At 39.5% G+C, this 57,671-nt stretch carries 46 protein-coding genes and 2 tRNA genes (2 of these 48 only partly in view); 21 read left to right on the forward strand and 27 right to left on the reverse strand.

Going from position 1 to position 57,671, the window contains the following annotated elements:
* The 7 genes from ACLCDL_RS01195 to ACLCDL_RS01225 all read left to right on the forward strand — a co-directional run.
* Nucleotides 1–1,790, forward strand: the 3' portion of a protein-coding gene (locus ACLCDL_RS01195; protein ID WP_423146163.1) for a bifunctional aldolase/short-chain dehydrogenase. The gene continues 337 nt to the left of window position 1, outside the view; only the last 1,790 of its 2,127 coding nucleotides appear in the window; its start codon lies off the left edge, out of view; the stop codon is at nucleotides 1,788–1,790.
* A gap of 28 nt (nucleotides 1,791–1,818) precedes the next feature.
* Nucleotides 1,819–3,093 carry a sugar isomerase gene (locus ACLCDL_RS01200; protein WP_423146164.1) on the forward strand — a complete coding sequence of 425 codons (1,275 nt, stop codon included), beginning with the start codon at nucleotides 1,819–1,821 and terminating at the stop codon, nucleotides 3,091–3,093.
* Nucleotides 3,093–4,484, forward strand: a complete 1,392-nt coding sequence (locus ACLCDL_RS01205; RefSeq protein WP_423146165.1) for an FGGY-family carbohydrate kinase — start codon at nucleotides 3,093–3,095, stop codon at nucleotides 4,482–4,484. The genes ACLCDL_RS01200 and ACLCDL_RS01205 overlap by 1 nt, the downstream gene beginning before the upstream one ends.
* The gene (locus tag ACLCDL_RS01210; RefSeq protein ID WP_423146166.1) at nucleotides 4,481–5,221 is read left to right on the forward strand and encodes a (Fe-S)-binding protein; all 741 of its coding nucleotides are present in this window, start codon (nucleotides 4,481–4,483) and stop codon (nucleotides 5,219–5,221) included. Before ACLCDL_RS01205 ends, ACLCDL_RS01210 begins: the two co-directional genes overlap by 4 nt.
* Complete coding sequence (locus ACLCDL_RS01215; protein ID WP_423146167.1) at nucleotides 5,218–6,597, forward strand: lactate utilization protein B; 1,380 nt, start codon at nucleotides 5,218–5,220, stop codon at nucleotides 6,595–6,597. The genes ACLCDL_RS01210 and ACLCDL_RS01215 overlap by 4 nt, the downstream gene beginning before the upstream one ends.
* Entirely contained in the window at nucleotides 6,590–7,174 is a 585-nt protein-coding gene (locus ACLCDL_RS01220) for a LutC/YkgG family protein (RefSeq protein WP_423146168.1), read from the forward strand. Before ACLCDL_RS01215 ends, ACLCDL_RS01220 begins: the two co-directional genes overlap by 8 nt.
* A 348-nt stretch (nucleotides 7,175–7,522) precedes the next feature.
* On the forward strand, nucleotides 7,523–8,320 hold the full coding sequence (locus ACLCDL_RS01225) for an SDR family NAD(P)-dependent oxidoreductase (protein ID WP_423146169.1): 798 nt from the start codon (nucleotides 7,523–7,525) through the stop codon (nucleotides 8,318–8,320).
* A 71-nt stretch (nucleotides 8,321–8,391) separates the two neighbouring features.
* Here the strand turns inward: ACLCDL_RS01225 and ACLCDL_RS01230 are convergent, their stop codons facing one another.
* The 5 genes from ACLCDL_RS01230 to ACLCDL_RS01250 all read right to left on the reverse strand — a co-directional run bounded on the left by ACLCDL_RS01230 (nucleotide 8,392) and on the right by ACLCDL_RS01250 (nucleotide 19,402).
* Entirely contained in the window at nucleotides 8,392–9,549 is a 1,158-nt protein-coding gene (locus ACLCDL_RS01230) for a zinc-dependent alcohol dehydrogenase (protein ID WP_423146170.1), read from the reverse strand.
* A gap of 316 nt (nucleotides 9,550–9,865) precedes the next feature.
* A complete protein-coding gene (locus tag ACLCDL_RS01235; RefSeq protein ID WP_423146171.1) occupies nucleotides 9,866–11,281 on the reverse strand; it encodes a vanadium-dependent haloperoxidase in 1,416 nt (471 codons plus the stop codon).
* Between the two features lie 18 nt (nucleotides 11,282–11,299).
* On the reverse strand, nucleotides 11,300–14,578 hold the full coding sequence (locus tag ACLCDL_RS01240) for a VCBS repeat-containing protein (protein WP_423146172.1): 3,279 nt from the start codon (nucleotides 14,576–14,578) through the stop codon (nucleotides 11,300–11,302).
* Between the two features lie 74 nt (nucleotides 14,579–14,652).
* A complete protein-coding gene (locus tag ACLCDL_RS01245) occupies nucleotides 14,653–16,275 on the reverse strand; it encodes a SusD/RagB family nutrient-binding outer membrane lipoprotein (RefSeq protein ID WP_423146173.1) in 1,623 nt (540 codons plus the stop codon).
* A gap of 37 nt (nucleotides 16,276–16,312) precedes the next feature.
* Entirely contained in the window at nucleotides 16,313–19,402 is a 3,090-nt protein-coding gene (locus ACLCDL_RS01250) for a SusC/RagA family TonB-linked outer membrane protein (RefSeq protein WP_423146174.1), read from the reverse strand.
* A 750-nt stretch (nucleotides 19,403–20,152) separates the two neighbouring features.
* Between ACLCDL_RS01250 and ACLCDL_RS01255 the strand changes: the two genes are divergently transcribed.
* From ACLCDL_RS01255 to ACLCDL_RS01270, 4 genes are all read left to right on the forward strand, one after another.
* On the forward strand, nucleotides 20,153–20,782 hold the full coding sequence (locus tag ACLCDL_RS01255; protein WP_423146176.1) for an RNA polymerase sigma factor: 630 nt from the start codon (nucleotides 20,153–20,155) through the stop codon (nucleotides 20,780–20,782).
* 47 nt (nucleotides 20,783–20,829) lie between these two features.
* Nucleotides 20,830–21,843, forward strand: a complete 1,014-nt coding sequence (locus tag ACLCDL_RS01260) for a FecR family protein (protein WP_423146177.1) — start codon at nucleotides 20,830–20,832, stop codon at nucleotides 21,841–21,843.
* 63 nt (nucleotides 21,844–21,906) lie between these two features.
* Nucleotides 21,907–25,218: a SusC/RagA family TonB-linked outer membrane protein gene (locus ACLCDL_RS01265; protein ID WP_423146178.1), complete on the forward strand. Its 3,312-nt coding sequence runs from the start codon at nucleotides 21,907–21,909 to the stop codon at nucleotides 25,216–25,218.
* 4 nt (nucleotides 25,219–25,222) lie between these two features.
* A complete protein-coding gene (locus ACLCDL_RS01270) occupies nucleotides 25,223–26,821 on the forward strand; it encodes a SusD/RagB family nutrient-binding outer membrane lipoprotein (RefSeq protein WP_423146179.1) in 1,599 nt (532 codons plus the stop codon).
* 77 nt (nucleotides 26,822–26,898) lie between these two features.
* Here the strand turns inward: ACLCDL_RS01270 and ACLCDL_RS01275 are convergent, their stop codons facing one another.
* The 5 genes from ACLCDL_RS01275 to ACLCDL_RS01295 form a co-directional block, all read right to left on the reverse strand.
* Complete coding sequence (locus ACLCDL_RS01275; RefSeq protein WP_423146180.1) at nucleotides 26,899–28,269, reverse strand: cellulase family glycosylhydrolase; 1,371 nt, start codon at nucleotides 28,267–28,269, stop codon at nucleotides 26,899–26,901.
* A gap of 249 nt (nucleotides 28,270–28,518) precedes the next feature.
* Nucleotides 28,519–28,603, reverse strand: a tRNA-Ser gene (locus ACLCDL_RS01280).
* Between the two features lie 150 nt (nucleotides 28,604–28,753).
* Nucleotides 28,754–29,560: an alpha/beta fold hydrolase gene (locus ACLCDL_RS01285; protein ID WP_423146181.1), complete on the reverse strand. Its 807-nt coding sequence runs from the start codon at nucleotides 29,558–29,560 to the stop codon at nucleotides 28,754–28,756.
* Between the two features lie 120 nt (nucleotides 29,561–29,680).
* The gene (locus ACLCDL_RS01290; RefSeq protein ID WP_423146182.1) at nucleotides 29,681–30,190 is read right to left on the reverse strand and encodes an SRPBCC family protein; all 510 of its coding nucleotides are present in this window, start codon (nucleotides 30,188–30,190) and stop codon (nucleotides 29,681–29,683) included.
* On the reverse strand, nucleotides 30,150–30,518 hold the full coding sequence (locus ACLCDL_RS01295; RefSeq protein WP_423146183.1) for an ArsR/SmtB family transcription factor: 369 nt from the start codon (nucleotides 30,516–30,518) through the stop codon (nucleotides 30,150–30,152). Before ACLCDL_RS01295 ends, ACLCDL_RS01290 begins: the two co-directional genes overlap by 41 nt.
* A 182-nt stretch (nucleotides 30,519–30,700) precedes the next feature.
* Between ACLCDL_RS01295 and ACLCDL_RS01300 the strand changes: the two genes are divergently transcribed.
* From ACLCDL_RS01300 to ACLCDL_RS01315, 4 genes are all read left to right on the forward strand, one after another.
* Nucleotides 30,701–32,428: a carbamoyltransferase family protein gene (locus ACLCDL_RS01300; protein WP_423146184.1), complete on the forward strand. Its 1,728-nt coding sequence runs from the start codon at nucleotides 30,701–30,703 to the stop codon at nucleotides 32,426–32,428.
* Nucleotides 32,419–33,387, forward strand: a complete 969-nt coding sequence (locus tag ACLCDL_RS01305) for a glycosyltransferase family 2 protein (RefSeq protein WP_423146185.1) — start codon at nucleotides 32,419–32,421, stop codon at nucleotides 33,385–33,387. Before ACLCDL_RS01300 ends, ACLCDL_RS01305 begins: the two co-directional genes overlap by 10 nt.
* A gap of 1 nt (nucleotide 33,388) precedes the next feature.
* The gene (locus ACLCDL_RS01310) at nucleotides 33,389–34,393 is read left to right on the forward strand and encodes a glycosyltransferase family 9 protein (protein WP_423146186.1); all 1,005 of its coding nucleotides are present in this window, start codon (nucleotides 33,389–33,391) and stop codon (nucleotides 34,391–34,393) included.
* A 255-nt stretch (nucleotides 34,394–34,648) separates the two neighbouring features.
* Nucleotides 34,649–38,029, forward strand: a complete 3,381-nt coding sequence (locus tag ACLCDL_RS01315; RefSeq protein WP_423146187.1) for a two-component regulator propeller domain-containing protein — start codon at nucleotides 34,649–34,651, stop codon at nucleotides 38,027–38,029.
* 41 nt (nucleotides 38,030–38,070) lie between these two features.
* Here the strand turns inward: ACLCDL_RS01315 and ACLCDL_RS01320 are convergent, their stop codons facing one another.
* The 10 genes from ACLCDL_RS01320 to ACLCDL_RS01365 all read right to left on the reverse strand — a co-directional run bounded on the left by ACLCDL_RS01320 (nucleotide 38,071) and on the right by ACLCDL_RS01365 (nucleotide 49,303).
* A complete protein-coding gene (locus ACLCDL_RS01320; protein ID WP_423146188.1) occupies nucleotides 38,071–38,289 on the reverse strand; it encodes a hypothetical protein in 219 nt (72 codons plus the stop codon).
* 47 nt (nucleotides 38,290–38,336) lie between these two features.
* Nucleotides 38,337–39,659 (reverse strand): erythromycin esterase family protein, encoded by a 1,323-nt coding sequence (locus tag ACLCDL_RS01325; protein WP_423146189.1) that lies wholly within the window; start codon nucleotides 39,657–39,659, stop codon nucleotides 38,337–38,339.
* A gap of 189 nt (nucleotides 39,660–39,848) precedes the next feature.
* Complete coding sequence (locus ACLCDL_RS01330; protein ID WP_423146191.1) at nucleotides 39,849–40,253, reverse strand: GreA/GreB family elongation factor; 405 nt, start codon at nucleotides 40,251–40,253, stop codon at nucleotides 39,849–39,851.
* A 76-nt stretch (nucleotides 40,254–40,329) separates the two neighbouring features.
* Nucleotides 40,330–40,755, reverse strand: a complete 426-nt coding sequence (locus ACLCDL_RS01335; RefSeq protein WP_423146192.1) for a GreA/GreB family elongation factor — start codon at nucleotides 40,753–40,755, stop codon at nucleotides 40,330–40,332.
* A gap of 7 nt (nucleotides 40,756–40,762) precedes the next feature.
* Nucleotides 40,763–42,295, reverse strand: coding sequence for a glutamate synthase-related protein (locus tag ACLCDL_RS01340; RefSeq protein ID WP_423146193.1), 1,533 nt, complete (start codon nucleotides 42,293–42,295; stop codon nucleotides 40,763–40,765).
* A gap of 70 nt (nucleotides 42,296–42,365) precedes the next feature.
* Nucleotides 42,366–42,521, reverse strand: coding sequence for a hypothetical protein (locus tag ACLCDL_RS01345; RefSeq protein ID WP_423146194.1), 156 nt, complete (start codon nucleotides 42,519–42,521; stop codon nucleotides 42,366–42,368).
* Nucleotides 42,522–42,873: 352 nt separating this feature from the next.
* Entirely contained in the window at nucleotides 42,874–44,997 is a 2,124-nt protein-coding gene (locus ACLCDL_RS01350) for an outer membrane protein assembly factor BamB family protein (protein WP_423146195.1), read from the reverse strand.
* Between the two features lie 24 nt (nucleotides 44,998–45,021).
* Nucleotides 45,022–46,008 carry a nucleoside hydrolase gene (locus ACLCDL_RS01355; protein WP_423146196.1) on the reverse strand — a complete coding sequence of 329 codons (987 nt, stop codon included), beginning with the start codon at nucleotides 46,006–46,008 and terminating at the stop codon, nucleotides 45,022–45,024.
* A gap of 82 nt (nucleotides 46,009–46,090) precedes the next feature.
* Nucleotides 46,091–46,915, reverse strand: a complete 825-nt coding sequence (locus ACLCDL_RS01360; RefSeq protein ID WP_423146197.1) for a DUF4249 domain-containing protein — start codon at nucleotides 46,913–46,915, stop codon at nucleotides 46,091–46,093.
* Between the two features lie 3 nt (nucleotides 46,916–46,918).
* Nucleotides 46,919–49,303 carry a TonB-dependent receptor gene (locus tag ACLCDL_RS01365; protein WP_423146198.1) on the reverse strand — a complete coding sequence of 795 codons (2,385 nt, stop codon included), beginning with the start codon at nucleotides 49,301–49,303 and terminating at the stop codon, nucleotides 46,919–46,921.
* Nucleotides 49,304–49,462: 159 nt separating this feature from the next.
* On the opposite strand from ACLCDL_RS01365, the gene ACLCDL_RS01370 reads away from it, so the two are divergent.
* Complete coding sequence (locus tag ACLCDL_RS01370) at nucleotides 49,463–49,753, forward strand: hypothetical protein (RefSeq protein WP_423146199.1); 291 nt, start codon at nucleotides 49,463–49,465, stop codon at nucleotides 49,751–49,753.
* 57 nt (nucleotides 49,754–49,810) lie between these two features.
* Nucleotides 49,811–50,047 (forward strand): hypothetical protein, encoded by a 237-nt coding sequence (locus ACLCDL_RS01375; protein ID WP_423146200.1) that lies wholly within the window; start codon nucleotides 49,811–49,813, stop codon nucleotides 50,045–50,047.
* A gap of 45 nt (nucleotides 50,048–50,092) precedes the next feature.
* On the opposite strand, the gene ACLCDL_RS01380 is transcribed toward ACLCDL_RS01375, so the two are convergent.
* From ACLCDL_RS01380 to ACLCDL_RS01400, 5 genes are read right to left on the reverse strand one after another with little or no spacing between them, the layout of a single operon-like run.
* Nucleotides 50,093–50,356: a SemiSWEET family sugar transporter gene (locus tag ACLCDL_RS01380; RefSeq protein ID WP_423146202.1), complete on the reverse strand. Its 264-nt coding sequence runs from the start codon at nucleotides 50,354–50,356 to the stop codon at nucleotides 50,093–50,095.
* Nucleotides 50,357–50,409: 53 nt separating this feature from the next.
* The gene (locus tag ACLCDL_RS01385) at nucleotides 50,410–50,988 is read right to left on the reverse strand and encodes a hypothetical protein (protein WP_423146203.1); all 579 of its coding nucleotides are present in this window, start codon (nucleotides 50,986–50,988) and stop codon (nucleotides 50,410–50,412) included.
* Between the two features lie 2 nt (nucleotides 50,989–50,990).
* The gene (locus ACLCDL_RS01390; protein WP_423146205.1) at nucleotides 50,991–51,314 is read right to left on the reverse strand and encodes an STAS domain-containing protein; all 324 of its coding nucleotides are present in this window, start codon (nucleotides 51,312–51,314) and stop codon (nucleotides 50,991–50,993) included.
* Between the two features lie 5 nt (nucleotides 51,315–51,319).
* Entirely contained in the window at nucleotides 51,320–52,462 is a 1,143-nt protein-coding gene (locus tag ACLCDL_RS01395) for a SpoIIE family protein phosphatase (protein ID WP_423146207.1), read from the reverse strand.
* Nucleotide 52,463: 1 nt separating this feature from the next.
* Nucleotides 52,464–53,006, reverse strand: a complete 543-nt coding sequence (locus ACLCDL_RS01400) for a hypothetical protein (RefSeq protein WP_423146208.1) — start codon at nucleotides 53,004–53,006, stop codon at nucleotides 52,464–52,466.
* Nucleotides 53,007–53,092: 86 nt separating this feature from the next.
* Between ACLCDL_RS01400 and ACLCDL_RS01405 the strand changes: the two genes are divergently transcribed.
* The 4 genes from ACLCDL_RS01405 to ACLCDL_RS01420 all read left to right on the forward strand — a co-directional run bounded on the left by ACLCDL_RS01405 (nucleotide 53,093) and on the right by ACLCDL_RS01420 (nucleotide 56,305).
* Nucleotides 53,093–54,016 carry a glycosyltransferase family 2 protein gene (locus tag ACLCDL_RS01405; protein ID WP_423146209.1) on the forward strand — a complete coding sequence of 308 codons (924 nt, stop codon included), beginning with the start codon at nucleotides 53,093–53,095 and terminating at the stop codon, nucleotides 54,014–54,016.
* Complete coding sequence (locus tag ACLCDL_RS01410; RefSeq protein WP_423146210.1) at nucleotides 54,013–55,185, forward strand: glycosyltransferase family 2 protein; 1,173 nt, start codon at nucleotides 54,013–54,015, stop codon at nucleotides 55,183–55,185. Before ACLCDL_RS01405 ends, ACLCDL_RS01410 begins: the two co-directional genes overlap by 4 nt.
* Before the next feature lie 229 nt (nucleotides 55,186–55,414).
* A tRNA-Asp gene (locus ACLCDL_RS01415) sits at nucleotides 55,415–55,534 on the forward strand.
* 81 nt (nucleotides 55,535–55,615) lie between these two features.
* Nucleotides 55,616–56,305: a class I SAM-dependent methyltransferase gene (locus ACLCDL_RS01420; RefSeq protein WP_423146211.1), complete on the forward strand. Its 690-nt coding sequence runs from the start codon at nucleotides 55,616–55,618 to the stop codon at nucleotides 56,303–56,305.
* Here ACLCDL_RS01420 and ACLCDL_RS01425 read toward each other — a convergent pair.
* Nucleotides 56,297–56,656 (reverse strand): response regulator transcription factor, encoded by a 360-nt coding sequence (locus ACLCDL_RS01425; protein WP_423146212.1) that lies wholly within the window; start codon nucleotides 56,654–56,656, stop codon nucleotides 56,297–56,299. The two genes, ACLCDL_RS01420 and ACLCDL_RS01425, sit on opposite strands and share 9 nt — an antisense overlap.
* Before the next feature lie 8 nt (nucleotides 56,657–56,664).
* Nucleotides 56,665–57,671 carry the 3' portion of a sensor histidine kinase gene (locus ACLCDL_RS01430; RefSeq protein WP_423146213.1) on the reverse strand. It continues 190 nt past the right edge of the window, so 1,007 of the gene's 1,197 nt are visible here — the last part of the coding sequence; its start codon lies off the right edge, out of view — the gene reads right to left on this strand; it ends in the stop codon at nucleotides 56,665–56,667.

Here is a 57,671-nt window from a genome sequence, read left to right on the forward strand (position 1 = left end):
TGGTTGAACTCTTCAACTACTGTATATTTGATTTGGATTCGAAAGCGCCTTCTATTGATACTCCCCTTCACGGATTTTTACCTTTCAGGCACATTGACCACCTTCATCCCGACGCTGCCATTGCTATAGCTGCAGCAAAAGACGGTAAAAGAATTACCGAAGAGCTATTTGGAGGAAAGATCGGCTGGGTAGAATGGCAGCGACCCGGATTTGACCTGGGATTAAAATTACGGGAATGCCTGAACCAGAATCCCGGCATCAGGGGGATTATGCTCGGATCTCATGGTTTATTTACCTGGGGCGATACCGCTTACAAGAGTTACGTAAATACTCTTGAAGTAATTGAGAAATGCGCCACCTACCTCGAGGAAAATTACGGGAAGAAAAAACCCGTATTCGGGGGGCAAAGAATTCAAAGCCTTGAGCCGGAAAACCGAAGAAAACAGGCTGCTGCCATTGCACCTGTTTTAAGAGGATTTTGTTCCAGCCAAAGAAACATGATAGGGCATTTTACTGATGATCCCCGTGTATTGGAATTTATCAATTCCAATGACCTGGACAGGCTGGCCCCTATGGGTACAAGTTGCCCCGACCATTTCCTTCGCACTAAAATCAGTCCGCTGGTACTTCCTTTAAATGCAACGGAAGATCTTTCCGATACAAAGATTCTGAAAGAAAAAATAGCTCCTTTATTTGATAGCTATCGCAGCATGTACACCGAATATTACGAAACATGCAAACATCCTAACAGCCCTGCTATACGCGATACAAACCCTGTCATTATATTATATCCGGGCATTGGCATGTTTTCTTTTGCAAAAGATAAGCAAACAGCAAGAGTTGCTGCCGAATTTTATATCAATGCCATAAATGTAATGAAAGGTGCTGAAGCTATTTCAGAATATACATCCCTACCGCGGCAGGAAGCTTTTAACATTGAATACTGGCTGCTTGAAGAAGCAAAACTTCAGCGAATGCCAAAACCGAAAGCACTTTCAGGTAAAATAGCTTTAATAACCGGAAGTGCAGGAGGTATAGGTAAAGCCATTGCAAAAAAGTTTATTGAAGAAGGAGCTGTTGCTGTAATTAATGATAACGATGCCAGCCGCCTGGAGAACGCGGACAACGATTTTCAGAAGCAATATGGAAAAGACAGTTATACTGCGGTAATTCTCGACGTTACTCAAACTAACTCTATACAAGCTGCATTCAATGCTGCCAACCTTGCATTTGGAGGCGTGGATATTATTGTAAATTGTGCAGGCTTATCCATATCAAAACCATTGGAAGAACATACGGAAGCAGACTGGGATATTTTATACGATGTATTGGTAAAAGGCCAGTTTAAGGTAACGCAGCAAGCAGTAGAAACAATGAGGAAGCAAACCCTTGGCGGTGATATTATAAACATTGTAAGCAAAAATGCCCTTGTATCTGGCCCTAATAATGCCGGTTACGGATCTGCAAAAGCTGCACAATTACATCTCAGTCGCTTAAATGCCGCTGAGCTGGGTGCAGATAAAATTCGTGTTAATGTGGTTAACCCCGATGCTGTTATTTCCGATAGTAAGATATGGCAAAGCGGCTGGGCTGAAGGAAGAGCAAAAGCATACGGAGTTTCGGTAGAAGAACTACCGGCATATTATGCCAAACGGACTCTGCTAAATGAGATTATATTGCCTGAAGACATCGCCAACGCATGTTATGTACTGGTGGGCGGTTTAATGAATAAATCTACCGGTAATGTATTAAATGTAGACGGAGGTGTTGCGATGGCATTTGTAAGATAATCTGAAATATTTTTAATCTAACACGATTATGAACCTGGAAAAATATCGCATAGAAGAATATAATAATTGCCTGTTGCAAAAACATAAGCAGAAGTTTGAAAGCATAGCTGCCGATATTCCGGCTATTGAAAATATTATACAAAAACTGCTGGATTTTCAGATAGCCATTCCAAGCTGGGCGCTTGGAACAGGTGGAACCCGCTTTGGCCGGTTTTCCGGCGGCGGTGAACCCCGCAATCTGGAAGAAAAGCTGGAGGATGTTGGATTGCTGCATGCACTTAACGCATCCTGCGGAGCAATATCACTGCACATTCCCTGGGATATTCCTGAAAATTATGCCTCAATAAAAACACAGGCGTCTCAGCTCGGATTAAAATTCGACGCGGTTAACTCCAATACTTTTCAGGACCAGCCCGGGCAAAAGCGAAGCTATAAGTTCGGATCCATGCAGCATGTAGATAAAGCCGTACGTAAACAAGCCATTGAGCATAACATTGAAGTTATTAAACACGGAGTTGAACTTGGCTCCGAATCCTTAACTGTCTGGTTATCGGACGGCTCCTGTTTTCCGGGTCAATTAAACTTCAGGAAAGCTTTTCAAAACACACTGGAAAGTTTACAGGAAGTATATGCCGCTTTACCAGACAGCTGGAAAATGTTTGTTGAATATAAAGCTTTTGAGCCTAATTTCTATTCTACTACCGTTGGAGATTGGGGACAATCTTACCTGTATGCAAGTAAATTAGGGCCTAAAGCATACACTTTAGTTGATCTGGGGCATCATTTACCCAATGCAAATATTGAACAAATTGTTTCTTTATTGCTGATGGAAGGAAAATTGGGAGGCTTTCATTTTAACGATTCCAAATACGGCGATGACGACCTTACTGCCGGCAGTATAAAACCCTATCAGCTGTTCCTTATTTTTAATGAACTAGTTGAAGGAATGGATGTACGCGGAATGGAACATGCAACAAGCCTGGGCTGGATGATTGATGCATCTCATAATGTGAAAGACCCCTTGGAAGACTTGCTGCAATCTGTTGAGGCTATTATGATTGCCTATACGCAAGCATTGCTTATTGACAGAACTGCTCTGGCGGAAGCGCAGCTAGCAAACGATGTTGTTCGCTGCCAGGAAATTTTACAGGAGGCGTTTCGCACTGATGTTCGCCCCATTGTAGCAGAAGCACATGTACGTGCAGGGGCAGCAATACAACCGCTGGAAGTGTTCAGAACGTTAAAAGTGAGAGAAAATTTAATAAAGGAAAGGGGTTCTAAAACAGTAGCCACAGGATTATAATGATGTATAAAATACCGGTAATAGCTATTTTTGATATAGGGAAAACAAATAAAAAACTTCTCCTTTTTTCTGAAAACTACAAGTTGGTTCATCAGGAGTCGGAGAACCTGCCGGAAACAGTTGATGAAGATGGATTTCCTTGTGAAGATCTTGAGGCGCTTTGCAAATGGGTTTTAGACACTCTTAAATCCGTAATTGAATCAAACTTTGAAATAAAAGCTATTAATTTTTCAACCTATGGGGCAAGCTTCGTATACTTGGATCAGTATGGAAAACCTTTAACTCCATTGTACAATTATTTGAAACCTTATCCGGATAAACTCAAATCAGCATTTTACCAGAAATACGGCGGCGAGGCTGCTTTTTCAGAGAAAACCGCATCTCCGGTTTTAGGAAGTTTAAACTCTGGTATGCAGATTTACCGGCTTAAATACGAAAAACCTGAACTATTTAAAAAAACAGCTCATATTCTTCATCTTCCCCAATACATAAGCTCCCTGATTACCGGAAAATACTTTTCTGATATTACCAGTATCGGGTGCCACACCAACCTGTGGGACTTTACAAAGAATGATTACCATTACTGGGTAAAAGAAGAAGGAATCCTTGAAAAATTAGCGCCGATAGTGGCCTCTGATTCTGCAGTACAAGCGGATCTCCCCCAGTATGACTTTGCTGTAGGAGTAGGATTACATGACAGTTCTGCGGCGATGATCCCTTACCTTAATTTCCACGATTCTTTTGTACTAATTTCTACCGGCACCTGGTGTATAAGTTTAAACCCTTTTAACCATTTGCCCTTAACACAAAACGAATTACAACAGGATTGTTTATCTTATATCCAGTACAAAGGCACCCCGGTCAAAGCGTCCAGGCTTTTTACGGGTTACGAACACGATACCCAGGCACAACGGATTGCAGGTCATTTTAAACAGAATCCAAAGCATTTCAAAGCGATTGAATTTCTTCCGCATATTTTTAACAGGCTTACCGGTAATAACTTTGAGAAGTTTAAAGCAGAGCTGATGAATAGGCCCTTACAACAATGCCAGTTCTCGCAAAGAGATCTTACTTCCTTCAGTTCAGATACGGAAGATTATCACCAACTCTTATTGGATCTGGTTGCCCAGCAATACCAATCAACCAGCCTTATTTTAAAAGGAACAAACGTAAAACGAATTTTTGTTGACGGAGGATTCAGCAAAAATTCTGTTTATATGAATCTGTTAACTTTATTCTTCCCGGAAATGGAGATTTTTGCCACTTCCATGGCCCAGGCAACCGCCATGGGTACAGCCCTGGTAATGCATAAGCACTGGAACAATAAGCCTATTCAAAACGATATTATCAAATTAAAATATTATTCTACAACCCAGCACATTGCTTTATGACTATAGGGCTTTTTATTCCCTGCTATGTTGATCAATTTTATCCGAAAGCAGCAATAGCCAGTTTACAACTGCTTGAAAAACTGAACCAAAATGTAATTTATCCTTCAAAACAAACCTGTTGCGGACAACCGAGGGCAAATTCCGGCTACGAACATCTTACCATGGGGTGCAATGAATTGTTTATCCGGAATTTTGCTGAATTCGATTATATTGTAGCTCCATCAGGCAGTTGTGTTCTCCATATTAAAGAGCATTTAAAATCTGAAAAATACGCTGCTGAAGCTGCTTCTGTAAGAGAAAAAACGTATGAATTGGTGGAATTTTTAACTGATGTGCTTCAGGTAGATAATTTATCTGCATACTTCCCTTATAAAGTTGGTTACCACCAAAGCTGCCATGGTCAACGAGGATTAAAACTTTCGCAGATGACAGAAGTAGTTGAAAAACCATTTTCAAAGCCTCACAAATTACTTTCGATGGTTAAAGGTATTGAACTTGTTGAGCTGGACAGGCAAGACGAATGTTGTGGCTTTGGAGGTACTTTTTGCGTTGCGGAAGAAGCTGTTTCTTATAAAATGGGAAAAGACAGGGTCGCAGATCATTTACAGCATGGAGCTGAATTTATAACAGCCGGAGACATGTCGTGTTTAATGCATATGGAAGGAATTTTACGCCGGCAAAAAAGCAGTGTTAAAGTGCTGCATATTGCAGAAATACTTAATTCTGAAGAAGTATGAACAACGTAAATGATCATGCGGAATTAGCAGAAAAATTCAATGCGGATGAGAGTCGGGTTAACTGGTTTGATGAAACGTTGTGGTTTGTACGCCAAAAACGAGACAAGGCTGTTCATGCAATCCCCGAGTGGGAACAACTGAGGCAATCTGCATCGGAGATTAAAAACCATGTCCTTTCAAATCTTTCTGAATATCTTCTTCTGTTTGAAAAAAATGCAGGTGCAAATGGTGTAACCGTACATTGGGCGGCAAATGCACAGGAACACAATGAAATTATTCACTCCATCCTGAAAAAGCATAGCATTGATAAAATGGTAAAGAGCAAATCTATGCTAACAGAAGAATGTCATTTGAATGAATACCTGGAAGAAAAAGGCATAGAAGTAATTGATTCTGACTTGGGAGAACGGATCGTTCAGCTTGCAAAAGAACCTCCAAGCCATGTTGTAATGCCTTGTATCCATAAAAAAAAGGAGGAAATCGGGCAGATTTTTCACGAGCATTTAGGTACAGAAGCAGGCATTTCCGATCCGAAGATATTGACAGAAACTGCAAGGCAGCATTTAAGAGAAATATTTCTTACACGCAAAGCCGCTTTAACAGGAGTAAATTTTGCCGTGGCAGAAACGGGCGAATTTGTGGTATGTACCAATGAAGGGAATGCCGATATGAGAGCCCACCTGGCCGAAGTACATATTGCGGCAATGGGGATAGAAAAATTGATCCCTGAAAGAAAACATCTGGGAATATTTCTTCGTTTGCTGGCAAGAAGTGCAACCGGCCAGCCTATTACTACCTATTCAAGCCATTTTTGCAAGCCGCGTAAAGGACAGGAAATGCACATTGTACTGGTAGACAACGGACGCAGTACACAATTGGGGAGAAAAGATTTCAGAAACTCACTAAAGTGTATTCGTTGCGGAGCTTGTATGAATACCTGCCCTGTTTACAGAAGAAGTGGTGGCCACAGTTATCACAATGTTATCAGCGGTCCTATAGGTGCTATTTTAGCCCCTAATTTAGATATGAAAACAAAGGCCGACCTGCCCTTTGCTTCTACCCTCTGCGGCTCGTGTTCAAATGTATGCCCTGTTAAAATTGATATTCACAACCAGTTATATAAATGGCGCCAGGTGATTGTAAAAGAAGGATATTCAGATGGTAAAAAAAGTGCAGGAATGAAATTAATGGCTGCTGTATTAAGTTCTCCAACCTTGTACAGGTTTACAGGAAAAGCAGGAAGGCTGACTTTAAAATATGTCCCTTTTGCAGTCAATAATAAGTTTAACCCCTGGTTTAAGCACCGTGAAATGCCTGAACCTCCAAAAGAATCATTTTCAGAATGGATTCGCAAAAACAGGAATCAATATGAGTAGCAGAGATAAGATATTGGAGGCAATCAGAAAGAATCAGCCTGAAAAGCTGCCTCTACCGGAACTATTTGAATTCTTTTACGCTGAAGACCTAAAGAATACTTTTACAGAAACAGCTATTTCAATCGGAAGCAGTGTTATTGAAATTGAAACGTTTGATGAAATTAAAAAATTTATCAGGAATACTTGCAGTACCGATTCCCGCATTGTTTCTACCCTTCCGGAATTAAAAGATATTGCAGAAACAGATATCTTCGGCCTTGCTCCTCCTCATTTGCTCGGGAATGTTGATCTTGCTATTCTGAACGGAGATTTTGCTGTAGCAGAAAACAGTGCTGTATGGATAACTGAAGAATCAATGAAACAAAGGGTTCTTCCGTTCATCACCCAGCACCTTGCTTTAATAATTGATAGCAAGAGAATTGTGTCCACTATGCAGCAGGCTTATAAAAAAATCGGAACTGACAATTACGGCTTCGGTACTTTTATTGCAGGTCCGTCAAAAACAGCTGATATTGAACAATCTTTAGTTCTTGGAGCACACGGACCGAGAAGCCTTACTATATTTTTATTAAAATAGAGGCAGCCACACCTCCACATCGGAATTTCGAAATGTTGCTTATTGTTAAAACTGAGGATTGATTTTGTTATGGGATCCATGCTTTAAAATGATCCGAACATACAGATGAGTCTTCTATTTCTTTATATCAAAGAAGATTCTTAGTTGCCGATTTAACAATGGATAATATTTTTTCCTAACAGAACTTGCTTCTGCTAACCCATTCATTGAAGATGTTATATTATCATATTTCTTGCTTATTGTGCTGTAAGAAACAAAAGGAATTGGCTCATGTTCGGATTATAACATTTGATTTAAAACAAAACACTCTTCAGCAAACAAAGTTGAATAAAATAGACAATTACAATCATGACAACAAATAAGAACTATGCACTTATAACCGGTGCAACAAGCGGAATTGGCTATGAACTTGCTAAACTCTTTGCCAGAGAAAAGTACAACTTGATAATTGTGGCCCGCAGCGAAGAGGAACTGCAAAAAACAGCGCAGGAATTAAAACAGCAATATGCTGTTGAGATAGTTTCTATTGCGAAGGATTTATTTCTGCGGGAAGCACCTTTTGAACTATATGATGAAGTAAAAGCACAAGGTATTCAGGTTGATATTTTGGTAAATGATGCAGGGCAGGGTGAATACGGCAAGTTTGCAGAAACAGATATTAATCGTGAACTTGATATTATTCAATTAAATATCGGAGCCTATGTAGTACTTGCAAAATGTTTCCTGAAAGAAATGATTGCGAGGAATGAAGGAAAGATTTTGAATGTTGGCTCGATAGCGGGAGAAATTCCCGGCCCCTGGCAATCGGTTTATCATGGAACAAAAGCTTTTGTTAATTCATGGACCGAAGCAATCCGGAATGAGGTAAAAGATTACAATATCACTATTACCTGTCTTCTTCCGGGAGCTACCGATACCGACTTTTTCAATAAAGCAGATATGGAGAATTCTAAAATCGTACAGGAAGGCAAACTGGATAATCCGGCAAAAGTTGCTCAGGATGGCTACGATGCATTAATGTCCGGAAAAGGAAGTGTTATATCAGGATTTAAAAACAAAATGCAGGTTGGGATGGGAAAAGTATTACCGGATAGTATAGTTGCAGAACAGACGAACAAACAACAGGCACCTGCAGATAAACAGTGAGTGTCGTCTTACTCAAAAAATAAAAGCTCCGGGTGGAGCTTTTATTTTTTGAGTATTGGAAAAACAAGTTGTTAAGGTTTCAATACTACTTTAACACAGTCATCTTCTTTATTTTTAAATATATCGTAAGCATGAGATGCCTGATCTAAGGGAAGTGTGTGTGAAATAATATCGTTTAACACTACTTTCTCGTCTTTAACCAATTGGATCAAATGATCGAGGTAATTTAAAACAGGAGCTTGTCCTTGCTTTATTGTTATACCCTTATCAAACATCCGGTGAACAGGAAAGTTATCATAAGGAGAACCATAAACACCGACGATAGAAACTGTTCCGGCACGTCGAACGGCTTTAAAACAATTTTCAATAACTTTTGAGGTCCCTTTTTCAAAATTGACAACAGCTTTTGCTTTTTCAAGAATATTTCTTTCGGCTTCAAATCCAACAGCATCAACACAAACATCGGCGCCTCTGCCACCTGTCATTTCCCGTATTGCTTCAATCGGGTCAACTTCATGCGGGTTGATAGTTTCTACTTTATTAACCAAACGGGCTTTTTCAAGACGATAATTTAAAGGGTCAATCGCTATTACACGGCTTGCTCCGTTTAGCCAGGCTGCTTTCTGCGCCATTAAACCTACCGGCCCCGAACCAAATATGGCTACAACTTCTCCTCCTTTTAGCTGTGCCCAATCTATTGCCGACCAGCCTGTCGGGAAAATATCGGTTAAAAACAGCACTTGTTCGTCCGTCATATTTTCAGGAACAATCCGAGGACTGATATCGGCATAAGGTACCCGTACATATTCAGCCTGACCGCCGGAATATCCGCCATACAGATCTGTGTAGCCGAATAAGGCACCACCTTTTCCATCAAGCATGTCTCCTTCCGGCCCGTAATGTTTATGATTGGAATTTTCACAATGCGGAGTAGCGCCATGGGTGCAAAAGAAGCAGTGGCCACAGGCTATAGGGAATGGCACTACCACTCTGTCGCCCCGTTTAAGCCTGGTAACATTTGAGCCAACTTCCTCCACTATTCCCATAAATTCATGCCCCATAATCATGTCTTTGGCTTGTGGAACTCCGCCATCATAGATATGTAAATCCGATCCGCATATCGCTGTAGAAGTTACTTTTAAAATAACGTCGCCGGAATCTTCAATACGGGGATCTTCAACCGTATCAACGCTAATATCTCCGGGTTTGTGAAATACTGCTGCTTTCATAGTGTAAATGTTAAGGTGATGTTAGATGCTAACAATAAGTAATTTATTCGGTTTCCCGGAATTGGATTTTGAAGATGATTTTTTAAAACAGGGAACCGAGGATGTTTATTTTTTCCGCTATACCAGCTCTCTCAGCAGATTATTATAATTTAACAGTACTCAAGTACTTTCATCATTCTTATGGCATTAAATTAAACTTTTGCCTAATTACTAAATGATTTAATTTCTGCGAATGCTATAATTTTAAGGAAGAGGGTACTCTCAAAGTAAAAAACTTAAAACACAAAAGGATTTAATGTATTCGTGTTTACAAAAACTATTTCCCTGCAACATCCTTTTCATTGGTTTTTAGAGAAGACTGACTTAGACCTAATTTTCTTACTATTGACTCTCCGATTTGTTTTCCTTGTTTCTGCCCGTTCTCTATTGCATCCATGTAATGTATTCCTCCGTAAAACCTTGAAATAGCCGCTTCATCAGCGGCCTGTATAAAGGATTTGAACTTACGCGGTTTCAATTCAAACATAAGTTCAGTGTCATCGGTATAGCTAAAATTATTTCCCAATAAGCCGGAAAGTATAACAGCTACTGCTGTTGATGCCACACTGTGACCCGAGGGATATTCTGGAAATGGAGGTGTTTGTAGCATGGGCTGCCAGCTTACATCAATATTTCTGTTGATAAATGTTTCAGGCCGTATTCTATTGCTCCGATATTTTTCATCCCAGCAACTAATAAATGCGTCATGCAGAGACAAGGCTACTAATGTATGGGCAGTAATTACAGCTTTCATATCGAGCTTAGCCTGTTGGCAGGCAATACCGGTTATATTCATCCAATGAGCTCCCGGACTAATTTTTTTAAATCCTAAAGACATGTGACCGGCTGTGACTAAGGCGAAAGGATTACAGTCCCAAAAAGCAGCTATTTCCTTTTGTTCAGATGTAGCATTTTTCGTCGCACTATATACATCGTGTGCTATTTTATAAAAAGCACTGGTAGAATCTTTACTAAAGTGAGTAGGTCGTTCAGGCGTAAACTGAGCAGCCGAGTCAATAAAGAAAGTACGTAATGTATTCCAATGCGGGTCTACCGGTTCCATATAAGCAGGCGGAGTAGGATACCAGTAACCTTCGCCCTTTGCAGGTGTATAACGAAGCCGGGAACTCAGCTTACTATATCCGTCTGTCTTCGACCACGCGACAATTTGCCTGCTTATATCCTGCGCTACAAGCAACGATGCGGTTATGGTCTGTTTAGTTATTTTGCTTTTAGTTAGAAAATTCAAAAAATCGTCTTCATTCTTCTGCATCATACTGCCCGACGGCAAAAGTGATTTTCCGGATTCGTAAATGCATAACACCGCGGCAATGTCTCGGTCATAGCCTTTAACATCCGTAAAATTGATCTTTGGATATTGGTTAATGTTTTTTTTCAGTGCAAATGTTTCTATATCGTTACCTGAAACTATTTCGTAAGCCCCTAACATGCAATAAGCAAAATATCTGGCAGCTCCGGTCGGCGACAATACATCGTGCATCATTACCATGGATAAGGAAAAAACCGCTGGCTTTACAGCATTCTCAAGATGAAGCGGTTTCTGAACGCTGAACGATTTTATGGGTAGAATCAAGAAAAAGGCCCCCAGCATTGTTGCTTTTGCATGGATCTTTTGTATTACCCTTGTAATTCTGATTTCTAGAAAGCTATTTAAATAGTTGATAAAGCTCATAGTTGCATACAGTTAGGGTTATTTGTAATTATAAAATTGCAGTTCCCCATCGGCCACGCCCACGACTACATAATTTTTATCGTTTATTGGAAATGTATCTGCAGATTTCACATCACCTATTACGTTGAGGCCAGATTCTGATTGATTTACATAAGAGAATTCACCAGTACCCATACCGATTAAAAGGCAGCCGAAATTAGCATCAATAGCTCCTATTTTTAACCTGTTATCTGAATGGTTGCCTAATAGTAATAAATCCTGCCTGCCGTCCCTGTTAAAATCGCCGGTAAGAACTTTTGTTACCATTGAAAACTGTGCTTCCACCGGTAAAACATTTTTTTCGTACCGTGGGCCCTTTTTTATAAAATACACGCTATTAGGTTCTGTGGCTGAAAGCTTATTGGCCTTTGCTAACTCTTCTGGTGAAAAAATATCCTTTATGGTAGCATCGGCATAGCTTTTATATGATGTAAATTTTTTGCGCATACCGTAAATCTGATCATTCAGTTCGTCGCGACTTACAAAAGGATAGCTTATTCCTTGTACATAACAGTTTAAAAACGGATCTACTGAACCATTGTTATCGAAATCTGCATAATACAACTCCAGCGGCTCTTTCTCTGAAAAATGAAATTGAATATTACGTCCAAGGTTACCGGCAATAATATCATCCTCCCCATCATTGTTAATGTCTGCAATAGTTAAGGTTTGCCATAAGCCTTTATTATCGTCAGTAAAATACGTATCGGTGCTGTCAATGAACTCGCTGCCGTTATTAATAAAAATACTTATCGGCATAAACTCTCCGCACAAAATCAAATCCGGTTTGCCATCCTTGTTAATATCGGTCCATGCAGCATCAGTCACCATTCCAACTTTTGAAAAAGAAGAAGGCGTTATTTCAAAAGTGTTGTTCCCTCTATTTGTTAAAAGATAACTATCAGGAATTACCGGATATTGCCCGGGAACAACTCTTGCTCCAACGAATAAATCTATTTTCCCATCTCCATTGTAATCGCATGGCCTTACACAAGATTTACTGCCGGCACTTACATCGGGAAGCGTAGTAACGGAGCGGCTGAAATTACCCTTTCCATCATTCAGATATAACTCGTCCTGAAGGGATGGCGTATTAGCTTCGAAAAGGGAATACCCTCCTTTAGCCATATACAAATCCGGATCCCCGTCATTATCGCTATCGAAAAAAACGGCTGCGCTGATTGTAGAGGCAGCCTCATCGCTGATGTTTTGAGGAACAGGTTTAAACGAGCCATCTTTTTGCTGAAGAAATATCTTTGCGGGCTCTGATTGATCTCCACTAATAAAAATATCTGTTAAACCATCCTTGTTAACATCTCCTTTTGCCATAACCGGACCTGTTTTGGAGTACATATACAATAAAAGCGGCTGCCGCTTAAAATCATTTTCTCTGTTGGATTGATTGGTATAGTTGATGAATGCAGGAGATTTCTCAAAAACGATATTCTTTTTAGTAGCAGGAGGTACTGACACAGTACTTTTATAGGTTATTTTAACCAGGGAATTTATTGCAGGAGTTGTTACTTTTTGCTGCGTTTTATCCGGCCAGATAACAAGTACCGAATCAATAACTTTCTCTTGCCCAATCCCAAAATGAGCAGTTGTGGAAACACAAGACAAATAGCCCCTGTTGGGATTTACCTCCAGGTACTGCAGGCCCTGCTTTGTATATAAATAAATTTTGGAACCGATGGCATTTAAATTGGGAGTTTTGAACTCCAGTTTAACTGACAAAAAATTATTTCCAGAGATTTCGCTGCTGTTGTTTCTGTAAATCGCTGCATCTTCATTTATCCTGTTAACAACAAGATCCAGGTCACCGTCGTTATCCAGATCAACATAAACGGCTCCGCTTGAAATATCGGGTGTTTGCAGCCCCCATTCTTCCACAGTGTTTTTAAATGTACGATCCTTGTTATTTCTAAAAATATAGTTGTGAACCTTTGTAGAAGGCATTGCGGTTATCAGGTCCATTAACTTTGCGGGTTCCCGGTCAATTGCTTTTTTCACCTTATAATCGCCCCAGTATTTTAAAAAGTCTTTATTTGTGTAATCCCGCAAATAGCCGTTTGTAACGAAAACGTCTTTATAACCATCATTGTCAAAATCAGCAAATAAAGGGGCCCAGCTCCAATCTGTATTAGACAAGCCGGATAATTGAGCTATTTCGCTGAATGTTCCATTACCATTGTTCAACTGAAGCATATTGCGCATGTATTGCTTCTGCAATCCCTGATTGAGCATCAACTGAAACGATTCATAATTCTCCTGTAATTGTAAAAGTTTTTGCCGTTTGTTATCCTCGGGCATCATATCCATATTTAAAACATCAGGTAAGCCATCATTATTAAAGTCAGCAATATCTACACCCATTGAGAACTGGGCAAGATGATTAAAATATTTTTCAGAAGATTCTGTAAATGTTCCGTTATGGTTGTTGATATATAAATAATCGGGTTCGTTATAATCATTGCTTGCATAGATATCCTGCCATCCGTCTTTATTAATATCTGCAATAGCCAGCCCTAATCCGAAATTAAGAGGGCTTTGGTATATTCCAGCCGATTTTGAGACATCTGTAAAGTGGGCACCGTCATTTCTGTATAGTTTATTACCTGCCAGGGAATCAATTAAATTCCTGTGACGGGCAAGTTCCATGTTGTCTATTTTTTTAGTGCTATGATTTAACAGAAACATATCCAGATCGCCATCGTTGTCAAAATCAAAAAATGCAGCCTGAGTACTGTAGCTTTTATCATCCAGTCCATACTGTTTCGCTGCCTCATCAAACTTCAAATTGCCTTTGTTAATGAATAGCTGATTCCGCCTGTTTTCATCAGCCACTTTGCCGGAATAGCACAAATAGATGTCGAGCAATCCGTCTCCGTTCACGTCCGCTATGGTAGTACCGGTTTTCCAGCTGTTTTTTCTTCCTTCCAATCCAGCACCCGCGGCTTTTGTAATATCTCTAAATTTCAGGTCTCCCAGGTTCAAATAAAGCCGGTTCGGCTTCATATTAGCGGTAAAAAAAAGATCTTCCAGACCGTCGTTATTAATATCGCCGACAGCTACTCCTCCCCCATTATAAAAATATTCATACGCCAGCACATTGAGGTTTTCTGTCTCACTAATATCATTTGAAAAGGCAATTCCAGTGTTTTTTGACGCTAAGGATTCAAACATCTTTTTTTGTCCCGAAGCAGATAAATAACAAGACAATGCAGTCAGCAGGAGAATCAGTCGGCTGTATCTGTTCATAATTAAAAGCATTAAACTGGTATCAACGGATTAAAATAAAAAAAGCAGGAGACATTCTCCTGCTTTTTTTATTATTACTTATCCCACCATATTTTTCCTGTCCAGGTATCACCGCCTGAAATATTTTCTGCGGCGTTGAGGTAATTGGCTCTATTGGAAGTTCCCTCGTCTAAAGGATATAATTGACGACGTGGAATTTGACCGCCAGAAAAATTTCCGGTATAATTAATCGGCGTTAAAGCAGGCAGCCCTGTACGTTTCCAGTTGTTCCATGCTTCTGAGAAGTTTAGCAAAATACCGGTAGTGGCCCAGTATTGCGTATTAATCATATTCAAAGCATTTGCCTGATTGCTAATATCCAAAGGATGAGCATTTGCATAGGTTGTAGCAGCAGCATCGCTTACTACTCCGTCTTTTAAGTTGTTCAATGATAAAACCCCGGCCTTTGCAGCATTAGAATAATGAGCGGCCGCTGATTCTCCGGCATTCCATCCTCTGATAGCTGCTTCCGCAAGCAATAATTCCGACTCAGCATACGATAAGGCATATACAGGAAGGTTCCTGTTTTTATAAACGTTTATTGAAGGACGGGAATATTTTCCAATAGGAGACAAATCGGTTCCGGTTCCTGTTCCTCCGGGATAGCCGGGGGCATTTGCAATATTTGACGGAGATGAGGCAATAATATCATAGCCGTTAGGAAGGCCTAACTGGGTGGCAAAGGTATTATCTCCGGCAAGATCCTGATTATTGGCAGCAGCAACACCTGGTTGCGGCACTTCTGCAATTGCTGATAGCCGGGGATCTGCGTTGCTTTTTAGATAGTCAATAAGTGTTTTACTCCAGCGCACCTGATTAAAATCAGTAGCGGTAAGCCACGCATTAATATTATTGTTTCCGTAGCCGTTAGCGTTATCGCTCCTGAAATAAACATCTTCACCGCTATTCAGGGTACCACCCGCGTAAGCTTTTTCTGCCCATGTTTTAGCAGCATTTGCATCTACTTTTACCAAACGCATGGCCATTCTTAACATCAAAGAATATCCAAAACGTTTCCACTTAGCCATATCACCGTTTAAAGAAGACACATCAACGGCAGGAGCGCTTTTTGACAGGTCAATACTATTTACTGCCGCCTCAAGGTCGGAAAGCAAATGAGGATACAACTCCTGCTGCTTATCATACACCGGGAGTGTAATGCCACTGCTTACCTGAAAGGCTTGTGAATAGGGAACATCTCCATACGCATCAGAAACATAGCTGATACATAACACCTTCATAATTGTGGCTACAGCTACCGAATTCACTTTCGCAGGATTGTTTCCATAATTTACAATAACTTCGTTGGCAAGCGAAGCCGCACGGCCTAAATCTTTCCAGCTTCTTCCTGTATAATCGTTCGTGTTGGAGGACGCCACGTATTTATCCGCATTCGCATAATAATCACCGCTGGTAGTTGCCATGGCAAAAATTTGCATCCAGCCGCTTTGAAAAAGTATAGGCCCTTCATATCCGCTGATGCCTTTTGCAAACTGCGCCTGGCTGTTGGAGATAAAATAATCAGAATTGAAATTCTGAGGGCTTGTTTGAGTGGGATCTGTATTGATCTCATTGAAATCTTTTGTACAGGAAAACAATGATATAATCAAAAACAGACCTGCATATTTGATAAGATACTGCTTCATTTTAATTTTCATTTTGTTATTAATTAAACTTCAGTTTACCGGACAATCTTTATTTGAGTTTAAAATTAAGATTGAAACCATACGACCTGGCCGAAGGAAGGCTCGTACCTTCTATTCCGTAATAGCGGATATTAGAAGCAAAACTCGCTTCCGGATCAATGTTCTTGCTTTTTCTCATCAACACTGCCAGGTTTCTGCCTACTAAGGATATCTGAACACTGCTGAAAATTTTCAATTTGGAAACTATAGCCGGAGATAATGTATAGCCTAAAGTTGCTTGTCTTAACTTAATAAAGTCTCCGTCTACCACACTTGTGGAAGTAATATTGTTAGCTAAAGCTGTATAGTAAGCTTGTGGATCTGCCTTAACGGTATTGGGTGTGCCGTCGGCATGTACACCAACAGTTACACCGTCTCTGCCCTCAAGCGTCATTTTATTTAAACCCCGGCGGATGGAATAATATTCTGTTGCAGAGAGTATCTTGTTACCATAATTGTAGTCGATAAGAAATGAAAGCCCAAAGCCTTTATAGTTGAATTCGTTATTCCATCCTCCATAGTATTTAGGTAACACGCTTCCCATTTGTATCAAATCGCCTCTTACCGGAAGGCCGGCATCATCCACTATTATTTCTCCCGAAGCACTCCTCTTGTAATCATACGCCAATATTTGAGGACCCGCAGCACCTTTAACAAAGGCCGTTAGCGCATTTCCTAAAACACCCCGGTTAGTACCAAGATTTTGGTTTTTTCCATCGGCATCTGTTTCGAGCACCTTATTTGCAATGGTTGTAAAATTGAAGGTAGACACCCATTTAAAATTCTGGCTTTTTACAGGTGTACCGGCAATCTGAACCTCAAGACCCTTGTTTTGTGTAGATCCTGTTCCAACAAATCCGGATGTTCCGCCTGTATATATGCTGTAAGTAGCCGGCATGATTTCGTTCTTGGTTTTCTTATTGTACCATGCAATATCAAGGTTCAACCTGCTATTTAATGTCCGTAACTCTGTACCTACTTCGAACTCAGTAGTTATAAAAGGCTTCAAAAGAAAATTAGGAAGGTCTGTACTAAAATTACCAACCGGGGTATTACCTAAAGGACTTGATAAGCTATAATATAAAGAAGTTTTGTAAGGATCAGGAAAATCGCCGCTTGTTTGGGCATAAGAAATTCTTAACTTTCCAAAATCAAGCTTCTTGAGATTAGCAAGCTCAGAGAAAATAAAGCTTGCCGAAACAGAAGGTGCAAATACGGTATTGTTATTTTCCGGTAAAGTAGAAAGGGCATCATATCTGCCGGTAGTAGATAGTGTAAGGTACTTTCTAAAGTTGAAGTCTAAGGTATAATAAGCTGACTGCACTTCAGTACGCCAGAAATCATAATTATCATTAGGGTTGGTGTTCGGGCTGCGAACATTGCTTAAAGAGTACTGATACGGGATAAGGAAATAACTACCGGCCACTCTTGTTTTTTCGTATTGATTTTTTCTGATGTTACCTCCTATTGCCGCATCCAAACTAATATCTTTGGTCAGATCCTTTGATATACCGATCAGACCATCCAGATTTAATTCATACTGCTGAGAATTAGCTAAATCCTGAAGGTTACCGTGTTTATCTTCGGTATATGCAGTACCCCAGGGTTCTGCTTTTAAAAGCCTGTCATTAAAGATATCATATCCCACTCTTCCCTGGGCATACAGCCATTTTGTAAAATCGTAGCGTAAAGAGCCCGAAGTTATCCATCTCTTCCTGCTTAAATCATTTACATACTGATTTACCACAAACCATGGATTCGACACGAATTCATCGTCGCTAAACTGTGTTTCGAAGCCTGTAGTATTATCGTATCCGGGAGCGAATATTTGTTGGTTCACATTGGAAGCCAGGAAAAGGAAGTTATTGGCATTCATCGGGCCGTCGCTTAACTGAGGCCTTGCTTTCGATTTTTCATCAATATAATTTACGAAAACATTAGCTTTCAGTTTATCTGTTAGCTTTTGTTCCACATTCAGGTTAGCAGTTTTCCTGCTGATGCCGCTGTTTCTTATAATTGACTCATTATCCAGATTAGACAATGATAGTCTGAACAGGTTTTTGTCTGATCCTCCGTAAAGAGCAAGAGTATTAGTCATTGAACTTCCGGTTCTATAGAAGGTTTCAATGTTATCTTTTACCGCACTATAGGGGTACATTTCACCATTAAAACCAATAACCTGCGACCCATCCAGTTTAGCGCCCCAACTTACCCTGTTTGTATTGCGGGCCTCCAGCGCGTCTCCTGGTTTCTGGCCATTTTGTCCTTGTCCGTACTCATATTGAAAGTCAGTACTGTTAATAGCCTGATCGAACATACTATTCAAATTATACTCCACGCCGATACCACCTCTTTTACCTTTTTTCGTGGTAATAACAATCGCTCCATAGGTAGCTCTTGCTCCATATAAAGCCGAGGCAGCCTGGCCTTTAAGTACAGAAATTGATTCGATATCATCCGGGTTAAGATTTCCTATACCGTCTCCATTGTCAGCACCTCCCCACTCACCTGAACTTCCTCTTTGACTATTATCCATGGGAATGCCATTAATTACATATAAAGGGCCTCCTGTTTGGCTCATACTCGGCAAGCCACGTAACAATACTTTAGAAGTACCGCCCGGACCACTACTTGTTGAGCTTACCTTCAAGCCGGCAACACGGCCCGATAAACCATTTGCAATGTTGTTTTCTCTGGCCTGAGATAAATCGTTTCCGCCTACGGTAGTTACAGCGTAACCTACTTTTCTGGCATTTTTCGAAATGCCCAATGCTGTTACAACTACTTCATTTAATTGTTGTGTGCTTGCGGTTAGTGAAACCCTGATATTGTTTTCATTAGGGCCCACAGTTACCTCGCGGCTTTCATAGCCTACAGACGAGATCTGTAGTGTAACCTTTCCGGAGGGAATTGATAAACGAAACGCTCCGCCTGACTCTGTTTTAGTAATTGCAGAGCCGCCTTTAAGTTTTACTGTTGCAGAAAGAATACCGCTGTTATCTTTGACATCGGTAACCACACCTGAAAGTAAGCGATCTTGTGCTTTTGAGCTGACACAAAAAAACAGCGTCAGCACCAGGATAGAAAGCAGTCTTTTCATAAAGAAATTCTATTTTTTAATAAGTGATTTAGATAATTAATATTCTCAAGCTTTAATCTGAAAGAGCATTATTACCTTTTTAATAATTGGACAGTTTGTTTACATGAAAAATGAGTGAAATACGCTCGTAAAACGGGCGGAGAGTGCAAATTGCAGTCTAAGTCTGTAAAAGAAATTTTCATAAAATTTGGATTAGTAATAATTGGTAATAAGTTTTTAGTAATAATCAGAGCTTCCAGATGGCTATTTATAGAAAGAATCCTCTCCAGGAAAAAAATGCTTACAAGAAATTTATTTTTTTATTTCTTAATTAAGCGGAGGCCTCCGAATATTTCATCTGTAACTTACTATGGGCGTAAAGAGGTAAAGAGATGAAACTTCTATTGGACTAATAAAAGTGCATCTCCATAAGGAGATGGCACTTTTAACCAACTAATTAAATTAAACGCAAGTATCATTTATCATTATATCTTCTATAATTCAAAGGCGAAATAAATTCCAGCCATAACTTTAGTGAAAGGCTTTGGAAAATGTCTCTATAGAAAGAATCCTTATAGAAAAAAAAATGCTTACAAGAAATTTATTTTTTTACTTTTAAAAGAGAGGAAAGGTTTATTACGCAATAAACATTAGCAGCAGAAAGGCAATATAGGTTCCCGGTCTTTACCTGGATTAAAATTTTGACAATTGCTTTTTTAAACTTTGTATTTCGTATAATTTGTATAATTGTAGTCTGACAAGTGGTTGAATGTGAAACCGGAAATTTTAGAACTTTGGAAAAAATTTTGCAGGGAGGATGACACGAAGGCGTTCGAAAGAGTGTATTATGTGCTGTTCAAAAAGCTTATAAAATTTTGCATTTACTACATTGGCCATAAGGAACCGGCAGAAGAAATTGTATCTGAAATTTTTGTTAAATGCTGGAACAACAGAAAAAGCTTAGCGGATATTGAGTCTCCTGAAACCTATTTGCACGTTGCGGTAAAAAACCAATCGATTAAATACAACCAAAAATTCTCTTCCATCCACCTTGTTGACATTGATGACACCGACGATTTTTTACTTGTAGATAAAAATGATCCTGTTAAAAAGTTAGAGACCAAGGAACTTCACCATCAATTAGACATTGCAATTGAAACCCTGCCTCAGCAAGCAAAACTTATTTTCCGGTTAATAAAAGAGAACGGCCTCAAATACAAAGAAGTGGCCGAGATTTTAGATATCTCTCCAAGAACGGTGCAAACTCAGCTTTTTCGGGCTATAGCAAAATTGAGAGTAGTGCTTCACTCCGACTATAAAAAAAAGGGTGATTTCCCAAAAGACAAGCTACTGGGGCTTATAATAATATTTCTGGGAAAAATATATTTTTACACACTGTAAGCAATATTCGCAAAAGAAGGATTGTTTTATAATATAAAGAACCGCTTATGCCAGAATCTGAAAAGTGTTTTACCGAGTTAATGTCTAAAAAATTAGCAGGGGAAATCAATTCAGATGAGTTACGGAAGTTTGAAGCCCTTTTGCATAGCAATGCTTCATACAGAGAAGAATATCGTTTACTGCAAAATTATTGGCAGGAGTCTGACATCCCATATGAAAATATGGACACTATTTTTGAAAGGATTAAAAGAAAGACTGATATTGGAATTTACGAAGAAAAAACGATTTCGGGCAGAAAAAATAGTTTAAGCCTAAATTGGAAGTGGAAAGCAGCAGCGGCTGTTTTGTTGCTCTTCCTTTCGGCGATAGTATTCCAAAAGCTATTCTTAGAAACATCTGAAAGTGAAAATACGCTGTCGTGGAAGAAGCTTGCGACGCCAAGCAGCACTATATCAAAAGTAAAACTTTCAGACGGAACGGTTATAACATTAAATTCAGAGTCTGAACTTAAATATCCCCAAAATTTCTCAGGCAATACCAGGGAAGTATATTTGTCGGGCGAAGCCTTTTTTGATGTAGCTAAAGACAAAGTACACCCATTCATTGTTCATAGTGATCAATTCAAAGTAAAAGTATTAGGAACAAAATTTAACATAAAGTCATATCCGGGAGAAATCAGAAAAGAAGCTACACTGATAAACGGTAAAATAGAGTTGACTACAGCCGGGGCATCAGGTAAATCAGTATTTTTAGAACCGAAGGATAAAATTGTTATCGAAGATTCGAAGATTTCCCTTACGAAAACAGACAATTCTGTCTCTATAGCTGAGATAGCCTGGTTAGAGAACAGGCTTGAGTTTAAAAATCAGAGCTTTGAATTATTAGCAAATAGCATTTCGCGAAAGTTTGGAGTCAAAATTATTTTCAAAGATCAGGCGAAGCGGTTCCGAAAATATACAGGGAACTTTAAGGATGAAACATTGAACGAATTGCTGTTCGCTTTACAAACGGTCAACCCTTTTCAATATAAAATACAAGAAGGCATAGTATATATTTATTAACTACCTTAGACAAGGAGCTTGTACTTGCCAGAGAGGATAAATGGGCATAATGATTTACATTTGATGAGGTTTATTTGGCTATTAATATGCCCGGTATTACTACTTTGTTGCTCGGTTGTACTTGGCCAGACAAAAATTACCCATAAATTTAATAATGCAGATTTTGAAAGCGTTATTAATATTATAACAAAGAACAGCTCATATCGCTTTCTTTATGATCCTAACGACCTCCCTTCAAAAAGAGTTACTGATACCCTTGTTGATAAAGATGTACTAAGTTGGCTTGGCGAGTTCTTTCACAACACCAATCATAAATACACTTTGCTTGAAGACAATCTTATTGTAATCAGCAGAAAAAAAAATCATTCGCAGACAAATCTTATTACCGGAACCGTAAATGATATTAAAGGAAATCCCGTTTCATCAGCGAATATAAAAGCGAAACACAGTAACAATAACGCTGCCTCAAATCCGAATGGGACTTTCAGTATCGCTATTGAGCCGCAAAATGACACTTTACATTTTTCTCATATAGGATTTAAGGATAAAGAAGTACCTGTAAGCAAAACAGGTAAAATTAATGTAGTGCTTGAACCGAAAACTGTAGTTCTGGACGAGGCTATTATTACAGCTTTAAATATTACTAAAGAAGAAAGAAAAGTAGGCTATTCTGTATCTACAATACGAGGCGAAGAAATTAGTAAAGGAAAGGAGTCGAACTTTATACTGGGATTGCAGGGCCGGGTAGCAGGATTAAACATAAGCGGCACAAACGGTGGCCCTTCATCCTCTGCAGGAATACTATTGCGAGGTGCGGCAAGTATGAACGCAGGCTCCCCCTTATTTATATTAAATGGAATTCCTATTGACAATGTTAGCAGAAGCGGAGTTACGGAATATGGAGGGATAGATTACGGAGACGGTATCAGTAATATAAACGCTGACGAAATAGAAACCATTACGATTTTAAAAGGAGCCGCCGCCTCGGCAATGTATGGTGCCCGGGCAGCTAATGGGGTTATAAACATTAAAACTAAAACCGGACAAAAAAACTCTTCATTTATAGAGTTCAATTCCAACATAACCTTTGATCAGGCAGTTAACAACACTCATTTTCAATACATTTACGGACAAGGAATGCAAAACAAAAGACCCCAGTCGCGTGAAAGTGCGATTGCCTCGTCTTTGCTAAGCTGGGGCGAACAACTTGACGGAAAGCCTACTATTCAACTTGATGGAAAACTTTATCCCTATGCAGCTGTAAAAGATAATCCTGAACGTTTTTACAGAGTTGCCACAGGCACTTCACACACTATTTTTGCGGGCGGATCAAACGAACGAGCAGGCTTCTGGTTGTCGGCATCTATAGCTGACCGGCAGGCAATCATTAAAAATAGTGCTTTAAGCCAAAAGAATTTTGCCATAAACTCCTATTACCAAATAACACAAAGATTAAGAGCTGAAATAAATGGCACCTACATTAATAAGTTTGAAAAAAACAGATCATACTTAAGCGACGCCCCTCTCAATCCTAACTATGCCATAACTTCGCTTGCAACAAGCTTAAACCAAAAAGCCCTGGCTCCCGGGTATGATCCTATAACTGGAAATGAAATCACGTGGAGTGACGATGAATATAAAACAAACCCCTATTTTTTAATTAATAAACAATCCGATAAAAACAGCAGGAACAGGTTTATATCATCAGCAACTATAAAATACGATTTCAATAAAAACAGTTATTTACAGGGGAGATTAGGTGAAGATATCAGCATTGACGACCAGTTGTCGGTAATACCAACAGGAACTGCGTTTTCTATTAACAAACAAGGAGGACTTAACAGGCTGAATAAATTGAAGTCTTCCGAAATTAACGCCGAACTTCTGTTACACATCGATAAAAATATAAACCAATTTTTATCAGCCAATTTCATTGGCGGTGCCGCTTATAGAAAAAGAAACAACGAATTATCTGGATACTATGGCACACAATTTAATATACCTTATCTTTATGTGCCTTCTAATCTCAAAAGTATAGGTATCAATTATAGTTTAAATGAGTTAATTACTCAATCCCTATTTTCCTCTATCGACCTCAATGTAAAAAACTTCCTCTACTTCTCCGGTACGGGCAGGTATGACGTTTATTCAACCCTTCCTGAAGGCACCAGAGGTATTTTTGTTCCGGGATTTTCCGGAAGCCTGTTATTTTCAGATATTCTGAAGGTACCGGCACTTGATTATGGAAAATTCAGAATAAGTTATGCAAAAGCAAGCGGAGAACCAACACAGCCCTATACAACACAAACCTATTACAGCGCTGGCCCGTCGGTTAACAATATCCCCACAGGAGATTTTTCACGTGGGCTCCCCAATACAACGTTAAAACCATACTCATTAAAAGAGCTGGAATTTGGTTTGAACCTGAAGATTTTTAAGCAAAGGCTCGACATTGATTTCACCTACTTTCGTAGAAAAACAGACCACGAGATATTAAGTGCTGAACAATCTGTCACCAGTGGCTTTACCTCCGCTTTTGTAAACCTGGGTGAAACTTTTAATTCGGGACAGGAAATTTTAATCAAAGGATTTTTGATTAAAAGCAGGAATCATAGTTGGGAAACAACCATCAATACAAGTTTTATTAAAAACAGGCTGGTTTCAATAGATGGTACAAGCCGATATATCAGAACGGGCACCTACAGGCCTTTAAATGCCTTTACAGCAATGGTGGTAGGTAAACCTATTAAGCAAATAATGGCTTATGACTATAAGCGGGATGACAACGGAACTATTATTATAGGTAGTGACGGAATTCCTGTACGGGGAGAACTAAAACCCATGGGAAGCACCTTACCTCGTTTATTCGGAGGGGTGTCAAGTACCTATTCGTATAAAAATGCAAGTATTTCTTTCCTGACAGATTTCAAGTTTGGAAATAAAGTACTGTCAGCTACCGAACATTATTCTTATGTACGCGGCCTGAACACGGCAACAATAAGCGGAAGAGAAACCGGAATTATTGCAAAGGGCATTCTTGAAAACGGAAGCACTAACAATATATTGGTACCCGCATATACTTACTACCCACAACTGGCTAATAATATTTCTGCAATTTCTGTTTTAAACGGAAGTTTCATAAAACTGCGACAAATCACTCTCAGCTATACTTTCGATAAAAATACCGGGAGAAATTTTCCCGGTAAAAGGATTTCGCTGGATCTGTATGCAAGAAATGTGGCAACTTTATTAAAGTACACTCAAAATATTGACCCTGAATCGCAGTTCTCTTCAAGCCTGGATTACGCCGGTATTGAAGGTGGATCGCTGCCGGCTGTCAGAACATTTGGATTACGAGTAACCTACAAATTATAACATCTTGAAAATAATACTTTTTGCCTTCGCAGGATTGTTTCTATTCCTTGCCAGCTGTTCAAAAGAACAGCTGAATAAGATAAATACAGACCCGACCAAATCGAGTGCAGAGAACTTTAACCCCGACTATTTATTAGCAACAGCCCAGTTAAGATCGGGGAATATCGGATACAACCAGCTTCTATATGCCGCCCCAATGATGCAGATTCTGGCCTCTACCTATTTCTATTATAATAACGGCGATAAGTACGTAAACACCGCCAATTTTACTGCTTATCAAGGAGCACTCTTTGAGTCAAGCTATTCTGAAGTTTCAACGATAAGAGAGATGCAAAGACTGGCAAAGGAAAAAGACTCTGTAGCCTATTCCAATTTAATTAACATCGGCAATATCATGTTTGTGCTTATTATGCAAAGGGCTACAGATATTTATGGTGACATTCCCTACTTTCAGGCTGCCAAGGCAAAAGAAGGAATAAAATATCCAGTATACGACCGGCAGGAGAACATTTACCCGGCCATGCTGAAAGATTTAGATGCGGCAATAAATGGACTTGATGATACACGTCCTAAACCTATTGCCGACCTGTATTATAATGGTGATCTTGCTAAATGGCGAAAGTTTGGCCGATCCCTGATGGTGCGGATCGCCATGCGGCTGGTGAAAGTAAATCCGGATCTGGCAAGAACATGGGTAGAGAAAGCTGCTTCTGAAGGAACTTTTACAAACCTTAACGACGATGCAATTTTGCCTACAGATGCAACATCATTCAATGGCCGTAACAGTATAGCCATTGCCATGAGAACAACATCCGATTATAGAGAAGTGCGGTGGAGTAAAACTTTTATTGATTTTTTAAGAAATAACGATGATCCGCGGCTGGGTGTAATTGCTGAGATTCCTCCCCCCGGGCTGTCGAACAATTCCGACCAGACGCTTACAGGTGATACAGATCCTGATATCCAGGAAGGTTTACCTAACGGACAGGATTTATTGGGTGGTGCAACCGACGTTAGAAATCATAAAGATTATCCCGGTGCCTCCGGAACCGGTGCAGACGCTGCTCCCTTAGGAAATTATTCCAGACCCCGAACATCGCTATATCTTAAACTGGATGCGCCCGTTTTTATCTTAACATTTGCAGGAACCGAATTACTGCTGGCTGAAGCCAAAATAAGAGGGTGGAATATTCCCGGTTCGGCCGCAAATCATTATTCAAACGGCGTTTCCGCAGCCTTGCAAAGCCTTTCTCAATTAGATGCTGCGGCAACCATCACCCCCGAAGTGATCACCTCCTATGTAAAAACACATCCACTGAATGAATCTGATCCTGAAAGAGCAATTGAAATGATAAACGAGCAGTACTGGGCCACCACCGGAAGTACTTTTGATTTTATTGAAGCGTGGTTGAATTGGAAAAGGTCCGGTTATCCCAGACTTACTCCGGTAAATTATCCCGGCAACTCCACCAATGGCACTATTCCCAGAAGATTTCCATACTTGTCAACAGAAGTTTTAAACAACCCGGATAATTATAAGTCGGCAGTATCCAGATTAACAGGAGGAGATCAGCTAACTTCAAGAGTCTGGTGGGACAGATAAAATTGATAACTACCAAAAGTATAGGGAAGTCACACCATTAGCAGTCTATTGAAATTAAAATTATTCTTTACCAGAAGTTATTTATCATTCCGCGTTAACTGCAAGGCAACATCGGTAGTATAACGAGGAGTAGTTAAGACCAAACTTCCTCCAGAATGTTTAATTGTCTTAATATCATCAAATCTCTTCCCTGTAGCAGGATTTGTCCATTCAACCGAATAACTTCCTTTGGGAACATCAAGCTCAATTTTATCTGTAAAGTCTTTAACAATTGCTTTGTATCCCCAAATGGGATCATTTCCTTTTGCTATACTGTGATGCAGATAAACTCCATACTGTTTCCCTTCATCACATAAAACTCTTATAAAACCGCTATCTGGTATAGATTTTATAAACTCCGGGCCTGGTTTCATTTCAACATAATTTATTTTGGACATAAACTTTTGCAAATGACTTAATTGCTTGCGAATAGTTGACGCCCCCGTTGTTCCTTCCGGCTTTTCCGGTGTATATTCCCAGCTTAAATTATTATAACTTCCTCCACCGCGTAACATGTAATCCCAGGCTTCTACCCGAACATCCTCTGCGGTCGCATCAACCATAGATCCCATAGTTTCATCCATACTTATTACCTTATCAAGGCTATAAAGCCATCTAAAGTCGGGCATATGAGGAATTTTAACATAATGATAATTAGCAACAGAAACAGCAGGGTTATCGACCACTGCCTGGTTTGACGCAATAAGATGTTTTTTAGGCAAACCTGATTCTACCTTAACAATAAAATCAATCATATGATTATGCCACTCATCTACTGCGGCGGAATCTTTTACTTCGTTATACGGCTCGTTGCAGATTTCATAATAAAGATTATCAAAAGAGTTAAGTTCTTCTACCAGCTTTTTTGCAAGTAGCTCTTGCCTCGACACCAACTCTTTATTCTTCATTGTTTGAAAAAGCAAAAAGCTTTTTTCTCCCGAAGGCCCTTCGTCTTGTATGTTATTTTTAGGGTATAGCGGAGAGTACGTCCATTGTTCATCTGTATAGTTATTGCCGAATAAGGTAAGTTCGACAAAGATGCCCCTCGAAGCTGCCTGCTTAATAAAATCCTTTAAGCGGCTAAAGTAGTTCGCGTTCCATTCGTTCAAATCGAATTTATTTCCACCACCTGCATACCCGCTAACGGAACTCCTTGCCCAGGGAGTTATAACCTTGCCTGGCTTTGGGGCCAAAGTATTACCATACCCCATCCATTTTATATCCTGTTCCCGTTCAATAACACTGCCTGAAAAAACACGGGTATTATTCATTCCCTCTTGCTGTAAGGCATCAAGGTATTTTAAATAGTCAAAATCGGTATTTACTACAGCACCGTAATGTTCCCCGCTGGTAATTAGAATCAGAGACTTATTTTGATACTCGAAATAATGAGGATTAACTTTACTCAAGGAAAGTGGTTTTTGGGCATTCGCAAGAGTTATCACGCAAATAGAAAAAGCAAAAATTAATGAAAAGATTCTGAAAAGGTTTAACATTGAATTTATAACTATGAGTAATATGAATTATTAAGCGGATATGTTTAGCAAAGATAAGGGATAAATCAGAGGTAGAGTAATCTATAGCATAGATCACTTATGTATTGATGTAAAACAAAACCCGCTAAAACATTGCCTTAGCGGGTTTCTGTATTACATTCGCGGAGAGAGAGGGATTCGAACCCCCGGACCTTTAACAGTCAACGGTTTTCAAGACCGCCGCAATCGACCACTCTGCCATCTCTCCGGGGGCAAAAGTACAAACTTGGCATTAATCTCCAAATAGCATTAAGAAAAAAAACAGAAAAGAAATCTAACTAACTAAAAACAAGAAAGTTATTTTGTAAATATCTGCGTACTGGGCTAATAGGCAGTCAACAGATTCAGTAAAATAAAACTATTTCTCCTCAAGGAATTGCCTAATCAATAAGACTGCCGCACGATATGGTTCATTCCCATGTTTAAGGGTAGTTATTTCCCCTATATAATCGCCGTGTCCTCCGGGTAGTATCATTAAGCTCGAATTGGATATAAGCCGGCTCATTTCTACAGCATGTTCTGGAGTAGTTACGTCTTTATCTCCAGCAACAATTAATGTTCTTGCTTTTATAGATGCAATTACACTATCAGGAATATCTTTAAATGCAAGCATCCTGGAACGATCCCTGTTAAACATACTGAGCAAATCTTCTTGGTTGGGATTAATAGCCAGATAAGCATCCTTAAATTCCCGGGGCATTTCGTTAAATGTAGCCTTTTTCATAAACTCCCAAAAAGAAGGCGGGACACCGGCTTTTTTGAACATGGCAGATGCCACAATTAATTTATCTACCAGCTGTGGGTGGCGTATAGCAATCTGCAGAGCCGTAGTTCCGCCGTTGCTGAAGCCAAATATATCAGCTTGTGCAATGTTAAGGTTTTTTAAAAGAGCCGCTACATCGTCGGCGTCCTGTTCAAAACTGGAGGGCTTGTCTCTGTCAGCTGTGTGCCCGTGTGCTTGTAATTCTACGGCTATCACCTTGTGATTTTCAGCAAAAGTGCCTAATACTTTGCCGAACGTAGTTTGGATAGTAGATCCGCCTCCATGAATCAGTACCAGAGGCTTTCCACTTCCGTAAATTTCGTAGTACATCTTCAGCCCGTTCACTTCAGAATAGCCCTTTGTAAAAGGTATTGAGCTATTCCTGTTTTCTTGTGTTTTCATCGTTTTTGTTTGTTTTGTAAGTTTTTCCTGATTTTGAATTTGGGCAAAACAGAGGGAAGTAACGAGCACACAGCTCATGAATGTCCCCGCGAACACTGAAAGTTCTTTCATGGCAATGGATTAATTATTATTCCCCAGCATCGAATCAAGCTTTTCGAGCATATTTATCCAGCTTGGACGTGCTCCGGTACGATCAGCTAATTTCTCCGAAACGGTTTGATGAAGTGAAAGATGTGTTTTTCTATCTATTTCCGTAAAGTTTATTGTTACAAGGGTTCTTGCCGGCCACTGCTCATCTTTACCAGCATCTGGCGAACTGACATCATTACCCTCCCTGTCGGTCATTTCCATAGTAAAAACGAGCCTTTCAGGATAAGTAACCTCCAGATAAGTTCCTTTACACCAGCATTCTCCATGAACAGGATCGTGAATGCACGAGTGATAAGTGCCTCCTGTCCGCACATCAATTTCCTGGTATTCAATCCGGCAGTCGCCGGGTGCAAACCATTTTAATAATTGCTCAAGGTCTGTCCAGGCATTAAATACCATTTCACGACTGGCATTAAAAACATGGGTAAGATAAACTTCCTTATCCCTGTTTGTTTGACTTTGTGTTTTCTGTGGATCCATAGTCTGAAGTTTTATTTTGCATATTTTGTAAATGATCTTCCAATGCAGCGAACCTTGCAGTCCAGATTTTTTTATACTCTTCAACCCAATCCGCCACTTCGTTCAGCTTGTCGAGCCGGGCATTACAGAATCGCTCACGTCCTTTTTGGGTAATTGCAACAAGGCCGCACTCTTCCAGTATCTGCATGTGTTTTGAAATCGCCTGCCTGCTTATTGAAAATGTATCGGCAACAGCATTTAAATTAAGTGGCTGGCGGGCAAGTCGTTGAATTATTTCTCGCCTTGTAGGGTCGGCTATTGCCTGAAAAACGTCTCTTCTGGTAATCATATGCAACTATATAATTGCAAATATAATACGCAATTAAATAATTGCATAAACTTTTTTTAATAAATTTTTCTCCTGATGCATAACCTTCTAATCCTTCTGTATATCTTAAAAAAACACTTTATTTCTTCTCATAAAAACTTTTTATCCCTTAATTCTTTTTTAGGAGAAACTATTTATTATTCATGTACACGGTTGGCATAAATGCTGTTTTTCATGATTCTTCTGCCTGTTTACTTAAAGACGGCCGGTTACTTGCCGCAGTTGAGGAAGAACGCTTAACGCATATAAAACACGGAAAACGGCCTGTACCTTTCTCTACCTGGGAACTACCTTTTCATTCCATTGATTATTGCCTGTCGGTAGCAGGCATTCATTTAAACGACATTGACCACATTGCATATTCATTCGATCCTTTTTTGCTATTGGATGAGAAATACATGCAGGCCCCTGTTATAAATATTCCATTGTTTCAAGGCACTGTTCCTTCAGCTGCCGAATGGCTTAACCCCTGGGACCCGCTATTTCTGTCTTATATAATAAATGCTCCAAGACAATTAACAGACGGTTATCCCCATCACCTGCAAAAAAGATTTAAGGGGGCTAAACCGTTAAAGGCAGAATGGCATTTTGTAGAACATCATATAAGTCATGCTGCAAGTGCCTTCCACCCCTCTCCCTTCAAAAACGCGGCAGTTCTTACTTTAGATGGACGCGGAGAAAAGGCTACAACAACTTACAACATTGGCACCGCTAACGATCTGGTAAGAATCGGAGAAGTAGATCTGCCCCATTCCCTCGGCTTACTTTATGAACAATTAACCTCCTACCTGGGATTTCTGCATTCGTCTGATGAATATAAGGTGATGGCTTTAGCATCTTACGGGAAGCCGGAATTTATAAAAGATTTCAGGGAGATCATACAAATTCAGCAAAACGGGCAATACACGATACAAAATGAATGTTTTGAAGAACGCTTTGGGCCTGCCCGCTTAAGGCATGAAGAATTTACCCAACATCATTTCAATATCGCCCATTCCCTGCAGGTAGTTCTTGAAGAACGTGTTTTAGAACTTGTTGATTGGCTACAGAAAGAAACCAGGGAAGAAAACTTATGCATGGCCGGAGGTGTAGCGCTGAACTGCGTACTAAACGCAAGAATACGAGACAAAGGCCCTTTTAAAAACATCTGGGTACAACCTGCTTCAGGCGATGCCGGAACCGCATTGGGTGCCGCAATATGGATTGATGCAAAGGAACGAAAAAGCACAGGCAAAAGTTTTCAAATGACTCATGCTTACTGGGGCCCTGAATACGACGACCAGGCGATTGAAAAATTTTTAAAGTGGGCAAAAGTTCCATACAAAAAGTTAGAGAACATTGCAGAAGAAACTGCCGAAATACTTTCGAAAGATAAAATCATCGGATGGTACCAGGGAAGAATGGAGTTTGGCCCCCGCGCCTTAGGCAGCCGCTCTATACTGGCTTCGCCTGTTAACCCCAATATGCAGGCATGGCTCAACGAGGTTAAGGATCGTGAAGATTTCAGGCCGGTAGCTCCGGTGGTATTGGAAGAGGATGCTGCAGAATGGTTTGAAAATGCAGATTATTCTCCATTTATGCTATTTGTAAATAATGTTAAGCTGGAAAAGGCAGATCGAATTCCCGCTGTCAGGCATGTGGATGGCACCGCCAGAATCCAGACAATAAACCAAAAGCAGCACCCGCTCTACTACAATCTTTTAAAAGCATTTAAAGCCAAAACAGGTGTCCCCGTGCTGGTTAATACATCTTTTAATACACTTGGTAAACCTATTGTTTGTACTCCCAGGGATGCCATTGAATGTTTCTGGACCTCTCCTTTTGACGCTTTAATAATAGGTTCTTATTTAATAGAGAAAGAATGGGAGTGAAAATCTCTGTTGTAATTCCTACGTATCGACGGCCGGACTTGTTAGTTAGATGCCTGAACGCGTTATTTGAGCAAAATTTCAATGATTCGTATTGCGAAATTGTTGTAATAAGCGACGGACCGGATGATACGACCGAAAAAGCATTAAAAAAACTTAAAAAGCCTGCTAACTTATCCTTCAAATACTTATCAACTCCTAAAAAAAAGGGACCTGCAGCGGCAAGAAACCTGGGTTGGTTAGAAGCGAAAGGTTCTCTGATCGCCTTTACAGATGACGACTGCATTCCGGATAAAAACTGGTTGTATAACATCTGTAATTCATACCTTGGCGAAGAAGAAATTGTTTATACAGGATATGTTAAAGTCCCTCTTCCGGATAAACCTACGGACTATGAACTAAACATTTACAATCTTGAAACCGCTGAATTTGTTACCGCTAATTGTGTTTGTACAAAAAAAGCCTTATTAAAAGTTGGAGGATTTGATGAACGTTTTCAGATAGCATGGCGTGAAGACAGCGACCTGCATTTCAAATTTCTCAAACAAGGTATATCTATTAAGAAAATTGATGCTACAGTTGTGCATCCGGTTAGAAAAGCACACTGGGGAATTAGCATTAAGGAACAGAAAAAAGGAATATTTAATGCTTTGCTATACAAAAAATACCCCGACCTGTATCGCAAGCGAATCAAGCCCTATCCTTCTTGGAATTATTACTGTATCATTATTTGCACCTTCGCAATAGCTATCGGAATCTTAAACAATATTTTGTGGTTGTTTTTCTGGGGGTTATGTATCTGGCTATTACTTATTACAAAATTCATAAACAAAAGGCTCTCAGCAACTACACATTCATTTACGCACGTTCTTGAAATAATCGTTACATCGGTTTTTATTCCTTTTTTCTCGGTTTACTGGCAATTGTATGGTGCTGTAAAGTACCGAGTATTATTTATATAAAATGAAATTACAAGCAAGCGAAACAAAAAAAATAGCAGTTTTCAGGGCATTGCAGTTGGGTGATATGCTTTGTACAATACCAGCCATCAGAGCTTTAAGAAAGGCATATCCCGACGCACAAATTACCCTGATTGGACTACCCTGGGCACAAGCGCTGGTAGAAAGACTTACAGCGTACTTTGACAATTTTATTCCCTTTGCCGGATTTCCCGGACTACCCGAACAGCCTTTTAACGCAAAGAATTTCGCCGATTTTTTAGCAAAAGTACAGTCAGAGAATTTTGATTTAGTCCTCCAGATGCAGGGAAACGGCTCTATCGTAAATCCTTTGGCAGAATTATTTGGTGCTGCTCATACTGCCGGCTTTTTTAAAAGGGATCATTATTATCCTGATAACAATCTCTTTATGGAGTATCCGGATTACGGCCACGAGATAGAACGCCACATTCAACTGATGGAATTTCTGGGTATTCCTTCAAAGGGGACCAACCTGGAGTTCCCTTTGTATGAAAAAGATTATACTGATTTTGAAGATGCAGGTTTGAATCTCCGGGCAGGAAACTATGTCTGTATTCATCCCGGATCACGCGGCACTTCCAGGCGCTGGCCTACTGCTTATTTTGCACAACTTGCTGATGCGGTAGCTGAAAAAGGACTAATGGTTGTAATTACAGGAACAAAAGATGAGCTGGATATTGTAAATGATGTAAAAAATCAAATGAACAATAAACCCATAATTGCAGCAGGAAAAACAAGTATAGGTGCTGTTGCCGTTTTAATAAAAAACTCCTTTGGACTTATTTCAAATTGTACAGGTGTCTCTCATATTGCTTCGGCTTTAGGAAAACGAAGTATTGTAATAAGTATGGACGGCGAACCGGAACGGTGGGCACCTTTAAACAGGCAGGTACATTCGGTTACAGACTGGACAACAACTCCTGATTTTGAACTTGTATTGCATAAAACCCTAACAATGCTGAAAGAATTACATGATCAGGAATATTAACATTATACTACCTTAAAACACTTTTAACACGAAAGGTAATACCTCGCTGCCTGTTGGGACCTACATATGCAATTGTCAGGAAAATGCCAATGTGATTAAGATCAGAATTAATCCTCATATAAAATATATCGTTTTTTAACCGGCTTTTATCTAAATTTAGTAAGCTTGTATATACTGTTCAGGGTTTATAAAAAATGAGCGGTTTTTTTACAAAGGTTTTCTAAATTTTAATTCTTGCTATATTTTATTAATTGCATGAGGAGCCGTAACTACTTTTTACTTTTACTCTTTATACTTCTTTCAACGGCAGCTTTTTCTCAAAAACCTGATCTTCAATTTAAACATTTATCAACCTTAAACGGATTATCGCATGATTTTGCCCGACGAATCATTCAGGACCACCGTGGATATATGTGGATTGCCACTATAAACGGCCTTAATAAATATGACGGGCTCTCTGTTACTGTATATAAGAACAACAAAAACAATAAAACCAGCCTGAGCAGTAATAACGTGTACACTGTCATGGAAGACAGTTACAAGAATTTATGGGTTGGCACCACTATCGGATTGGATCTGTACCGACGAGATACAGATGACTTTCTCCACTACCCGCTGGAAAACGGCAAGTTTATAGAACGGATATATGAAGATCAGAAGAAGAACATATGGGTTGCGTCGGGCAATAAATTGTATCTTTTTGACAGAAAAAAAAGGACGTTTACCGTGTTCGCAAGTGAGGGGCTTAATGAAACCGGGGCTATTCTATGTATGTTTGAAGACAAGGCAGGAGCTTTCTGGGTAGGCGGATTTCATGGACTGTGGAAACTGGACAGAGTAACCAAAAAAGCACAAAAAGTCAGAGAAATCGGTTCAAAACCAATTACTGCAATCTTTGAGGATAATGAAAATAAATTCTGGATTGCCTCCAGAGAGGACGGCTTATTTCTTTACAACAGAAAAACTGCCAGCTTTATTCATTTCAAACACAACCCCCGTGATCCGAACAGTATTCCTACAAATGTAATTTTAAGAGTTGCGGAAGATCCATCAGGAAATTTATGGCTGGGATCTGAAAATGAAGGATTAATAATTTACGATAAAAAGTATAATCTGTTTTATAATTACAAACACAGCTCCCTTGATAATGAAACCATTAATTCCAACACCATATACTCTATTTACAGGGGGCGAAACAACGAGATGTGGTTATCTACTTTCAGCGGTGGTGTTGAACTTGCGGAACCCCGAAGATTTCATCACATAAAAAATGATCCCCTAAATCCTAAAAGCCTCAGCGATAACAATGTTTCCTTCCTGTATGAAGACAGTAAAGGAAATTTCTGGGTTGGTACAGATGGCGGAGGGCTTAATCTATACAATCGCAAAACAGGCACAGCTGTCCGTTTCAAGCATGATCCTGATAATCCGAAAAGCCTGAGTACAAACATCATCACTTTTATACTTGAAGACCATAAGAAACAATTGTGGATTGGCCACTGGGGTGGCGGTTTAGATCTTTATGATGAAAAAAAGAATCAATTCATCCATTTCAGGTCAAATCCTAAAAACACTAAAGAAAGTCTTCTTTTTAATAATGTGATAGATCTTTATGAAGACAAGAAAAACAACCTCTGGGTTGGAACTTCGTCCGGTTTGGATTTATTCGACACAAACACCAATAAATTCACCCATTACAGCCTTCCGGAGAATGGCCTGAAAACTTTTATAACAGATATACTGGAAGACAGGGATAATAATTTGTGGATTGGAGGATTCGGCGGGCTTTACCTGCTAGACAGGAACACTAAGAAAACAAGCATTTACAGGCATAACGACAAAGACTCTACTACCTTGAATAATTCGGTAGTTAATACCATTTTTGAAGACAGCAAAGGAAATTTATGGGTAGGAACCGTGTCGGGTTTAAACCTGATGAACAAGAAAAACAGGACCTTCGTTTCTTTCAACAACAGAGAAATAACTGAAGCAGAAGCAGTTTACGGCATTTTAGAAGACAACAAAAACAACCTCTGGCTAAGTACAACCAATGGCTTATCAAAGTTTAATCCTGCAACAAAGACCTTCATAAACTATACTGTAAGCGATGGATTGCAGGGAAATTCGTTTAAAGACAATTCGTTTGTGAAGTTAAAATCAGGGGAGTTAGCTTTTGGAGGAACAAATGGCTTTAACATTTTTAACCCCGATAGCATTAAAACAAATAAAACCGTTCCGCAGGTAATTCTTACTGATTTTAGAATATTTAATAAAAAAGTACCGCTAAGTGAAAAATCTCCTCTGAAAAAAGTCATAACGGAGACGGATGCTATTACCATTTCTCACAAAGAATCTGTTATTTCTTTCGATTTTTCAACAATTAGTTACACCAACCCCGAAAAAAACCAGTTTGCCTACAAATTGGTTGGGCTGGAAAAAGACTGGAACTATGTTGGCAACAAAAGAACCGCTACCTATACAAATCTTAACCCCGGTACTTATTATTTCAAAGTAAAAGCATCTAATAACGATGGTATCTGGAATGAAAATGAAACTACTTTAAAAATTACAGTTATACCTCCTTACTGGAAAACATGGTGGTTTAGAATATTATTAACATTCACACTTTTTTTAATTTTCTTCCTTATCTATAAGCTAAGAATTAGAGGAATAAAAGGTCAGAAAATGGCCCTCGAAAGGCTGGTGCAAGCGAGAACCGAAGAAATTGTAGCACAAAACGAACAACTGACGGAGCAGCAGGAAGAACTGAAAAAGAAAGATGAAGAAATATTAAGCAGGATAGCGATTATTCAAAAAATAGCTGATGAAATATCAGAAGGGAATTACAGCACCAGGATTCAGGCCGAAGAAAAAGATGTACTGGGATCTCTGTCCTATACACTTAACCGGATGGCAGCTTCTCTGGAAGAGTCGTTTAATAAAAACAATGAGCTGATGCAAAAGAAAGATGAATTTCTGAGCATAGCAAGCCATGAATTGAAAACCCCGGTAACAAGCATAAAGGCTGTAATACAATTAATAGACCGGGCTACTTATCAAAACGAGGAAACTCGCAAAATTTACCCGTTCATTTCACGGGCTAAAACACAGGTAAACAAGCTAACGGAAATTATAAATGACTTACTTGATGTCTCGAAAATCAACGCCGGAAAGCTCGAATTAAAAATCAGCAGTTTCTATATTGAAGAATTAATAACCGAAACACTTGATGGAATTTTTTCCGATGACAAAACCCACGAAGTTAGCATAGAAGGAGATTTACGAGTATTAATAAAAGCCGATAGGTTCAGGATTGAGCAGGTGTTAAATAATTTGGTGTCTAATGCGGTAAAATATTCTCCGGGAAAAAATCAGCTGTTCATTACCATATCTTCCACTAAAAAAACAGTGAAAATTTCAGTAAAAGATCAGGGAATCGGTATTCCTGCAGATAAAACTCCATTCATTTTTGAAAGGTTCTTCCGTGTGCAGGAATCATCACAAAATTTTCCGGGAATGGGCTTAGGCTTATACATTTCGTATGAAATTGTAAAAAGGCACGGCGGAAAAATGGGGGTTGAAAGTGAAACAGGAAAAGGCTCTACGTTCTGGTTTACCCTACCCATTGAAGAATAAAAAATTGTGATTGCTAAAATTACATGTAAAATAATCTATCATCATCCTGCTTCTTCAATTGCCAACCCTATTCTGATAAGTAATTCGGCATCTACGTGATGATTATCCATAGAGCGCCAGGCTCCATATTTATTAGATATGAAAAAATTAGAACCGTTATTACAGATAATACGATAACCTTGTTCGCCATTAAACTTTTCGGGCTTTGCCTCAAATTGAAAAGGCATTCCGGTTGCTGGTTCTGTTATAGTATGTTCCATCGTTATTACTGTTTAAAGAAATTTGCTTATTGTATCAACAATTCATCCTAATACTCAAATGGATAAGTTTCTGGTATTTTATGCCCGTCTGGTTCAAGATATAAGGGATGCAAAGCAGTAGATACATCAATGTAAAGAAACGCGTCGTACCGCGAATTCAGAACGGTGGGAACGTAGTTGCTGTATTTTTCATAGGGTGGATTATATACAACACCTATCGCACGATGGGGCATTATCTTGTTAAAACGTTCTTTTTTATTCTTACTATCAAATATGAGCAATTTGTTTTCTGCCGATTCGCTGTGTAAGATCTCTTCTACGCTTTCGGGCCTCGCCTCCGGAACCTGCATCACTCCCATTGGTGCACCCCAGCTTTCACCGGCAATTACTGTTCCCTGGTACGATCCGAAACCTACCAGTACCACATCTTTATCTCCACGCTGTTCACGTACCAGCTGCCCTACATTAATCATTCCCGCCTTTTTCATATCCGTATAACGTGCGTCCCCTATATGGGTATTATGCTCCCAAACTATTGCTTTCGCACCGTGGCCATGAAATTCAAAAAGCCGGTTCAAAGTCTCAACCATGTGTGTATCCCGCAAATTCCATGTATTGTCATTAAAGCCCACCATATTGCGGTAATATTCTTCGGCATTTACAGCAATCTGTGCATTCTGCTCGGTATTTAAGGCAGCCTCCAGATCATGGTCATAAACGGGTGCCTTTTTTCTAATTTCCTGTAAAAGTTGTATAAGCGGTTCCTTACAGGAATCTTCGAGCGTGTATTGGGAACTTGCATATAAATGCTCGTCCTCTCCGTAGGGCTCAAAACAACGTACTGCTTTCTTTGCCAGCGCTGCAGCTTTCGGATCGTTCTTTTCCAGGTATTCTACCAGCGTATCCATAGACTCCCACAGGCTGTATACATCCAAACCATAAAAACCTATTCTCTTATTTGCATATTGGCTTTTATTGTAATTTGCGAGCCAATCAATCAAACTTACAATTTCCCAATTAGCCCACATCCAGGTGGGCCAGCGTTCAAAAGCTGCCAGTATTTCTGTGGTTTTTTTATTCTTATCTGAGTATCCTTTTATAAAACGATTAATGGCATAACAAGCCGGCCAGTCGCCTTCAACGGCTATAAAATTGAACCCTTTTTCCTGAATAAGGCGTTTTGTTATAGCAGTACGCCAGGTATAATATTCGTGTGTGCCATGAGAAGCCTCGCCGAGCATTACACATCGGGCATCACCGATGCGATCCAGTAAAGGATCAAGGTCTTTAGCACTTTTTAAAGGAAATGTTCTTTCCTTATCCTCATCCAGTGTTACGGTCCGGGGATCGGTATAGTTTTTTGTTGCCATCTTAATTCCATTAAAAAATTCATCTCCTCTTATCTGCTATAGAATTAAAGCGCATTTTCTACCAAAAGAAGTTTTAAAAGCCGGACTTACCGCTTTTCTATATCCTACTTAATTTTAACTTTTACAGAAATGAAATGTTTAGATTTTTTAAGATTACGACTTTAACAGAAACCATTAATTATTCCATCTTTAACATGCGTATACTGTATTATTATCTATCTGATTTACAGAGATGATCTTAAAGACATTTATCCGGTTATCTATCTCCCATTCAATGGTTGCGCCACTCGGATAGCCCATTAGGGCAATTGCAAGCGGATCTGTTGCCGGTATCTTATTTTCCTTCCTGTCGCACTCTTCTTCCTGCAATACCAGCTGCACACTAAAAGTCTGATTTTTATTCATGTTCCAGACTACCACTTTTGCATTTCGGCAAACCACATTTAAGGGTAAACAGTCTCTGCTTACAATCCGTGCATTTTTAAGTTCCTGGTAAAGTTGCCTCCTGTTATAATCGCTTATATCTTCAGAAAGCAGATAGTCCATTAATAAATTATAATCTTCCGCTAATAAAGTAAGTTGTAATCCACGCATAGCTTTACAATTTTAATAATCTGATATAACTAAGTTAAATCCGGACTTCCTATTTATGAAGCCCGGAAATCAACAATCAAATTGCATTTTCAGCCAGGTTTTCAAGGTTTGACACCTGCGTTACTTTTTTAGGGATCACTTTTAATATTTCAAAAGTTTTCATTCCGGTTGGCATTTCCCATTGCACCTTTGCCCCTACGCGGTAGCCCAGCAAGGCTACGCCAATGGGCGCAAAAACAGAAACTTTCTTTTTCATGATGTTTGCTTCCGAAGGAAGTACAATTTGAAAGGTATTTAGCTGCCCGCTTGTTGTTTCACGTATCTCTACCTGCGAATCGAGGCAAACCACATCATCGGGCAGTTCATCGTCTTTCATTATCTGGGCCGATTTTAACTCTTCCAGTAGTTTTTGCTTGTTAAAATCCGAAAGGTCGCTGTGCATCAAATGTGTTTTAAGAAGATCTAATTCTCTTTTAAGAATAATCAGTTTTTCTGCTTTCATAAAAATTTTAGTTTATATATGTAAATACTCTATTGTTAGCTTTAATTTCGCTGTCGTCGTTGAAATAGATCTCTTTCAATGTTCGAACATCAGGCATACTAACACGCCTTAAAAAGTTATCAGGTTTAATTTCCGAAAGGTTTTTGCACCAGCAGGTTTCCATCAGTTTAACAGTTGCTGTTAGCGTATTACGATGGAAATTAGCTATCCGAACACGCTTATCCACTACATCTGAATGCCTGTAAAGCCAGTTATTCAGTGCAGAAATAACAGCCGGACATTTGCCATTATTGTATCGAAGCGAATACACTGATCCGAGCGCCAGCATCATTCCTCTTGCTGTATAACAAGCATCGGCGCCCAAAGCAATGGCCCTCAAAATATCGTACTCACTTACAATTTTACCGCATGCAATAATTTTAGCCGGTATTCCGAATCTTGTCAGCGTTTTGCGTGCTATTACCAGTGCTTCCAGCAAAGGAACCTCCGTTCTTCCTATTTCAGTTCCTTCATCAACACCGTCTATCGAAATAAAATCAACAAAAATTTCGGTTTGCTGCATAACTGCGCACAGGCGTTCAAATTCTGCTTTCCCTGCAATACAAAGTTTTATTCCTACAGGCTTACCGCCCGATAACCTTCTTAAGTGAGCGAGGAAAAGCATCATTTCTGTTTCATTCGTAAAAGCCGTATGTTTCTGAGGCGAGCAAACTGTAACAGCAGGTTTCAGATTTCGGATAGCAGCAATTTCAGGCGTATTTTCCGGAGCGGGGAGAACACGTTCATAATCGAGCCTGCCTCCCTGCGACAATTTCAGTTCGATCATTTTGACATAAGGCCTGGTAGCATTTTTCTGAAAAAGATCTTCATTAAATGAGCCGTCCTGGTAACGGCAGCCAAAATAACCTGTACCAATCTGCCAGATCAGGTCTCCCCCACCGCGAATGTGATAGGGACTGATACCTCCCTCGCCTGTATTAACTGCAAAACCACCAATCTTTGCTCCTTCGCTTAACGCAAGAACCGCCGTCTTACTGAGCGACCCATAGCTTAATGCGCCCACATTTAACACACTCAGGCTGTAAGGGGCTGTACATTGAAAATTGCCTACAGAAATCTTCAAAGCAGCCTGGCTTATTTTTACTGGTTTGTTAGCATACCGTACACACTCGTAACCGGGCAACTGCGGATCTGTAAGCGTCCCCATAACAAGCGTGGTAGGAATGTTCCTTGCCCTGCATTGAATAAGCATGCGCTGTTCGCGGTTAAAGGCTCGTCCAATAGACCCATATTTGGCCAGCATTTGCGAACAAAAGGTTTCTATTAGCTTTAATACCGATACAAGTGAGTAATTGCGGAGAATTGCCTGCTTATTTTTAAAATAATCGTGCAACCAGAACTGGAATAATGCCAAAACAATGGCACTTATCGCAATCCAGCTGTGTCCCGTTAAAACAGCTGCAACAAGCAGGGCAATATTTAAAGAAAAAAGATAGATAAAACCTACCCCGATCCATGACCGGAATTGAATTTTTTTCATAACAAATCATTAAGACAGTAAAAAACCTGAAGTTTATTGACTGGCCCCTAACCAATAAATTGGCCGGGGCTTACTTAATGAAGTCTTTACTACTTGTTTGAAAGGAATATCCGAAATGAAAATGAATAGCTACCAGGCGGCAATACATTACAAAGGCAGCTCTCATTTTAGTTGTGAGAACTGTTTCTATGATCCTTTTTATTTTATGTATTCTGGTATTTTTCATTAAAACTTAATTAAAAACGTAAAACTGTTTGTAACGTTTGCCCCATTACCAACAAAAATGGTTGGGGCTTACTTAATAAAGTCTTTACTGCTTTTATGGAAAGAGAATTCCGAATATGAATGGGTGGAATAGCCTGAACAAGAAACAGCACAGTCCGTTTGCAACTTAGCTGCAGATACCGTTCTGAATGTTTTGTATGGTTTCGATAAGGCCATTAATACAAATATCTGTTATTAACTGAAATTAAAAAATTTCAGGATTTGAAAAGGCATTTATTATAACAATGTTACAATGCTCTCTTGTTATCTGTACTTATATAACCGTTTTTACCGTTATTTATTATGTCATTTAGTTAGGGCAATGCAAAAGCTATGTAGCTATCCCCTCCCCCGGCACCAAGTTTGGTTCCTCCACAAGCTATTACCAGGTATTGTTTACCATTAACTTCATAGGTACTGGGTGTAGCAAAACCTGCGGCGGGAAGTTGTGTTTGCCACAGTAGTTTTCCATTCTTTTTATCATATGCCCGCAACTTTCCATCTTTCGTTCCGGCTATAAAAAGCAATCCGCTTTTGGTTATTACAGGCCCGCCATAGCTTTCAGCTCCGGTTTGGGATATTCCCTTTTCCTTTAACTCAGGTATTTCGCCAAATGGGATCTTCCATACATACTCGCCGGTATTTAAGTTTATAGCATTTAATGTACCCCATGGTGGACGTACCGCCGGATAGCCGTTTTTATCCAAAAATTTACTATACCCCGAGATTTTATAAGAAACTCTTCCTGTCTTTTCTTTTGATACCGGTTCCTGTTTAACTAATTCCGGCTCTTCTTTGTCATTACCAAATAAAAAGTTGACCAGTGCCTGTTTCTGTTTTTCAGATAATTTACTGAATGAAGGCATCATGCCCTTTCCATCAGAGATTATTTTTTTCACCGATTCCATTGACCGGCGGCTGCTGATGCTTATTAAAGACGGGAAACCGCTTTTCGGATTGCCTTTTCTTTCGGCACCGTGACATGGAGTACAGTTTGCGGCATAAATACTGCGCCCTGATGTCATTCCGTGCAGTTCTTCTGTCGAAGATTCGGGACCGATAGAAATACGCCAGGCCATTTCATTACTGTTTACATAAAGTATCCCTTCCGGGTCTGCGGCTGCGCCTCCCCATTCTGCCCCTCCATCCAATCCGGGGAATATAATCGTTCCTCTTGCGCTTAATGGTGTAAACGGGCCTTCTGACCGGGTTTTCCTGAAAGTATCAATAAGTTCCTCTCTGTTTTCTGCCAATTGACTAATATCAGCTTCAATAAAAGTCTGACGTGCAAACGGCGCCGGTTTGGAGGGGAAAGGCTGAGTAGTCCAGGCCTGTTCACCGGGTACATCCGAAGCGGGTACGGGTTTTTCTGTAACCGGAAATATAGGTTCCCCTGTCACTCTGTCGAAAACAAAAACAAATCCTTGTTTTGTTACCTGCGCTACTGCATCTATTTGTTTCCCATTTCGGGTGATGGTTACAAGATTGGGAGGTGCGGGAGGATCACGATCAAGTATATCGTGATGAACAAATTGAAAATGCCAGAGACGTTTTCCGGTTTTTGCATCAAGGGCAAGCAGGCAATTTGCAAAAAGATTTGCTCCCTTACGATCTGCTCCGTAAAAATCCGAGGCAGCTGACCCGGTAGGCACGTATAAAATTCCTCTTGCCCGATCAACCGACATACCGGCCCAGTTATTGCCTCCGCCTACTGTTGTGTTTTTATATACTTCTTTTGGCCAGGTTTGGTAACCGTATTCGCCGGGGTAAGGAATAGTGTGAAAAACCCAGGCTAATTTACCTGTTCGTATATTAAACGCCTGGATGTGGCCAAGAGCTGCGTCTTCTGCTTCTGATAAACGCAGTGGCATTACAATCAGATCTTCGTAAACAGTTCCGGGAGTATTTGAAATTACCATTTTATCCGCAGCGGTCTTTCCTAATCCGGCTTTCAAACTTGTACGGCCATTTTCGCCAAAGGATAGAACGGGTTTACCTGTAACCGCATTTACACAATACAGCCACGGGCCGTTTGAATACAATATTCTTTTATCTTCTCCATCCTTCCAGTAGCTTAAACCCCGGCTGGTACTAAACTGATCTGTCCCTTCACTTTTTATCCGCCATATCTCCTTGCCCGTTGCAGCATTGAGCGCAAACGGCTCTGTTGTTGCTGTCATCCCATAAAGTACGCCGTTTACGATAATGGGGTTGCATTGTATCTGACCTGAATCCAGCGTATGATATTCCCACGCAACTTTAAGCTGATTTACATTTGAAGGAGTAATCTGATCTAAAGGAGAATAATGATTTCGTTCGGGGCCACCTAAATATTCAGTCCATTCACGGGTACCAAAAGCAGGATGATTGGAACTGCAATTCCATGTTAAAAACCCAACAAACAGAAGTGATATTGAAACAAGAAGATATTTCTTCATTTAAAATGAATTTATTAGATATACTTATTCAGGCTGATGCATCATCAAATTGTTAATAATTCGCTCAACATCTTTCTCCGGCAGATTTTCGAGCAGATAATATTGATTGCCGTCTTTATTTTCTTTCCAGCTATTGGAGCCATCTGCAGCAATCTCAATCGTTCCTTTTCTTACTTTATAATAAGGATTAGCGCCTTTAATTGCAACCAATACGGCTGTTTGATCCCAGCTCATTCTCCCGGCACTGTCTTCTTTTGCTTTAGGAATACAAATACTGTAAACATCTTTTACAGGGCTATTTTTAATCTGCTTATTCTGGATAAGCGGGATACCTGTTTTTATTTTACTGCCAATTTCAAAACCACTGAAAATTACCGGCGTAGGCCAGTTCTCAAAAACATATTTTGCCGAAGCAGCATCCTCTTCGATATTAAATTCTTTTCCTGCGGGGAATTTACCGGCCATAGATACCAGTTTTTTCACTTTCTTTTTTACCAGTTCTTTTCCGCTCAACGGAGAATATGTATCAGGCAATGACTTTAAAAGACTGGCAAGGTTGGTAAGAAACCCTACCGTTATAATGGCAACACTGCTATCAGGCTGAGCAGCTAATGTTTTCCGGTAAACTGCAACTGCGTCTGCAACTTCATTGTTATTGTTAATCGTGTGCGGATATTTGGCAATTAAAGTATCTGTCCAATGCTGAGAATCCTTTAAAGTTAAAGCGTTTCCTCGTGGAACACCAATAGGTATATCCTGTTTATTAAAGTACGTATTAAATACATTTAAAACAGCAGCAACACCTTCATATTTAGTACTGGCTATTGTGGCTAAAATAGTTGCCTCTCCTTTATCGGCAAAAGCATGGAGAAGCGTTATAGCTCCGGTATCATCGTAATCGGGGCCCATATCCGTATCCAAAATAACAGGAAGGGGAGCGGAATTTTTCTGAGCTTTTACCCTAAAAGAAAGAGTTAGTAAACTGACAATTAACAACAGTATTTTATACATCTTTTAATTTGGCCTGAACAGTATAAAAGGTTAGTTTATCAAATCTAATACAAAATGGAGTTAATGTATTTAAGAACATACATTATTTCACCCGGCTATCAACTGCTACAACTGCTGATGCACCAAAATATCCGGTAACATTTAATGAATTTGAAGTTAGCTTAACCACGTTTGTCCGGGTATTGGTTGCAGGTACTGAAAAGATTCCACCGTTGCGCAGTTGCGTTTGTATATCCAGCCAGAAACGAAAAGCATCTTCTGTAAGCGACCAACCTTCAAAATAAATAATGTCATCCTTTTGCAGCGGATCCTTTAAAAATACCTCTGCCTGCTTAATGTAATTACCGTCAACAAACTCGTCGGAAAAGAGATTGATATCCCGGGCCGAAAGAAGCGGAGATCCATTCCTTGCAATCTTTAACAGTAGGTAATCCCCTTTTCCTTTTTTTTCCTGGCCGGAAATCAGGGGATAATAACCCGGATTTTCATACAAAACAGACTTCTCCTTATAAACATAGGTAACCGAATCAAGAGACGTTCCGAGACGTTTCATCTCTGTTACGGCTTCATATTCCCCAACATCAGATTGAATTGATAAAGTATAAATGCGACCGACTCTTCCCCTCATCCTTATCGAATATATCCCCGGTTCTGCTTCTTCTAAAACCTCTGTATGTCCGGCATTGTCTTTTAATGTAACAACCGCATGTTGCACAGGAGGAAATTCAGGTTTATTAAAAAATGGAATGGTTTTGTAGAGCTTAACGTAATGCAGCCGGTCCTGGTTGGTTAGCCATCCTTCAACAACCAATGCTTCCTGTTCCTTTTTCACATCAACATCTATCACATCATCGCAGGAGCAAAGCAGGCAAAGAACTATCAGCAGGAGAATATTATTTCTTTTCATTGGTTAAAATTTAAAATTCCAGGTTAACGAAGGCACCACACTTCCTATTACTGAATAGCGTACTGCTTCCGTTTGCGAGAGTATTTTTTCATTTTGCCTGAAGAAAATTGAATATGGATTTTTATGGCCATAGGCATTATACAAAGCAATAACGAACTCACTGCGGTAACGCCTTCCGTCAACTTCTTTTCCTTTTAATGTAACAGAAAGGTCTAACCGGTGATAAGAAGGGACACGATAATTATTTCTGGAATTTGTGTTGTTGTACTGAACCGGGAAACCCTGAAAATCAAAACGGCTACCCGGAAAGGTAGCTGGTGTACCTGTTGCAAAATTAAAAACTGCCGAAAAAGAAGTCCGGGGTTTCCAGTCGTAAATACCTACCAGCGAAAGGGAATGTGTTCTGTCATACTTTGCAGGATAGTATCTGTTATTATTGATGCTGTTTATTTTCCGCTCAGTCCGGCTTAGTGTATAACTGATCCAACCGGTAGCCCTGCCGGTATTCTTTCTGAAGAAGAACTCTGTCCCGTAAGCTCTTCCCTTACCAAACAGCATATCCCCTTCCAGCTGATCGTTCAATAAAACCTCCGCACCGCTTATGAAGCCAATCTGGTTGTACATACGGCGATAATAAACTTCTGCCGAGGCTTCCCAGTTTTTATCGTTGTTATTATAAAAAAATCCTGCCGATAACTGATCCGCTACCTCTGGTTTTACATTAACAGAACTTGGAATCCAGATATCTAAAGGCGAAGCAGCAATGGTATTACTTACAAAATGGAGGTTTTGCGCCGTACGGGTATAACTGGCTTTAAGAGCTGAAGATTCATTTGTCTGATATTTAACCGTGAACCGTGGCTCCAGGTTATGATACCACTTTATTGTTTGTCCTTTTGTAAATGTTTTAGGGTTTACAGGAGTTTTCCGTTTACCGTCTTCGCCTGCATAATTGTAAACGGTTGTATTTTCTGCGCTTAATACCTGGAAGCCAGAATACCTAAGTCCGTACTGAAACGAAATGCTTTTTGAAAGTTTGATGTCGTGGTCCCAGAAAGCCGAATAATCATTTGCAGCTTGTTTAGGCATATAAATAGTATTAATTGCAGAGCCTGAATTAGTAGGACGTGCTGTACCCGGGCTAAAATTATGCCGAACGGCATCAGCTCCAAAATAAATGGTGTTGGCCGGATTCGGATACCAATTCCAGGTGGATTTCAATGTCCAGTCCTTAATATCGGCATGCCAGATAAAACTGTTTGCCGTTTGTCCTTCCACACCTAAAGCATAATCGTAATCAGAATAAATAGCAGAAATATTAGAAAACAATTTCGGATTATATACGTGGTTCCAGCGCATGGTTGCGGTAGCATTACCCCAATCCATACTGAATTGCTCTGCCAGCTTGTTTACATCCCGCCCAAAATATCCTGAAATAAAAAGACGATCGTTTTTGCCTAATTTAAAGTTCATTTTTGAGCTCAGATCGTAGAAATAAACCCGGGTGTTTTTAAGCTGTTCGTCGCTCGAAGCTTTAAGAAACAGGTCAACATACGAACGTCGCCCCGCTACAATAAAAGAACTTTTATCTTTTTTTATCGGTCCTTCTGCCAGCAGGCGGGTAGCTATTGTACCGATTCCCCCCGAAACTGCATACTCCTTTGCGTTTCCTTCTTTCATTCGTACATCAAGCAGGGATGATAGCCTTCCGCCATATCTGGCAGGCATTTCACTTTTCATGAGGGTAAGATCCTTAACCGCATCAGGGTTAAAAACAGAAAAGAAGCCAAACAGGTGCGAACCGTTGTAAACGGCGGCTTCATCCAAGAGGATTAAATTCTGGTCAACGCTTCCTCCCCGTACATTATATCCCGGGGCCCCTTCTCCAACAGTTGTAACGCCGGGTAATAGCTGGATCGTTTTAATTACATCTGCTTCGCCCAGCAATGCGGGCAATTGTTTAACTGATTTAATAGAGACAGACAAGCTTCCCATTTGCGTTTGGCTGATGCTTTTATTTTCCTTTTCTGATGATACTACCACTTCCTCCATTTCTATTTCAGAAGGCGATAAATCGAAATTTACGGTCAGGTTATTTTTCAGATCGATGCTTTTTTGAAGCGATTTAAAGCCCATATATCTTGCTTCCACTTTATAGCTTCCGGGCTTAAGCGAGAGGGAATAAAAACCGTACGAATTGCTTATTCCGCTGATTGTTGTGCCCGGTATGCTTACAATAACACCAATTAAGGTTTCGCCGGTACCTGCATCACGAACATAGCCGCTTACTGTTGCAGAACCTTTACTTTGAGCCTTTAAAAGCATCGGGAACAGTAAGGGTATGACAATCAGAAACAGTAATGCAGCCGCAAATTTTTTCTTTTCCATTATTTATAAATCCCGGTAACTTAAACGTCCTAAAATAACTAAGATAAACCGCAACCCGCTGCAAAGGTTATAAAAGCTTTTATAATTGTTACCTGATGCATAAAGTTTAAACATTTTGCTTCTTTAAACTGTAGCTAACTAATAACAGTTAAAGTACCGATGGAAAGCTTCATGATAACTATTGGCCCTGAACGCGGATTAAGGATAGAGCCTGATACGCATTCTGATTCAGCATCTGAAAATCAGGGTAAACGTTTTAAAATATTCAGGCTGGAAGGCGACGACTGGATGGATGACGACAATCTGGATATAGAGGAAGTACCCGTTGATAATTTTTTAGGCGTAATAACGGTAAAAACTTTCAAAGACTTTACCTTTGAAGGAAACGGCGCTTTTTCAGGCAACGATCTTCTTCTGATTGCGGGGGAAATAATGAAACACTCTTCCTGATTCTTAAACTTAAAGACCTGTTACAGAACAAAAAGTTCAAAGCTTTGTAATTGCTGTATGAAGACTTTTGAAATAAAACCGGTTTTAAACGACAAAATATCTACGTTAACAGTACAGGAAGACACTTCACCAGGTTCATATATTGTAACAAAAAATCAAAAGTTTGTAACAAGGTTATTTAAAGATACAGATGATCGCTGGAAAACACGTGAGGTATCTGACCTGAACCCCAGTGATATAAACACTATTGGAGAAGAAATTGATTTATACCTGGAAGACAACCAGCAATCATAAATCACACTCGCTGCTAAATACTTGTTACTATATACTTGATACTTTCTACTTATTCCCCGAATATTTAAACTTCAGGATAAGCATTAATACATTGAGGCTAAACGAAAAGGCATTGGTAATAATTATAGGCAGGTCTGACCGTAAAACTCCGTAATAAGTCCATAAGCCAGTGCCGCCCAGCAGCATAACAAACATAAAAGGCGCTACATCTTCCGCTTTGCGGTTTCGGATTGTTTTTATTAGCTGAGGAAGAAGAGAAGCTGAAGTTAATATACCGGCCACAAGGCCGATGATCTGATTTTTATCCATTGGAATATCTAACCTGAGAAGAGAACAGGTTGTTTGATACTTTGATGAGTAAATTACAGAAGAATTTTAGTAGTAAACGTATTTTCCCTGGTTAATGAATTATGTTCGTAAATAAATTCGTCGGCAGATTTTGTTAAAATGATCAGTCCAAAATGTTCCAGCATATCCCGCGGCCGCGGCGGAATAGGAATAGGGTGATCTTCGGCAGAAAAAACAACCCGCTGTCCCTGCTCAATATAGCCGTACAGCCCGCACATATCATCTTCGTATATGGTTATTTTCTTGCCCGTAAAAGTGGCATCAAGGGGCCATTGCAAAGTTTCGCGTTCTTTAAAAGCCGGTAAGTAAAAAGCTTTTCCAATATCGGTTTTACTTATTTCGATATAATCCTGTGCTATCAGAACGTTTACTTCAGTTTCTGAAGCCCATGAATGCTTTATTGCATTTGTTAAAAGCTCGGTTAAAATAAGTTTACATTTCCCCTCAATTACCGGACTGTATTTTTCTTCCGGCAACTGTTCTTTCACCAGGGATATAATATCACTTAGTAAACTAAAAAGCTCTGAAGGATCACTTTTAAAAATGAAGCTGAATGATTTTGAAGTTGGAGCTGTCACTAAAATATTCCTCACGTTTAAGCTTCTGGTAAATTATCATGCACTTTAAAAACTTTATCCATTCTTATCAGCTTGAAAAGATTGAAAATATCTTTGTTAAGATAAACTACGGAAATATCAGCCTGATTAGACATGGCATACTTTAAAGAGGAAACCAGCGCTCCGAGAAAGGAACTGTCTACGTAAGCTACATTTTTAAAACTTACAATAATTTGTTTGTGCCCTTGGTTTATCAATCCCAGCATTTCGTTTTTAAAGCGTTCTGCTTCAACCAGGTTCGCTTCTTTAAGGTTAAGTTCCGCTAATAAATAAGTAGGAAATTCTTTACACTCTAAAATCATTAGTATCAGTTTTTTTGAATAAAAATTAAGCTGCAGTCGTCAATTTGTTCTTTACTATTTTCTTTTAAAAAAGTTTCATTTATTATTTTTTCCACGGTGTCTAACTGTCCTATTAATCCAGAAATAGAATCGAAGAAAAACTGGTAATCCGTTTTCATTCCATCATCTCCCTGGTAGTCAATCATTCCGTCAGAAATCAATATAAGCTGGTCGCCCGATTTAAGGTTAAGTTCCTTTTCATCGTACTGGCCTTCTTTCAATACACCCAATAGCAATCCCCCCGAATTGATCTGTTTATATTCATTAACATCTGCCTGGTAAAATATTAAGGGCAAATCACCTGCACCGGAGTAAAGTACTTTGCCGGTTTTATGTTCAATCATCACTAAGGATAAAGTTGAAAGCACATCGCTTAAAACCGGATCCATATAAATTACATTATTGATCTTCTGTAAGATACTTGCGGTTGAAAAATCACGTTCAAAAACACACAGCCGTACAGCAGAGCGGATATAACTTAAAAAGTTAAAAGAGAAGAACCAGGCACCCCATTTTTTACCCATCACATCACCCAGAACAATGAAAGTGTATTCGTTATCAATCTCTATGAAATCAATAAAATCTCCTCCGGGATAATTCTGATACGAACGGTGCCAGAAATCAATAAGATAACCTTCCACCTGGGGTGATTCAACCGGCACCGACCTTAAATTTAGCGCTTCGGCCACGCTGCGTAATTCCTGTATTGATTTCTCGTGTTGTTTGCCTACATTGTAAATAATATTATTAAGCTTGGAAATAACAATAGAAATCGGTGTATCTTTAACGATATAGTCCAGTACCTGCATGTCCAGGCCCTGCAGCACCACTTCTTCGTTGGTAAAAGATGTAAGAAAAACAAACGGAACGTTTTTCCAGCGGTTATCGTTCATCACTTTCTCCCTGAACTCGAACCCGTTCATATCCGGCATCTGGTAATCTGATAAAATAATATCAGGTGTTATCTTTTCCAGCAACTCGATCGCTTTCTTTACAGAATGAGCCTGATAGCAAATAAAACCCTCCCTTGTTAACGCCTTATAGATTAACTGAAGCATGAAGCGGTCGTCATCAACCAAAAGAATTTTTTTTGAGGTTATTTCGGCCATCTTATACTATGGTTGAGCGTCGGGTTATTGAAGTTATCAGCAAGTAAATTCCGGTAAACACTATTAAAAGCGATATCAGATCCATTAATGTCACTCCGTCGTTGATATTAAAATAGAAAATAGTAAACATTTCGAAATACGGAGGCGCAGGCATAATGATCATAGCAAAACCCAGTGTGATCATGATTAACGAAATAATAATCCGCACAATCTGCGCCATCCTTTCCCTGATTAATACTTTATGTGTAATACGGCTATCCAGCGGGTGTTCGTATAATAATGTTTCCAGGTCATTTATCAGGTCAATACGCGAAGCGCTTTTAGTATCGAGTTCTTCATAAAGCTTTAACTCCTGTTTGGTAATATCTGTGCGCTCCATTGCCTTGTTAAACTTCTGTTGAAGTTTTTTCACCGAATCACTGTCAATTTCACTCGATTCGAGTAAGGCGATCAGTTCATCAAGTTTCTTATCTACAGGGTGCGCAGAATTATCCAGTTCCTGGAAATCATGTATTTGCCGGTTAATTTTATTCAATTGATCCACCCCGTTTGCCTTGTAATTAATTGTATCTTCCAGATAGAAAAAACGTATATATTATTTTATTTTTTAGTTTTACAGGATACTTCATAATGAAAAAAGTTTCAGTCATAACTGTAAATTTTAACCAGCCGGCGGTTACAGAAGCGCTGTTATTATCCATTAAAAACACCTGCACCTACCCTAACCTCGAAATCATTGTTGTTGACAATGGGAGCAGAGAAAACCCTGTTCCGGAATTGACCAACAAATATCCCGACATCATCTTTCTACGCTCGGACAGTAATTTAGGTTTCGCGGGCGGAAATAATTTAGGAATACAGGCAGCAACCGGTGATTTTTACTTTCTTGTAAATAATGATACTGAATTTACTCCGCGTCTTACCGAGCAGTTGGTTGCTGTGCTTGAGCAAAATCCGAAGGCAGGCATTGTTTCTCCTAAAATACGGTATTATCAGCAACCTGATACAATACAGTATGCCGGCTTTACACCTATGAATTTTAATACCGCACGCAATAAATGCATAGGTGAGTTTGAAAAAGATGAAGGCCAGTACGACCATTTAACCGGACCTACCGGTTTTGCACATGGAGCAGCAATGATGATAAAAAAGGAGGCACTTGATAAAGCGGGAATGATGGCTGAAAATTTCTTTTTATATTATGAAGAAATGGACTGGTGCGAGCAGATAAAAAAAGCCGGATTTGAAATATGGTTCGAGCCAAAAGCGCTGATATATCATAAAGAATCTGTTTCTGTAGGAAAAAAAAGCGCTTTAAAAGAATTTTTCATGATCCGGAACCGGATATTATTCATCAGGCGAAATGCACCCACATACTCCAAACTTATATTTTACCTGCATTTTGGGGGGCTCGTAATGCCACGCAATATTCTTACTTATGTAAAGGATAGAAGGATGGATTTAATTACGCAACTCTTCAAAGCGGTATTTTGGAATATTACTCATAAAAAAACCAGCACCAACCTGGGATTCCCCTTAAATAAGCTCTCATGAAATTTACTTTTTGGCTCTCTATTTTTTTAGTTTTTTACACTTTTTTAGGATACGGAATCCTGTTGTACTTCCTTGTAAAAGCCCGGCGGATCTTCCGCGGAAAAAGAATGATTCCTGATACCGATCATAATGACCTCCCCTCCTGCACCCTCGTAGTTGCAGCTTATAACGAAGAGGGATTCATCAGGGAAAAGATAGCAAATACCTTGGCGCTTGAATATCCTGCCGGAAAACTGGATCTTTTATTTGTAACCGATGGCTCTACCGATAAAACTTCTGAAATTATTGCTGAATTTCCTCAAATTACTTTGCTTCATCAGCCACAACGTAATGGGAAAATAGCTGCCGTACACCGGGCAGTAGAGCAGGTAACAAGCGACGTTATTGTTTTTACCGATGCCAACACCTTTTTAAATAAGAATGCACTTATTAACCTGTGCAGGCATTATGCTGATCCAAAAGTAGGGGCCATTGCAGGTGAAAAACGTGTCCATGCCGGAGAAGAAGCCGATGCAAGTGCCGCCGGTGAAGGTTTTTACTGGAAATACGAATCAACACTTAAAAAATGGGATTCTGAACTATATTCTGTTGTTGGAGCAGCAGGGGAGTTATTTAGTGTACGCCGAAATTTGTACGAACCTGTAAGCAAGGATACCATATTGGATGACTTCATGATTTCTATGCTTATTGCCGAAAAAGGATACCGGATTATTTACGAGCCTGATGCTTACGCTACAGAAACTGCTTCCGAAAACGTTTCGGAAGAATTAAAAAGAAAGGTAAGAATTGCGGCAGGAGGCATTCAGTCTATTATACGCCTGAGCAGCCTGTTAAATATTTTCAAATACGGAATTTTAAGCTTTCAATATATAAGTCACCGGGTATTGCGCTGGACAATTACTCCTTTCCTGTTAATCCTTGCTTTTTTACTGAATTTCTTAATCGTTTTAAATACCGCGGAATTTATTTACATACTTCTGCTGGCTTGCCAGCTTATGTTTTACCTGCTTGCTTTTTTAGGATACAGATTTGAAAAAAAACAATTACGAATTAAAATCTTATTCATTCCTTATTATTTCTGTGTAATGAATTATGCTGTTCTGGCCGGAATTATACGGTACCTAAAGGGTCAGCAAAGCGCTGTTTGGGAAAAATCAAAAAGAAAATAAATTTAAAAAAATTAAAAGTGAGAAGTTAGTCTTTACTGTAGCGGGCTCTTTCTGTCTGTTTATTAATTAGATACACACGATAAGCATTAACACCAATTGTCAAATTTTCATTACATTCACCCTTTTTTTGCCAAAAAAACATTAGAAAAGAAATTTTCTTATTTCTATTTCAATAAAAATAAAAATACCTTTATATTTGTATCACTTCATCAGAACGATGAGTACACACTGTAGGGTGGTGAAACTGGCAGACACACCTCCTTGTCTCGGTGGCGGAGATTCTGGGAAATCTATACTGGCAACGGCGTAGGCTAACCACTCCTTGAAGGTTCGACTCCTTCCCCTACAGCTCCTTCCTTAATTTAGGTTATAATTGGTTAGTTTGAGCACCTGCCCATCAGGTGCTTTATTTTTTTAGTAACATTATAAAATGGATATCTTCAGTCAGGCTTTACTTGATTTTTATTCAGGAAATACCCGAAACAAATTGTGGCTTAATACCAGCTATGGCGAAAAAGAAGAAATGCCTCTGGAAGTATTTTTCAGGAATAAGGATGAAATGCCGCCGCTGGAACTGCTCGCACTTGAACTGTGTAAAGGAAAAACCCTGGATATTGGTGCCGGAGCCGGAAGCCATGCCCTTATTCTACAGAACCTGCATTTTGATGTAACTGCTCTGGATCAATCGGAAGGTGCCTGCACGATCATGCAAAAAAGGGGGTTGAAAAATGTAATAAACAACGATATCTACAATTATAATTCTGAAAAATATGACACTCTGCTCCTGCTGATGAATGGCATTGGCTTATGTGGTACAATTTCCGGTTTCAGAAGCTTTTTACTACATGCGAAAAATCTTTTAAAGCCCGGAGGACAACTTCTGTTTGATACTTCTGATATCAGTTATTTATATGAGGGTACTGATTTCCCTCAACATACCTATTATGGAGAAATAGCGTATCAATACGAATACAAAAAACAGCAGGGGAACTGGTTTAACTGGATTTATATTGACTCTGAAATGTTAACTGTCACAGCAAAAGAAGAAGGCTGGAATACTGAAATGCTTTTTAATGATGGTGAAGACCAATTTTTAGTGCGGTTAAGCGAATCAAAATGAGGTAAACCTTCTTATCCTGATCATTAACTCGGCAATACTGAAAGGTTTTTTCACAAAATCATCCAAACCAATAGTAAAAGCTGTTTCAACAGCTTCTTCCTGGCCGGGTTTTGCAAGTAAAAAAGCAGTAATCTGTTTGCTTGTTACAGATTTGCTGAAACGGATGATCTCCAGAGCAGAACGGGGATCGTTATCAATACCGCTTAAAACAATATCAGGCAGTTCAGATTTTATCAGTGATACGCCCTCAGAAAAATCGCGGCAGCAAACAACTGTGAAACCTTCTGTCCTGAATTTTATTTCGATGGTTTTTAATACAAGTAAATCGTTTTCAATAATGAGAAGTTTCATTAGGTCGGTTATTTTTTCCAATCAAAGAAGAAATTACTGCCTTTACCCAATACCGAATTTACGGAAATAGTTCCACCTTGTTCCTCAATGTACATTTTAACAATGTTCAATCCAATTCCGGTACTGTTTTCATTCTTCGATCCGCCCTTTGCTGTTTCAAACAGGTTAAAAATGATTTTCCTGTCTTCTTCTGCTACTCCGGGTCCGTTATCTTTAACATAAAACTCCCAGAACTTCCCTTTATCTTTTACACCGACATTGATTTTTATTTCAGGCTTATCATTAAATTTAACGGCATTATTTATCAGATTCTGAAACACCTGCTGAAGCTTAAGGCGATTAGTTTTTAACACCGGCAACTTAGAATCAATTACTATTTCTACAGGTTTCGGCTTAAATACAAGTCGGGCAACTTCATTCACTAATAACTCGACGTCCGTTTCTTCTTCGGCCTGAGCCTGGTTCTGAACGGACTGATCCAATAAGGAGGCAATCATTTCTGAAGAATGAGCAGAAGTTTCCGACAATAATTCGAGGTATTGTTCCACTTCTTTTATACTGTTTATTCTTTCATCCGATTTTAATAAAGAGACCAGAGAACGTATTGATGTCAGGGGCGATTTAAGATCGTGAGCAACTACATACATGAAGCGCTCCAGGTGTTTGTTAACAAATTCCTTTTCTGCTATTCGGTCTTTAAGCTCTTTTTGAGATAAATAAAGCTTTTCAAAAACATCTACTTTAGCCCGGGTAATGGCAACATGAAGCGGTTTAAATAAATAATCCACAGCTCCTTCCTTAAAACCCTGCAAAATAAAGCGATCATCTTTATTAATGGCAGTAACAAAAATTATAGCAATGTCTTTGGTTTTTGGATTTAGGCGCAACAACCTTGCAACTTCAAAACCATCCATCTCCGGCATTTGTATATCGAGCATTATTAAGCCGATTTCCTGTTCGGATGCTATTTTGAGTGCTTCCTGTCCATTAGATGCTTTAATAAAAGTTCGGTTCT

The sequence above is a fragment of the Rubrilithobacter danxiaensis genome (assembly GCF_047272945.1).
Classification (GTDB): Bacteria; Bacteroidota; Bacteroidia; order Sphingobacteriales; family Sphingobacteriaceae; genus Rubrolithibacter; species Rubrolithibacter danxiaensis.

What these genes read in the sequence shown, in the direction of transcription:
- ACLCDL_RS01200 (WP_423146164.1), top strand. Translation starts at nt 1,819, where the DNA reads ATGAACCTGGAAAAATATCGCATAGAAGAATATAATAATTGCCTGTTG.
- ACLCDL_RS01205 (WP_423146165.1), top strand. Translation starts at nt 3,093, where the DNA reads ATGATGTATAAAATACCGGTAATAGCTATTTTTGATATAGGGAAAACA.
- ACLCDL_RS01210 (WP_423146166.1), top strand. Translation starts at nt 4,481, where the DNA reads ATGACTATAGGGCTTTTTATTCCCTGCTATGTTGATCAATTTTATCCG.
- ACLCDL_RS01215 (WP_423146167.1), top strand. Translation starts at nt 5,218, where the DNA reads ATGAACAACGTAAATGATCATGCGGAATTAGCAGAAAAATTCAATGCG.
- ACLCDL_RS01220 (WP_423146168.1), top strand. Translation starts at nt 6,590, where the DNA reads ATGAGTAGCAGAGATAAGATATTGGAGGCAATCAGAAAGAATCAGCCT.
- ACLCDL_RS01225 (WP_423146169.1), top strand. Translation starts at nt 7,523, where the DNA reads ATGACAACAAATAAGAACTATGCACTTATAACCGGTGCAACAAGCGGA.
- ACLCDL_RS01230 (WP_423146170.1), bottom strand. Translation starts at nt 9,549, where the DNA reads ATGAAAGCAGCAGTATTTCACAAACCCGGAGATATTAGCGTTGATACG.
- ACLCDL_RS01235 (WP_423146171.1), bottom strand. Translation starts at nt 11,281, where the DNA reads ATGAGCTTTATCAACTATTTAAATAGCTTTCTAGAAATCAGAATTACA.
- ACLCDL_RS01240 (WP_423146172.1), bottom strand. Translation starts at nt 14,578, where the DNA reads ATGAACAGATACAGCCGACTGATTCTCCTGCTGACTGCATTGTCTTGT.
- ACLCDL_RS01245 (WP_423146173.1), bottom strand. Translation starts at nt 16,275, where the DNA reads ATGAAAATTAAAATGAAGCAGTATCTTATCAAATATGCAGGTCTGTTT.
- ACLCDL_RS01250 (WP_423146174.1), bottom strand. Translation starts at nt 19,402, where the DNA reads ATGAAAAGACTGCTTTCTATCCTGGTGCTGACGCTGTTTTTTTGTGTC.
- ACLCDL_RS01260 (WP_423146177.1), top strand. Translation starts at nt 20,830, where the DNA reads ATGCCAGAATCTGAAAAGTGTTTTACCGAGTTAATGTCTAAAAAATTA.
- ACLCDL_RS01265 (WP_423146178.1), top strand. Translation starts at nt 21,907, where the DNA reads ATGAGGTTTATTTGGCTATTAATATGCCCGGTATTACTACTTTGTTGC.
- ACLCDL_RS01285 (WP_423146181.1), bottom strand. Translation starts at nt 29,560, where the DNA reads ATGAAAACACAAGAAAACAGGAATAGCTCAATACCTTTTACAAAGGGC.
- ACLCDL_RS01290 (WP_423146182.1), bottom strand. Translation starts at nt 30,190, where the DNA reads ATGGATCCACAGAAAACACAAAGTCAAACAAACAGGGATAAGGAAGTT.
- ACLCDL_RS01295 (WP_423146183.1), bottom strand. Translation starts at nt 30,518, where the DNA reads ATGATTACCAGAAGAGACGTTTTTCAGGCAATAGCCGACCCTACAAGG.
- ACLCDL_RS01300 (WP_423146184.1), top strand. Translation starts at nt 30,701, where the DNA reads ATGTACACGGTTGGCATAAATGCTGTTTTTCATGATTCTTCTGCCTGT.
- ACLCDL_RS01305 (WP_423146185.1), top strand. Translation starts at nt 32,419, where the DNA reads ATGGGAGTGAAAATCTCTGTTGTAATTCCTACGTATCGACGGCCGGAC.
- ACLCDL_RS01310 (WP_423146186.1), top strand. Translation starts at nt 33,389, where the DNA reads ATGAAATTACAAGCAAGCGAAACAAAAAAAATAGCAGTTTTCAGGGCA.
- ACLCDL_RS01315 (WP_423146187.1), top strand. Translation starts at nt 34,649, where the DNA reads ATGAGGAGCCGTAACTACTTTTTACTTTTACTCTTTATACTTCTTTCA.
- ACLCDL_RS01320 (WP_423146188.1), bottom strand. Translation starts at nt 38,289, where the DNA reads ATGGAACATACTATAACAGAACCAGCAACCGGAATGCCTTTTCAATTT.
- ACLCDL_RS01325 (WP_423146189.1), bottom strand. Translation starts at nt 39,659, where the DNA reads ATGGCAACAAAAAACTATACCGATCCCCGGACCGTAACACTGGATGAG.
- ACLCDL_RS01330 (WP_423146191.1), bottom strand. Translation starts at nt 40,253, where the DNA reads ATGCGTGGATTACAACTTACTTTATTAGCGGAAGATTATAATTTATTA.
- ACLCDL_RS01335 (WP_423146192.1), bottom strand. Translation starts at nt 40,755, where the DNA reads ATGAAAGCAGAAAAACTGATTATTCTTAAAAGAGAATTAGATCTTCTT.
- ACLCDL_RS01340 (WP_423146193.1), bottom strand. Translation starts at nt 42,295, where the DNA reads ATGAAAAAAATTCAATTCCGGTCATGGATCGGGGTAGGTTTTATCTAT.
- ACLCDL_RS01345 (WP_423146194.1), bottom strand. Translation starts at nt 42,521, where the DNA reads ATGAAAAATACCAGAATACATAAAATAAAAAGGATCATAGAAACAGTT.
- ACLCDL_RS01350 (WP_423146195.1), bottom strand. Translation starts at nt 44,997, where the DNA reads ATGAAGAAATATCTTCTTGTTTCAATATCACTTCTGTTTGTTGGGTTT.
- ACLCDL_RS01355 (WP_423146196.1), bottom strand. Translation starts at nt 46,008, where the DNA reads ATGTATAAAATACTGTTGTTAATTGTCAGTTTACTAACTCTTTCTTTT.
- ACLCDL_RS01360 (WP_423146197.1), bottom strand. Translation starts at nt 46,915, where the DNA reads ATGAAAAGAAATAATATTCTCCTGCTGATAGTTCTTTGCCTGCTTTGC.
- ACLCDL_RS01365 (WP_423146198.1), bottom strand. Translation starts at nt 49,303, where the DNA reads ATGGAAAAGAAAAAATTTGCGGCTGCATTACTGTTTCTGATTGTCATA.
- ACLCDL_RS01370 (WP_423146199.1), top strand. Translation starts at nt 49,463, where the DNA reads ATGGAAAGCTTCATGATAACTATTGGCCCTGAACGCGGATTAAGGATA.
- ACLCDL_RS01375 (WP_423146200.1), top strand. Translation starts at nt 49,811, where the DNA reads ATGAAGACTTTTGAAATAAAACCGGTTTTAAACGACAAAATATCTACG.
- ACLCDL_RS01380 (WP_423146202.1), bottom strand. Translation starts at nt 50,356, where the DNA reads ATGGATAAAAATCAGATCATCGGCCTTGTGGCCGGTATATTAACTTCA.
- ACLCDL_RS01390 (WP_423146205.1), bottom strand. Translation starts at nt 51,314, where the DNA reads ATGATTTTAGAGTGTAAAGAATTTCCTACTTATTTATTAGCGGAACTT.
- ACLCDL_RS01395 (WP_423146207.1), bottom strand. Translation starts at nt 52,462, where the DNA reads ATGGCCGAAATAACCTCAAAAAAAATTCTTTTGGTTGATGACGACCGC.
- ACLCDL_RS01405 (WP_423146209.1), top strand. Translation starts at nt 53,093, where the DNA reads ATGAAAAAAGTTTCAGTCATAACTGTAAATTTTAACCAGCCGGCGGTT.
- ACLCDL_RS01410 (WP_423146210.1), top strand. Translation starts at nt 54,013, where the DNA reads ATGAAATTTACTTTTTGGCTCTCTATTTTTTTAGTTTTTTACACTTTT.
- ACLCDL_RS01420 (WP_423146211.1), top strand. Translation starts at nt 55,616, where the DNA reads ATGGATATCTTCAGTCAGGCTTTACTTGATTTTTATTCAGGAAATACC.
- ACLCDL_RS01425 (WP_423146212.1), bottom strand. Translation starts at nt 56,656, where the DNA reads ATGAAACTTCTCATTATTGAAAACGATTTACTTGTATTAAAAACCATC.